The 57,671-nt window shown below is 46.8% G+C and carries 51 protein-coding genes (1 of these 51 running past the window's edge); 17 read left to right on the top strand and 34 right to left on the bottom strand.

Translation table 11 applies throughout. The annotated features are described in order from the left end of the window. The 11 genes in view from murC to mraZ are tightly spaced (at most 31 nt apart) and all read right to left on the bottom strand, a layout consistent with a single transcriptional unit that may run on beyond the window. On the bottom strand, positions 1-516 hold the beginning of the coding sequence (gene murC, locus L5M28_RS17395) for a UDP-N-acetylmuramate--L-alanine ligase (protein ID WP_173247341.1). Its footprint begins 951 nt before the window's first position; the window shows 516 of its 1,467 coding nt (coding positions 1-516); the start codon lies at positions 514-516; its stop codon lies beyond the left edge, outside the window. Between the two features lie 2 nt (positions 517-518). Beyond that, positions 519-1,607, bottom strand: coding sequence for an undecaprenyldiphospho-muramoylpentapeptide beta-N-acetylglucosaminyltransferase (gene murG, locus L5M28_RS17390; protein WP_105251196.1), 1,089 nt, complete (start codon positions 1,605-1,607; stop codon positions 519-521). Beyond that, complete coding sequence (gene ftsW, locus L5M28_RS17385; protein ID WP_113941076.1) at positions 1,607-2,818, bottom strand: cell division protein FtsW; 1,212 nt, start codon at positions 2,816-2,818, stop codon at positions 1,607-1,609. The genes murG and ftsW overlap by 1 nt, the downstream gene beginning before the upstream one ends. Next, a complete protein-coding gene (murD, locus tag L5M28_RS17380) occupies positions 2,808-4,127 on the bottom strand; it encodes a UDP-N-acetylmuramoyl-L-alanine--D-glutamate ligase (RefSeq protein WP_131525724.1) in 1,320 nt (439 codons plus the stop codon). The genes ftsW and murD overlap by 11 nt, the downstream gene beginning before the upstream one ends. Before the next feature lie 6 nt (positions 4,128-4,133). Further along, positions 4,134-5,216: a phospho-N-acetylmuramoyl-pentapeptide-transferase gene (gene mraY, locus L5M28_RS17375; protein ID WP_006079891.1), complete on the bottom strand. Its 1,083-nt coding sequence runs from the start codon at positions 5,214-5,216 to the stop codon at positions 4,134-4,136. After that, complete coding sequence (locus L5M28_RS17370; protein ID WP_263204074.1) at positions 5,217-6,599, bottom strand: UDP-N-acetylmuramoyl-tripeptide--D-alanyl-D-alanine ligase; 1,383 nt, start codon at positions 6,597-6,599, stop codon at positions 5,217-5,219. Beyond that, on the bottom strand, positions 6,596-8,098 hold the full coding sequence (gene murE, locus L5M28_RS17365) for a UDP-N-acetylmuramoyl-L-alanyl-D-glutamate--2,6-diaminopimelate ligase (protein WP_263204073.1): 1,503 nt from the start codon (positions 8,096-8,098) through the stop codon (positions 6,596-6,598). Before murE ends, L5M28_RS17370 begins: the two co-directional genes overlap by 4 nt. Then, positions 8,095-9,849 carry a penicillin-binding transpeptidase domain-containing protein gene (locus L5M28_RS17360; RefSeq protein ID WP_105251191.1) on the bottom strand — a complete coding sequence of 585 codons (1,755 nt, stop codon included), beginning with the start codon at positions 9,847-9,849 and terminating at the stop codon, positions 8,095-8,097. The genes murE and L5M28_RS17360 overlap by 4 nt, the downstream gene beginning before the upstream one ends. Before the next feature lie 13 nt (positions 9,850-9,862). Next, positions 9,863-10,177 carry a cell division protein FtsL gene (ftsL, locus tag L5M28_RS17355; protein ID WP_105251190.1) on the bottom strand — a complete coding sequence of 105 codons (315 nt, stop codon included), beginning with the start codon at positions 10,175-10,177 and terminating at the stop codon, positions 9,863-9,865. Positions 10,178-10,187: 10 nt separating this feature from the next. After that, positions 10,188-11,129, bottom strand: a complete 942-nt coding sequence (gene rsmH / locus L5M28_RS17350) for a 16S rRNA (cytosine(1402)-N(4))-methyltransferase RsmH (RefSeq protein WP_263197890.1) — start codon at positions 11,127-11,129, stop codon at positions 10,188-10,190. Between the two features lie 31 nt (positions 11,130-11,160). Further along, positions 11,161-11,619, bottom strand: a complete 459-nt coding sequence (gene mraZ, locus L5M28_RS17345; RefSeq protein WP_105251188.1) for a division/cell wall cluster transcriptional repressor MraZ — start codon at positions 11,617-11,619, stop codon at positions 11,161-11,163. 663 nt (positions 11,620-12,282) lie between these two features. Here mraZ and L5M28_RS17340 point away from each other — a divergent pair. Next, the gene (locus L5M28_RS17340; protein ID WP_263197888.1) at positions 12,283-12,618 is read left to right on the top strand and encodes a hypothetical protein; all 336 of its coding nucleotides are present in this window, start codon (positions 12,283-12,285) and stop codon (positions 12,616-12,618) included. Positions 12,619-12,789: 171 nt separating this feature from the next. Here the strand turns inward: L5M28_RS17340 and glpK are convergent, their stop codons facing one another. From glpK to leuA, 6 genes are all read right to left on the bottom strand, one after another. Then, the gene (gene glpK / locus L5M28_RS17335) at positions 12,790-14,274 is read right to left on the bottom strand and encodes a glycerol kinase GlpK (protein WP_263197885.1); all 1,485 of its coding nucleotides are present in this window, start codon (positions 14,272-14,274) and stop codon (positions 12,790-12,792) included. A 193-nt stretch (positions 14,275-14,467) separates the two neighbouring features. Next, positions 14,468-15,817, bottom strand: a complete 1,350-nt coding sequence (locus tag L5M28_RS17330; RefSeq protein ID WP_219234674.1) for an outer membrane protein transport protein — start codon at positions 15,815-15,817, stop codon at positions 14,468-14,470. 526 nt (positions 15,818-16,343) lie between these two features. After that, positions 16,344-16,949 carry a 3-isopropylmalate dehydratase small subunit gene (gene leuD, locus L5M28_RS17325; RefSeq protein WP_263204072.1) on the bottom strand — a complete coding sequence of 202 codons (606 nt, stop codon included), beginning with the start codon at positions 16,947-16,949 and terminating at the stop codon, positions 16,344-16,346. 27 nt (positions 16,950-16,976) lie between these two features. Next, the gene (leuC, locus tag L5M28_RS17320) at positions 16,977-18,377 is read right to left on the bottom strand and encodes a 3-isopropylmalate dehydratase large subunit (protein WP_263204075.1); all 1,401 of its coding nucleotides are present in this window, start codon (positions 18,375-18,377) and stop codon (positions 16,977-16,979) included. A 23-nt stretch (positions 18,378-18,400) separates the two neighbouring features. Beyond that, a complete protein-coding gene (gene leuB, locus L5M28_RS17315) occupies positions 18,401-19,495 on the bottom strand; it encodes a 3-isopropylmalate dehydrogenase (protein ID WP_263204071.1) in 1,095 nt (364 codons plus the stop codon). A 70-nt stretch (positions 19,496-19,565) separates the two neighbouring features. Further along, positions 19,566-21,134 (bottom strand): 2-isopropylmalate synthase, encoded by a 1,569-nt coding sequence (leuA, locus tag L5M28_RS17310; protein ID WP_263182022.1) that lies wholly within the window; start codon positions 21,132-21,134, stop codon positions 19,566-19,568. A 509-nt stretch (positions 21,135-21,643) separates the two neighbouring features. On the opposite strand from leuA, the gene L5M28_RS17305 reads away from it, so the two are divergent. Beyond that, positions 21,644-23,425, top strand: a complete 1,782-nt coding sequence (locus tag L5M28_RS17305) for a diguanylate cyclase domain-containing protein (RefSeq protein WP_263197882.1) — start codon at positions 21,644-21,646, stop codon at positions 23,423-23,425. Here L5M28_RS17305 and recQ read toward each other — a convergent pair. Next, on the bottom strand, positions 23,407-25,230 hold the full coding sequence (recQ, locus tag L5M28_RS17300; RefSeq protein WP_263204070.1) for a DNA helicase RecQ: 1,824 nt from the start codon (positions 25,228-25,230) through the stop codon (positions 23,407-23,409). The two genes, L5M28_RS17305 and recQ, sit on opposite strands and share 19 nt — an antisense overlap. 287 nt (positions 25,231-25,517) lie before the next feature. Between recQ and L5M28_RS17295 the strand changes: the two genes are divergently transcribed. Together L5M28_RS17295 and rarD are read left to right on the top strand one after the other, a co-directional pair. After that, complete coding sequence (locus L5M28_RS17295; RefSeq protein ID WP_263197877.1) at positions 25,518-25,982, top strand: thioesterase family protein; 465 nt, start codon at positions 25,518-25,520, stop codon at positions 25,980-25,982. A 205-nt stretch (positions 25,983-26,187) separates the two neighbouring features. Beyond that, complete coding sequence (gene rarD, locus L5M28_RS17290) at positions 26,188-27,072, top strand: EamA family transporter RarD (RefSeq protein WP_198572571.1); 885 nt, start codon at positions 26,188-26,190, stop codon at positions 27,070-27,072. 49 nt (positions 27,073-27,121) lie between these two features. On the opposite strand, the gene L5M28_RS17285 is transcribed toward rarD, so the two are convergent. The 5 genes from L5M28_RS17285 to radC all read right to left on the bottom strand — a co-directional run bounded on the left by L5M28_RS17285 (position 27,122) and on the right by radC (position 30,618). After that, positions 27,122-27,640, bottom strand: a complete 519-nt coding sequence (locus L5M28_RS17285; RefSeq protein ID WP_198572570.1) for a PH domain-containing protein — start codon at positions 27,638-27,640, stop codon at positions 27,122-27,124. Positions 27,641-27,759: 119 nt separating this feature from the next. Beyond that, positions 27,760-29,079 carry an amino-acid N-acetyltransferase gene (gene argA / locus L5M28_RS17280; RefSeq protein WP_105251176.1) on the bottom strand — a complete coding sequence of 440 codons (1,320 nt, stop codon included), beginning with the start codon at positions 29,077-29,079 and terminating at the stop codon, positions 27,760-27,762. Between the two features lie 323 nt (positions 29,080-29,402). After that, entirely contained in the window at positions 29,403-29,576 is a 174-nt protein-coding gene (gene rpmG / locus L5M28_RS17275; protein WP_006079871.1) for a 50S ribosomal protein L33, read from the bottom strand. A gap of 6 nt (positions 29,577-29,582) precedes the next feature. Continuing rightward, complete coding sequence (gene rpmB, locus L5M28_RS17270; protein ID WP_006079870.1) at positions 29,583-29,819, bottom strand: 50S ribosomal protein L28; 237 nt, start codon at positions 29,817-29,819, stop codon at positions 29,583-29,585. A gap of 121 nt (positions 29,820-29,940) precedes the next feature. Next, on the bottom strand, positions 29,941-30,618 hold the full coding sequence (radC, locus tag L5M28_RS17265) for a RadC family protein (protein WP_113941095.1): 678 nt from the start codon (positions 30,616-30,618) through the stop codon (positions 29,941-29,943). A gap of 122 nt (positions 30,619-30,740) precedes the next feature. Between radC and coaBC the strand changes: the two genes are divergently transcribed. The 5 genes from coaBC to folE all read left to right on the top strand — a co-directional run bounded on the left by coaBC (position 30,741) and on the right by folE (position 36,092). Continuing rightward, complete coding sequence (coaBC, locus tag L5M28_RS17260; RefSeq protein ID WP_168826592.1) at positions 30,741-31,964, top strand: bifunctional phosphopantothenoylcysteine decarboxylase/phosphopantothenate--cysteine ligase CoaBC; 1,224 nt, start codon at positions 30,741-30,743, stop codon at positions 31,962-31,964. Next, positions 31,961-32,419, top strand: coding sequence for a dUTP diphosphatase (gene dut / locus L5M28_RS17255; RefSeq protein WP_168826554.1), 459 nt, complete (start codon positions 31,961-31,963; stop codon positions 32,417-32,419). Before coaBC ends, dut begins: the two co-directional genes overlap by 4 nt. A gap of 34 nt (positions 32,420-32,453) precedes the next feature. Further along, positions 32,454-33,047: a nucleoid occlusion factor SlmA gene (gene slmA, locus L5M28_RS17250; protein ID WP_113941097.1), complete on the top strand. Its 594-nt coding sequence runs from the start codon at positions 32,454-32,456 to the stop codon at positions 33,045-33,047. 135 nt (positions 33,048-33,182) lie between these two features. Then, positions 33,183-35,171 carry an alpha/beta hydrolase family protein gene (locus L5M28_RS17245; protein WP_263204069.1) on the top strand — a complete coding sequence of 663 codons (1,989 nt, stop codon included), beginning with the start codon at positions 33,183-33,185 and terminating at the stop codon, positions 35,169-35,171. Positions 35,172-35,441: 270 nt separating this feature from the next. Then, on the top strand, positions 35,442-36,092 hold the full coding sequence (folE, locus tag L5M28_RS17240) for a GTP cyclohydrolase I FolE (protein ID WP_006079864.1): 651 nt from the start codon (positions 35,442-35,444) through the stop codon (positions 36,090-36,092). A gap of 225 nt (positions 36,093-36,317) precedes the next feature. On the opposite strand, the gene pyrE is transcribed toward folE, so the two are convergent. Both pyrE and rph read right to left on the bottom strand, forming a co-directional pair. After that, entirely contained in the window at positions 36,318-36,959 is a 642-nt protein-coding gene (gene pyrE / locus L5M28_RS17235) for an orotate phosphoribosyltransferase (RefSeq protein ID WP_006079863.1), read from the bottom strand. Positions 36,960-37,122: 163 nt separating this feature from the next. Continuing rightward, positions 37,123-37,836 (bottom strand): ribonuclease PH, encoded by a 714-nt coding sequence (gene rph / locus L5M28_RS17230; RefSeq protein ID WP_006079862.1) that lies wholly within the window; start codon positions 37,834-37,836, stop codon positions 37,123-37,125. A gap of 211 nt (positions 37,837-38,047) precedes the next feature. Between rph and L5M28_RS17225 the strand changes: the two genes are divergently transcribed. Together L5M28_RS17225 and L5M28_RS17220 are read left to right on the top strand one after the other, a co-directional pair. After that, positions 38,048-38,911, top strand: a complete 864-nt coding sequence (locus tag L5M28_RS17225; protein WP_006086670.1) for a YicC/YloC family endoribonuclease — start codon at positions 38,048-38,050, stop codon at positions 38,909-38,911. A 146-nt stretch (positions 38,912-39,057) separates the two neighbouring features. Next, entirely contained in the window at positions 39,058-39,198 is a 141-nt protein-coding gene (locus L5M28_RS17220) for a hypothetical protein (RefSeq protein WP_258547664.1), read from the top strand. A gap of 456 nt (positions 39,199-39,654) precedes the next feature. On the opposite strand, the gene L5M28_RS17215 is transcribed toward L5M28_RS17220, so the two are convergent. The 3 genes from L5M28_RS17215 to yjjG form a co-directional block, all read right to left on the bottom strand. Continuing rightward, positions 39,655-40,962 carry a type II toxin-antitoxin system HipA family toxin gene (locus L5M28_RS17215; RefSeq protein ID WP_263197147.1) on the bottom strand — a complete coding sequence of 436 codons (1,308 nt, stop codon included), beginning with the start codon at positions 40,960-40,962 and terminating at the stop codon, positions 39,655-39,657. Beyond that, positions 40,962-41,243: a helix-turn-helix domain-containing protein gene (locus tag L5M28_RS17210; RefSeq protein ID WP_006079858.1), complete on the bottom strand. Its 282-nt coding sequence runs from the start codon at positions 41,241-41,243 to the stop codon at positions 40,962-40,964. The genes L5M28_RS17215 and L5M28_RS17210 overlap by 1 nt, the downstream gene beginning before the upstream one ends. Before the next feature lie 504 nt (positions 41,244-41,747). Beyond that, the gene (gene yjjG / locus L5M28_RS17205) at positions 41,748-42,428 is read right to left on the bottom strand and encodes a pyrimidine 5'-nucleotidase (protein WP_131523988.1); all 681 of its coding nucleotides are present in this window, start codon (positions 42,426-42,428) and stop codon (positions 41,748-41,750) included. Between the two features lie 295 nt (positions 42,429-42,723). On the opposite strand from yjjG, the gene L5M28_RS17200 reads away from it, so the two are divergent. After that, the gene (locus L5M28_RS17200; RefSeq protein ID WP_263197149.1) at positions 42,724-43,620 is read left to right on the top strand and encodes a LysR family transcriptional regulator; all 897 of its coding nucleotides are present in this window, start codon (positions 42,724-42,726) and stop codon (positions 43,618-43,620) included. A 3-nt stretch (positions 43,621-43,623) separates the two neighbouring features. On the opposite strand, the gene L5M28_RS17195 is transcribed toward L5M28_RS17200, so the two are convergent. Both L5M28_RS17195 and L5M28_RS17190 read right to left on the bottom strand, forming a co-directional pair. After that, on the bottom strand, positions 43,624-46,791 hold the full coding sequence (locus L5M28_RS17195; protein WP_263197151.1) for a DUF3427 domain-containing protein: 3,168 nt from the start codon (positions 46,789-46,791) through the stop codon (positions 43,624-43,626). A 223-nt stretch (positions 46,792-47,014) separates the two neighbouring features. After that, a complete protein-coding gene (locus L5M28_RS17190; protein WP_263204068.1) occupies positions 47,015-48,130 on the bottom strand; it encodes a Fic family protein in 1,116 nt (371 codons plus the stop codon). Between the two features lie 719 nt (positions 48,131-48,849). Here L5M28_RS17190 and L5M28_RS17185 point away from each other — a divergent pair. Next, complete coding sequence (locus tag L5M28_RS17185) at positions 48,850-49,683, top strand: sulfotransferase (protein ID WP_263197155.1); 834 nt, start codon at positions 48,850-48,852, stop codon at positions 49,681-49,683. A gap of 48 nt (positions 49,684-49,731) precedes the next feature. On the opposite strand, the gene L5M28_RS17180 is transcribed toward L5M28_RS17185, so the two are convergent. The 3 genes from L5M28_RS17180 to L5M28_RS17170 all read right to left on the bottom strand — a co-directional run bounded on the left by L5M28_RS17180 (position 49,732) and on the right by L5M28_RS17170 (position 53,525). Continuing rightward, positions 49,732-50,796, bottom strand: a complete 1,065-nt coding sequence (locus L5M28_RS17180; protein WP_168826533.1) for a phosphotransferase enzyme family protein — start codon at positions 50,794-50,796, stop codon at positions 49,732-49,734. Further along, complete coding sequence (locus tag L5M28_RS17175) at positions 50,789-51,661, bottom strand: NTP transferase domain-containing protein (RefSeq protein WP_263204067.1); 873 nt, start codon at positions 51,659-51,661, stop codon at positions 50,789-50,791. Before L5M28_RS17175 ends, L5M28_RS17180 begins: the two co-directional genes overlap by 8 nt. Before the next feature lie 166 nt (positions 51,662-51,827). Beyond that, positions 51,828-53,525, bottom strand: coding sequence for a hypothetical protein (locus L5M28_RS17170; protein WP_263204066.1), 1,698 nt, complete (start codon positions 53,523-53,525; stop codon positions 51,828-51,830). Positions 53,526-53,777: 252 nt separating this feature from the next. On the opposite strand from L5M28_RS17170, the gene gmk reads away from it, so the two are divergent. From gmk to L5M28_RS17150, 4 genes are read left to right on the top strand one after another with little or no spacing between them, the layout of a single operon-like run. After that, positions 53,778-54,401: a guanylate kinase gene (gene gmk, locus L5M28_RS17165; protein WP_105251162.1), complete on the top strand. Its 624-nt coding sequence runs from the start codon at positions 53,778-53,780 to the stop codon at positions 54,399-54,401. 58 nt (positions 54,402-54,459) lie between these two features. Further along, positions 54,460-54,738, top strand: a complete 279-nt coding sequence (rpoZ, locus tag L5M28_RS17160; protein WP_007651394.1) for a DNA-directed RNA polymerase subunit omega — start codon at positions 54,460-54,462, stop codon at positions 54,736-54,738. A gap of 42 nt (positions 54,739-54,780) precedes the next feature. Next, positions 54,781-56,886, top strand: coding sequence for a bifunctional GTP diphosphokinase/guanosine-3',5'-bis pyrophosphate 3'-pyrophosphohydrolase (gene spoT / locus L5M28_RS17155; protein WP_105251161.1), 2,106 nt, complete (start codon positions 54,781-54,783; stop codon positions 56,884-56,886). Positions 56,887-56,911: 25 nt separating this feature from the next. Next, on the top strand, positions 56,912-57,295 hold the full coding sequence (locus L5M28_RS17150; RefSeq protein ID WP_006079838.1) for a RidA family protein: 384 nt from the start codon (positions 56,912-56,914) through the stop codon (positions 57,293-57,295). A gap of 141 nt (positions 57,296-57,436) precedes the next feature. Here the strand turns inward: L5M28_RS17150 and L5M28_RS17145 are convergent. Beyond that, positions 57,437-57,671: transposase (locus tag L5M28_RS17145; protein ID WP_263204065.1), on the bottom strand; the 235-nt coding region annotated here is incomplete at its 5' end.

The raw sequence follows: 57,671 nt of genomic DNA, 5'->3' as shown, positions 1-57,671 counted from the left end.
CAAATAACGGCTGGTGCCTAATCTGGCATTGGTACCGGCACTGTTGAGCAAACCACCAATCACAAAGGTTGGATCCCGCCCAGCTTGACCATAAACGCTGGCGATAAGGCTCGTTGTCGTGGTTTTACCATGGGTGCCCGCAATCGCCACACCATGTCGATAACGCATCAACTCGGCTAACATCTCAGCACGACGTACAATAGGAATACGTAATTCTTTAGCGGCAAGGATTTCTGGATTTTCCAGATTAATCGCGGTAGATACGACGACCACATCCACTTGCTGCACGTTTTCAGCGGCATGACCAATTTGGATCTTGGCACCGAGTAAACACAATCTGTCGGTCACGGCATTTTGCGCAATATCCGAACCACTCACCTGATAGCCTTCGTTCACTAACACTTCGGCGATCCCGCCCATGCCCGCGCCGCCAATGCCGACGAAGTGAATACGCTTAATACGGCGCATTTCTGGGATCATGCTTCTCAGTTGTGCGTATCTTTCTGTCTTAGTCATGCTTATCCTTTCTCAGCAAGGCTGATGCACACTGCGGCAACTTGTTCAGTCGCATCCAGTACCGCAACGTCTCTCGCTCTTTGGCCCATACGGGCTAATTCTGTTCTGTCATTGGCGAGCAACTGTAATTTGTTCGCCAGTTTATTCACGTCCAAGATGGCCTGTGGCAATAGGAAAGCTGCGCCAGCCTCAACCAATACTTGAGCGTTACGGGTTTGATGATCATCCACTGCATGGGGATAAGGTACCAGAATACTCGGTAGCCCCACCGCCGCTAACTCAGACACAGTCAAGGCGCCAGCTCGGCACAATACCACATCAGCCCAGCGATAGGCGGCTTCCATATCGTCGATAAACTCAGCGATATTCACGCCACCATCTTGTCCTTGTTGCTGATATGCCGCCTTCACGCCCGTAAGATTATCTTTACCCACTTGATGCCAAACCGTCACAGACTGCTGCTGACTCAGTATCGCAACCGCTTCAGGCATCAGATCGTTAAAGATTTTGGCGCCAAGGCTACCGCCGACAACTAATACTTTTAAGGCTTCATCAGCCTCAGGCTTTGGTTCTGCACCTAAGGCAATCAGTTCTTGGCGAATCGGATTACCAACGACCTTGGCCTTCACTGTGGTAAAGGTATTTTTAAAGGCGCATAACACTTGCGTCGCAATCCGCGACAACAACTTGTTTGTCATCCCTGGGATGGCATTTTGTTCATGCAGCACCAGTGGAATACCGGCTAATCTTGCCGCAACACCTCCTGGGCCACTGGCGAATCCGCCCATGCCAAGGACCACATCGGGTTTAAATTCCGCAATCACGGCCTTAGCCTGCAATATTGAACGAACCACTTTAAAGGGCGCCGCAAGTTTTCGGATCAAACCATTACCGCGCACACCTTTGATATCGATGAAATCAATATCAAATCCATACTGGGGCACTAAACGCGCCTCCATACGATCGGCCGTGCCTAACCAACGCACTTGCCAACCCTGTTGAGCTAAATACTTAGCCACCGCCAGTGCCGGGAACACATGTCCTCCCGTACCACCCGCCATGACTAAAATACGTTTTCCTGTTGGAGTCATCACTTCAATCTCCCTTGCACGGCCTGAACTAATGTCATGCGCCGCTCGTAATCAATGCGCAGCAACATCATCGCTGCCGCAGTCATGACCCATAAACTACTACCACCGTAACTGATAAAAGGTAATGTCAGCCCTTTGGTTGGTAACATGCCGATACTCGCGCCGACATTCACCACAGTCTGGAAACAAATCCAAATACCGATGGCATAACCTAAATAACCTTCAAATGGCTTATCCATGGCTAAACACAAATTACCTAAACGAATCGATCTCAGCGCCACAAATAGCAGTACAGATAACACGGCAATAATGCCGATAAAGCCCAATTCTTCCCCGATCACGGCAAAGATAAAGTCAGTGTGCGCTTCGGGCAGATATTCTAATTTTTGAATACTATTACCTAGCCCTTGGCCAAACCAATCACCTCGACCATAGGCCATCAAAGATTGAGTCAACTGGTAACCGCTACCGAAGGGATCTTGCCAAGGATCCATAAAGGAGGTCACTCGGCGGATACGATACGGTTCCAATAGCACTAGGGCCACAAACGCCAATACGCCCGCAAAAATCAAGGCAAAGAAATCGAGTAAACGCGCACCGGCTAAAAACAATAGACCAACCGTTCCCACAAATAGCACTACCACAGTACCTAAGTCGGGCTGCATCAAAATCAGCACAGCGTAAATCGCAAATACTGCAATCGGCTTATAGAAGCCTTTAGCATTCTCGCGCACTTCCTGATGACGCCTCACTAAGTAACCCGCCATATAGATGGCGAAGGCAAATTTAGCGACCTCCGCCACTTGGATGCGAATAGGGCCTATGGATAACCAACGCGTCGCACCGTTTACCGTAGTGCCAACCACCAATACAGCTAACAACATCAAACCCACAATCAACAACAACATGGGGCTCCAGCGCTGCCAAGTCTGCATCTCTACTCTTAGCACAAATGCCGCAATGAATAAGCAACCCACTAAATAACCGACATGGCGAGTCATAAAATAAAATGGGTTCCCCGTGAGCGTTTGCGCTTCAGGCATAGAGGCTGACATCACCATTACAAAGCCGAAGCTAATCAAAGACAACACAGCCGCGAGCAAAGCACGGTCGTACAATTGCACGCCCGGGACTTCGGTATCACGTTGCCAATTGGGTATTGCTAAACGCAAACGCCCAAATAGGCTAAGTTGTCTTGCATCACTCGCCATTAAGTTGTCCCACGAGGTTTCTAAAATCATCACCTCGAGCCATGAAGTTACTGTACATATCTAAACTGGCGCAGGCTGGCGATAATAAAACGATATCACCAGAGGTTGCCAATTCAGCGGCTTTCGCTACCGCAGCAGCCATAGTGTCGACTCTTATCGAGCCGTCTTTCAATGCAGCAATCTTTTTACCATCGCGGCCTAAGGTGATGAGGTGTGTGACTTTAGCTAAAGCCACAGCTAAAGGCTTAAAATCAGCCCCTTTACCGTCACCGCCAGCAATCAAAATAATATCGCCTAAGTGGTCACTCAAGCCATCGAGTGCGGCGACTGTGGCACCGACATTTGTCGCTTTAGAGTCATTGACATAGGTCACGCCATTCTTAACACCAACCACTTCACAGCGATGGGATAAGCCAGTAAAAGTACGCGCCACTTTTGCCATAACGTGCTTGTCGACACCCACGACATCCACAAGCGCCATCGCCGCAAGTAGGTTGGCATGGTTATGACTGCCAATCAGCGACACTTCAGTGATCGGCATTATTTCGCTGCTACCGTGATAAATCTTGCTGTCGCTGATGCCCCATTCGTCCGCTTCTGGCGCCGCTAAACCAAAACTGTTTTGGTTCATTGGTTCTGGCGGTACGGTCAGTTTATCGTCACGATTAAAAAGTACGGCACGGGTTTGTTTGTATAAACGTAATTTAGCCTCGCGGTAGGCATCGATGTCACTGTATCTGTCCATGTGGTCTTCGCTGATATTCAAACAGGTCGCCACCACACACTTAAGACTATGGGTGGTTTCCAATTGAAAGCTCGACAACTCAAGCACAAATAAGTCCGCATTTTCATGCAGTAAATCCAACGCAGGCACACCGATATTACCTCCGACGGCAACAGCAATACCCGCTTCCCTTGCCATCTCGCCCACCAGTGTAGTGACGGTCGATTTTCCGTTAGAGCCAGTAATGCCAATCACACAAGGTTTACGGTCAGCAATCTCACGGGCAAATAGCTCCACATCGCCAATCACCTCAATGCCCATATCCACAGCGGCACGCACCTCTGGGGTATAAGTAGCAATGCCGGGACTAATAATGATCTGCGTCGCTTGCACAAGATAACGGCAATCGAATCCGCCAGAAATCAGCTTCACATCAGGAAAAGACGTTGCTAACGTTTCGGCGCCCGGAGGCTGCCGACGACTGTCCATCACCAATGGCGTAATGCCCTTTCCACACAAATAGCGCACCACGGACAAGCCCGTGGCCCCCAAACCTAACACTATGTGTGAATACTGATTTTGCATAACCAATTACCTTAACTTCAACGTGGCTAAGCCAAGTAAGACGAGGAATATCGAGATAATCCAAAAACGCACTATCACTCGAGGTTCAGGCCAACCTTTTAACTCATAGTGATGGTGGATCGGCGCCATGCGGAAAATACGCTGGCCGCGTAACTTGTACGAACCCACCTGCAGAATCACTGACAGGGTTTCCATCACGAACACGCCGCCCATGATCACTAACAAAATCTCTTGGCGAACGAGCACTGCAATTGTGCCCAGTGCAGCACCTAATGACAGTGAACCCACATCGCCCATGAAGACTTGCGCAGGGTAAGTGTTGAACCACAAAAAGCCCAGACCCGCACCGACAATGGCGGTACAGACGATCACTAACTCACCCGAACCGGGTAAATGCGGGATATGTAAGTAATTCGCAAACTGAGCGTGACCCGACAAATAAGCAATCAAGGCAAACGCCGCCGCGACCATTACCGTCGGCATAATCGCCAAACCATCTAGACCATCGGTTAAGTTCACCGCATTACTCGAACCCACTATCGTGAAGTATGCCAATACGATAAATACGGCGCCGAGTTGCGGCATCACGTCTTTAAAGAAAGGCACCACTAACTGGGTTTCACCTGGATTGGCCGCCGTGGCATACAGGAAAAAAGCAATAAGCAGCGCAGCCAAAGATTGCAGAATGTACTTCCAGCGCGCGATCAAGCCTTTAGTGTCTTTACGTACCACTTTGCGATAATCGTCGATAAAACCGATCAAACCGAAACTGCCGAGCACAAACAGCATGACCCACACATAGCGGCTACCCAGATCACCCCACAACAATACGCTGATGAAAATAGCAGCCAATATCAGCAAACCACCCATAGTCGGTGTGCCACGCTTACTAAAATGTGATTCTGGACCATCGTTACGCACAACCTGACCAATTTGCAGTAATTGCAAACGTTCAATCAGTTTAGGGCCAAACCATAAGCTAAAAACCAATGCGGTCAATAAGCCTAAAATGGCTCGAAATGTCACATAGGAAAACACGTTAAACCCGGTATGAAAACGGGTTAAATACTCGGCCAGATATACCAGCATTTACACTAACTCCCCACGCCCGAAGGCTACTGTTAGGCCATCCACGACCCGCTCCATGGCGGCGCTACGTGAACCTTTAACGAGAACCGTTACCTGTCCCGGCAACTGGTTTATATGCTTTATAAGTTTTTCTACTAACGTCGCCACACTGTCATAGTGCTCCGCACCGAAAGCTTGGCTCGTGTGCTGACTTAAAGTTCCGGTACAAAACAAGGCATCAATCCCCTGTTGCTTGGCCAGTTGCCCTAGTTCAGCGTGTAAAAGGGGCGCATTGTCGCCTAATTCTCCTAAATCTCCCAGTACCAGACAGCGATTTTCAGAAATTTCCTTTAACCAAGCGATAGCAGCGCCAACGGAGACAGGATTTGCGTTATAGCTATCGTCGATTAGACGCACGCGCCCCAATTGACTCGGCTGCATACGTCCTTTCACTGGCGTTAATTGGCTCAAGCCTTCAGATATTTCAGTCAAACTCAATCCCAAAGCAATACAAACACTTGCAGCGGCGAGTGCATTACTCACCTGATGACGACCCGCCAACGGCAATACCACTTGGCAAGATTCACCTAAATAATTGAGCATAAAACGATAGCAACCATCCGCATTAGTCTTATGGCCTGTCGCTATCACGTCGATATGACGTTTAGCGGCACCATCTTGCTGGGAGAAGCTCAGTTGCTTATAAGGTCTTGCCTTAACGCTCATAAAATCAGCGAAGGCATCATCGGCATTGATGATGGCAGTGCCATCGGCCTGCAGATGATTAAAAATTTCTGACTTCGCCTGTGCGACACCCGCTTGCGATCCAAATCCTTCTAAATGGGCGCTGCCGACGTTATTCACCAGCGCGACGTTTGGACGCACGAGTCCCGAGGTGTAATCGATTTCACCTTTATGGTTAGCGCCGAGCTCGAATATCCCAAACTCATCCTCTGGCGTTAAACGCAGCAAAGTGAGCGGCACACCAATCTCATTATTAAAATTGCCAGCGGTATAGAGGATTTGATGCTTTGCCGACAGAATGGTCGCGATCATTTCCTTCACGCTGGTTTTGCCGTTTGAGCCAGTCAAAGCAACACAAATCGGATTGATTTGGTCACGGACATAAGCCCCTATCGCGCCCATAGCTTTTTGGCAATCGGGCACAATCAGCTGCGGAATATCAAAGGCTAACTCGCGCTCGACCATTAACGCCGCTGCGCCGTTCTCAATAGCGGTAGCAGCAAAATCATGGCCATCAAAACGCTCACCCTTTAAGGCTACAAACAGGGTTGCAGCGCCGATTTTGCGGCTATCACTGCTTAAATCTTCGATGGTGACGTCGTCACCGACTCGATGCACGCCTAAGTGTTGACTTAGAGTCTCGAGAGAAAGAGGGATCATCTTGATTGCTCCGATAACTGGTGTGCCAGGGCGCGTTCATCATAATCATGACGCACACCTGCCGCCTCTTGGTAAGTTTCGTGGCCCTTGCCCGCAAGCAAGATCACATCGCCAGGTTTAGCCAATGCCACAACCTCTTTAATTGCTGCGATACGGTCAACCTCAGTCAATGCCTGCTCTGGTGTTGCAAGCCCTTGGATAATATCGGTAATAATTTGCGCAGGGTCTTCACTGCGCGCATTGTCGCTGGTCACCATAATACGGTCGGCATACTGTTCTGCAGCTTGACCCATCAAAGGACGCTTGCCCTTATCACGGTCGCCGCCACAACCAAACACGCACCATAAATCACCGGCACAATGGCGACGTAGCGCGTTTAACGCTTGTTCGATCGCATCGGGTGTATGGGCATAATCGACCACTAAGGTGATGTTATCCACTGTAGTGAAACGCTCCATACGACCTGCAACGGGCGTTAAATATTGCACCTGCTCGGCTAACGCTTTCATATCAAAACCTTGCAGATACAAGGCCGATAACGCCGCGAGTAAATTAGAGAGATTAAAGGCACCAAGAAGTGGCGAGTGGATTTGAGTCTCGCCCTCGGGCCACACTAAGGTTGCACTGACACCTTGATCGTCAAACTTGGCATTTTTGGTATAAAAAGCCGCACCTTGATGACCTTCAATACTAAAACCCCAAATCTGCGCAGGCACAGGCTTAAGCTCAGTCAACCAAGAGGCGCCAACTGCATCGTCGAGATTCAATAAACCGTGACCTAAAGTGCTGAAACGAAATAGGCTTTGTTTAGCGGCGGCATAGCTTTCCATATCGCCGTGGTAATCGAGGTGATCGCGCGTCAGATTAGTGAACACGGCAACATCAAATGGTACTGCGTCGACCCGGCCTTGCACTAAGCCGTGACTCGACACTTCCATAGCGCAGAAGTTCGCGCCTTGGGCTTCAAACTCATACAACTGACGCATTAAGGTAATTGCATCGGCTGTGGTGTTACCACTATCAACAAGCTCGCCCCAGAGACCATTGCCAAGGGTGCCCATGACGGCGGCTTTGCGCCCCAATGAAGTCACCAGTTGTGCAATGAGTTGACTCGTAGAGGTTTTACCGTTAGTTCCGGTAATACCGATAACCCCAAGGGATGGCATAACGGCAGACTTGTGCGCTAAGGGATAACGCTGGGCGGCAATTGCCGATACCTGACGACTTAACTGAAAGAAATAAATCTGCACACCGTGCTCGGCATTATCGCCCAGCAGCACTTTGCCATGTTGGTCAGCATCATCCGTGTGAACTAATACACCTACGGCACCTAAATCTAAGGCTTTTTCAATAAACTGTCTGCCATCGACCTTATGTCCTGGCAGCGCCAAAAACACATCGCCGCGACGTATTGCGCGGCTATCTAAGGTCAGATCATTGAAGGACTGCGCGCCGGCATAATGCAGCCAAGGCGCGAGCAGATCCCGTAATAACATCATTCTGCTCTCCCGGCGGCGATACCCGCCAATTGCACTTGTTCTTTATCGGTAATGGGTTCAACGTTTAACATTTGCAGTGCGCCAGACATGACTTTGGCAAATGCAGGCCCCGCCACTGAACCACCATAATAGAGATCGCCCTTAGGCTCGTTCACTACCACCACTATCGCTAATCTAGGATTATTCGCAGGAGCAACACCCGCAAATAAAGCAACATAATCATCACCATAACCACCAGCAACTGCCTTACGACTTGTGCCAGACTTACCTGCAACTGGATAACCGTCGATGTGCGCTAAGGTGCCTGTGCCGCCTTTTTCCGTTACACCGACCAGCATTTGCATCACATCGTGGGCCACATTTTCAGAAATGACTCGCTCACCGACAGGTGGCTTTTTCAGTTTCATTATCGAGACTGGGAACAAAGTACCGCCATTGCCTAAGGTGGCGTACATGCGCGCAAGTTGAAGTGTTGTTGCCGTTAAGCCGTAACCAAACGACAAGGTGGCACGTTCAAAGTCTGACCAACGGTGGCGATCTTGAATCAAGCCAGCGCTTTCACCCGTGAGGTTAATTCCCGAAAAACTGCCAAGTCCCATGGATTGATAAGTACCGAGCAGTTGCTGCACCGGAATAGACAAAGCCAATTTACTGATGCCGACGTTACTGGATTTAGCCAAAATACGCGCCAAACTCATATCGCCGTAGTTCGCGGGGTCACGTACTTGGCGACCACCTAAACGCATCCAACCCGGTGAAGTGGCAATAATATCGGTCGATTTAACTGTGCCAGCTTCAAGCGCTGCGGCTACCACAAATGGCTTAATGGTCGAACCCGGCTCAAAGGTATCTGTCATAGCACGGTTACGCATTCTGAAGGTTTGCAGATTGTCGCGCGCATTGGGGTTATACGAAGGCGTATTCACCATAGCCAAGACTTCACCCGTGTGAATGTCGAGGACGACAATCGAACCCGAAGTCGCTTGGTTCATCTCAGTGGTGCGTTTTAGTTCGCGATAGGCTAATTGTTGGATCCTATGATCGATACTCAGCACGAGATCATTTGGACTCTCACCTTCCTGCACTATATCGAGACGCTCGACGACATGACCATCGCGTGACTTACGCACTTTTTGTTTGGAAGGCGTACCTGTTAACCAACTATTATAAGCATTTTCAACACCTTCAATCCCAACATCATCTATGTTAGTGATGCCGATTAACTGAGCTGTGATTTCACCACCAGGATAATAACGACGAGATTCAGACTTTAGAAATACACCGGGTAATTTAAGCTGAGTAATATAGTCCGCAACCGCAGGGGTAATTTGGCGTTTCAAGTAGGTGAAGCGTTTGGTGGGGTTACTGCGCACTCGCTCTAACAAATCTTCGAGGGGCTCATGCAACACATCTGCTAAGGCTTGCCAGCGGCGCATATCGGCAAAACCATTACTATCATTGACTTGTTTTGGATCGGCCCAGACGGCTCGTACAGGTACGCTCACGGCCAACATGTCGCCATTTCGGTCAGTGATCAAGCCACGCTGCACTTCACGACTTGTGGTCCGCAATGTTCGCATGTCACTTTCGTGACGTAATTTGTCAGGCTCGATAATTTGAATGTAAGCTGCGCGTCCCACTAGGCTGCAAAACAACGCACACACAAACCCGACCACTACGTATAAACGCCAGTGGATCAATTGAGGTTTTTGCGGTTTGCTTACCCGTTTGATTTTCGCTTGCCTAGTCATATCTTCCCTATACTCACGGCACCTTTACCACAACTTCTTCGCTGGGTAACGGACGACTCATGTTGAGTTCCTTAGAGGCAATACGCGTAATACGACTGTGCTCAGTCTGCGATTGCTCTTCTAATAATAAATTGCGCCACTCAATATCTAATCTATCTCGCTCCTGCAGTAACTGGTCCCACTGGGTTGTCAGTTGACGGCTAACATGGCTGCCATAAACCACGGCAACCGCATTACTCAGCACAAGCAAGGCTAATAACAAGATCCATTTGTGCAGCCATAAATCATGTAAAACGATCCGTGGCAGATTAATCGAGGGCTTACTCACAGTGCGCCCCTTAGTAATCTAAACGCTCGGCAATGCGTAACACTGAGCTGCGAGCTCTGGCATTGCGTTCGATTTCTTCGTCGGATGGCATAATCGCCTTGCCCACGGCACGTAACTTACGCGACTTGTTAATTTGATCTTCAGTAACCGGAAAACCGTGCGGCACACTTTCGCCTTGGCTATGACGACGAATAAAACGCTTCACGATACGATCTTCTAAAGAATGAAAACTGATGACCGACAAGCGTCCTTGGGGTGCGAGCACATTGACGGCTCCTTCAAGTGCCTGATCAATTTGATCTAATTCACTATTGATATAAATGCGGATTGCTTGAAACACCCGAGTCGCAGGGTGCTTATTGCGTTCTTTATTTTTAGTGATACGCGCAATTAAATCGGCTAAATCTTTGGTACGTAAAAACGGCGTTTTCTCACGATCGGCAGCAATACAACGGGCAATATGGCGAGCATTTTTCTCTTCACCGTAGGTTTTAAATACCCAAGCCATATCTTCAATTTCGGCACGAGCCAACCATTGCGCAGCCGTTTGGCCTTGGCTGTTATCCATACGCATATCGAGTGGACCATCGCGCAAAAAACTAAAACCGCGCTCAGCATCGTCGAGCTGGGGTGAAGACACACCTAAATCGAGTAATACGCCATCAATTTTGCCCACAAGCCCAAGCTCTTCGACATAATCGGCTAATTGACCAAAGCCACCATGCACGATTTGAAAGCGTGGATCGTCAGCAAATTGTTTGGCCGCTTCAATCGCTTGAGGATCACGATCGATGGCGATCAATCGACCATGTTCACCGAGTTGTAGTAATACTTGTCTTGAATGACCACCGCGGCCGAACGTGCCATCGATATAGATGCCATCGTCTTTGATGTTTAAACCGCCAACCGTTTCTGCTAGCAGTACGGATAAATGGGCAAATTCTTGACTCATTACTCTCTTCTTATTTAGTTATCACGACTCGTTAAAGTGAAAAATCCGCGAGACGCTCATTATTAACGAGATCCTCACTTCGAATCGTTTCCTGACATTCATCAATTTGCTGCAGCCAAGATTGCTCATCCCACAGCTCAAATTTATTCAATTGCCCCACCAGCATGATGCGCTTATCTAAATTGGCATATTGCCTTAACGGTGGCGGCAGTAATATGCGCCCATTACTGTCGAGCTCCACTTCGTGGGCGTAGCCGAGTAACAGGCGTTTTAAGGATCTCTGGGTTTTATCGGTATCTGAAAGCTTCAACAACTTAGCTTCGATCAATTCCCATTCGTGAATGGGATACAAGAGTAAACAGGCGGATTGGATATCGACGGTAATCACGATGCGGCCTTGGTGCTCAAGCTGCAAAGGTTCGCGGTATCGCACTGGAATAGCGATCCGTCCCTTTGTATCTAAGTTGATAGCACTGGCTCCACGAAACACGCTAATTCATCCTATCCTTTGATTTTTGATCCACAAATATCCACTATTTCCCACAACTGCTAAGTTTAGGGACAGTCGACAAGCATTGTCAAGGGATGGGATCCTTTTATAAATCCAGTCGGCAAGCGGGTTAGCCGCATGTTGAGCACTTAACCTCGCGACAAACTTTTGACAAGAAAAACCATTAGAGATTGACTAAACAGAGGAAACAACAGGAATAAATAGCGCCGATATATTCAGCAACCTTTTGCTTTCAGGTGCTTGCGATGAAAAAAATGGGGAATTATTTCTGTATTTGTGGGATTTTACGGGTCGAGAAATAACGTCAAACTCAAAAACGCAACAAAACAAACTTACGTCCATCCTTATTCGACAGTCAAAAAAGAGTTGAAATCAGCATAAAAATCTAAATTTTTATTCCAAATAAAGACGTTCATCTTTTTACTAATGGCTGAATATTAATGTCGCGATTGCGAGAAAGATCAAAAATCCCACGTAAAATCCACCAAAATAACCACTTTATCCCTACACATTCACCTTATACCCGCACTAACTACCTAATGACTCGCCCTATTCGCCTTAACAAGTTAAACGGCGTATAGTCTAAATATTGACCGACTTCAGCCGATATCATATTAAGAGGTGTAATAACAAGGAGGCGTTATGAGTGGATTGGATAGCATTTATGCCATGCTGGCACAGCCAGTAAAAGCCGTGTTTCACCCTAAACGGGTTGTTGACCAAGTCAGCAGTGCAAGCGCAAATGCCCCCGATAGCCATGAAACACCGCAGTCGCAGTTACCTCCAGCGTTAGAAAGCCACAATACTAAAGTCAGGGAAAGACGCAAAGAATCAGATAACAATAAAAATAAGAAACGCCGTGCATCGGATGAAACCGAAACGCTAAAACTAAAAGAAGGTGTCGTACTTGAAGTGACCGATGATTCCGCAGAAATCAAGAAGCTACCGAGCCAACATATCATTGATGTAGAAGTATAAATCCGTACTGATATAAAACGGAAAAGGCGCAATCCCATTGGATTAGCGCCTTTTTATTAGCCTCTTTTTAGCAGCACTATCGAGCATGCCTGAAATCAGGCCAGATTTCGAATCATGCGATACCTCAAATTAAGTTTTATCTCAAACCAATGCCGCCTCAAGGCGTATTGTTTAAGTTCGAGTTCTGGCCACCGCGTCCTGCCAACCTGCGTATAGCTGTACTCGAGTCTGGGCATCGATATTAGGGATAAAATGCTTATCGATACAGGCTTTGTGCTCAAGCTCTATCACACTCTCCCAAAAGCCCACTGCCAACCCAGCTAAAAATGCCGCACCCAAAGCGGTTGTCTCACAAACGCTTGGCCTTAACACTTCGACATCGGTAATGTCGGCTTGAAATTGCATCAAAAAATCATTAGCGACCGCGCCGCCATCCACCTTTAAACGCTTAAGGCTGACGCCACTGTCTTTGATCATGGCATCGAGTAAATCTTTACTCTGGTAAGCGATGGATTCTAACGCCGCCCGAATAATATGATTACGATTCGCCCCGCGTGTCAGACCAAATAGCGCACCACGGGCATTGGGATCCCAATAGGGCGCACCGAGTCCCACAAAAGCGGGCACCAGATACACGCCATTAGTATCGGCGACCTTAGAGGCAAAGTACTCAGTATCACTGGCATCACGAATAAGCCCCAGTTCATCTCGCAGCCATTGAATGGTCGCGCCGCCCATAAAGACTGAACCTTCGAGGGCATAGTTCACTTCACCCTTAGGCCCCACGGCAACTGTAGTCAATAAGCCATGGTTTGAGCGCACCGCTTTGGTCCCTGTATTCATCAACAAAAAACAACCAGTGCCGTAGGTATTCTTCGCCATGCCGGGCTCGACACATAACTGACCAAAAAGCGCAGCCTGTTGATCGCCCGCCATTCCTGCGACTTGGATTTCACTGCCTTCCCCCGCTATCCGTGTCGTACCATACACGCTGCAGGAAGGTTTAACGTCAGGCAACATAGACAAGGGAATATCTAAGGCTTCGAGTAACTTATTATCCCAAGTCAGGCTATGGATATTGAATAGCAAAGTACGGGCAGCATTGGTGGGATCGGTGACATGCACCTTGCCCTCGGTTAACTTCCACACGAGCCAAGTATCGATAGTGCCGAACAACAACTCACCACGCTCGGCTTGCTCACGGGCATTGGGCACATGATCTAGAATCCATTTGATCTTAGTGCCTGAAAAATAAGGGTCGAGTAATAAACCGGTATTCTCACGCACATATTCTTCTAACCCTTGAGCTTTGAGTTGCTCACAAATCTCAGCGCTGCGACGGCACTGCCACACAATCGCGTTATAAATAGGTTTACCTGTGGCCTTCTCCCATATAACAGTGGTTTCCCGCTGATTGGTAATGCCAATGGCGGCCACTTCATCGCTGTGAATACCCGCACGCGCCAATACTTCAATTAACACTGAACTTTGGCTTGCCCAAATCTCCATGGGATCATGCTCGACCCAACCCGGATTAGGGTACAACTGGGTAAATTCCCGCTGGGACACGCTGACAATGTTTGCGTCGTGATCGAACACTATCGCCCTTGAGCTGGTCGTGCCTTGATCTAAGGCCACCACGTATTTTTTCTGCACGCTACTATCCTATCTGAACTCTCCGCCGCCTTTTTATGCTGGCGAGAATTAACATGATCCACCGACTTATGCAGTGAATATATTCGGAATTTACCGCCGTGACCAGCAAGTAAGCCGTAAAACAAGATAACGCCACCATGCTATAGCCATAAAAAAGCCCTGAAGATTCAGGGCTTTTTTTAACATACTGAACTTACATCTTGTAGCTCATTTGGATACCCGCAAGCCATACATCGCCGCTTGCTTCGCCGTTAAAGTTAACAGTCGCTAGGTTCAATAGGTTTTGCTGTTCGTTGATTGGCGCATCGCCAGTCGCTTTAATATAAGTCACAGCAAAATCAACGTTCAGGTTCTTAGTTGCCTGATAACCTGCGCCGACAGAGAACCACAGACGGTCAGAGTCTGGAATTGTGGTTGTGCGCCACTCGTCATTTGCCGCCGTTTTATCTAAAGCAACACCGGCACGCACTAACCAGTCGTTATTCACTTGATAAGTCGTCCCTAGCGCGAAGCGCCAGTTATCTTCGAAGTGCTCTTCTTTAACTAAATCAGACTCTAAACCGCCCTTAGGTTTAACTTCACCAGGGAAATAAGCCACTAGTTGATCGAATACGCTCCAATCTGTCCAGTTCACACTCGCATGCATGGCCCAGTTATCGGTCAATTGGTGATGGGAAGCTATCTCTGCAAAAGCGGGCAATTCAAGCGGTAAATAACCTTCAATGGACACATCTTGGCCGCCAGTGTACAGAACACCAGACGCATGGCCATCTAAGTCCAGTTGCACGCCGCTGTGATAAGCAAAACCCAAACGGTGAGCCGGATTAATCTGCCAACTGGCACCTAACTGCCAGCCATAACCCACATCATCACCCTTCATGCTTTTCAGCTCAGTGCCACCTGGAGGTAACACTGCCTGCACAGGAGCCGGCAGAGCAGGTTTGATACCATCAACCCAACCTGGTAATGAGGCACCAATTTCGCCTTCACCATAAACGATACGTACACCAGCACCTACGCTGACAGCATCATTGATGCGATAAGCGATGTTTGGATTAAATTCAACGGTCGTAACCGAAGTCTTGTTACCAAAAATAGCCGCTGCGTGGGTCGCGGGTAATTCAGTGGCTAGACCATAATTAGAGTTTACCGCTAGCCCCCAAGTCCATTGATCATTTAGCTGATTTGAATAATAAAAATTTGGCACAAGTGCGTCATCGGCCACATCCAGTGCATCGCCACCTTTCATAACAACAGGATTTGGACCAATTAACGGTGAGCTAAGGCTCACATCACCAGTCACATCGACGTTTGGCATAACGTAAATACCACCCGCGGACAACTGACGTCCTTCTAAATAAGTGAGCATTGCAGGATTTCGACCTTGAGCCGAAGCGTTATCCGCCATAGCGGCTTCACCCGCAAAGGCGCGACCTAAACCTGTAGCAGAGTATTCCGCAAGTTGAAAACCCGCGGCATGGAGTTGAGTCGTTGAACTTAACAAGGCTGCAGTGACAGCCAAAGTCAGAAGACGTTTTTGCATTGTTATTCTCTAATCATATTATTGTTATCTGTACTACTTAGATGAGTACTGCGGCGTTCAGGCAAAATAGAGCAAACACTCCATATTGAATGCGCAGCAGTTTACTTATGCAGAAGATGTTTGCAACCAAAGGAGATAAAACAGACAGAAACTCTAAAGAAATGAGACTTTAAAACAGATTTAGTGACATATATCACCATTAAAACAAAAAACCACCTTTAAACACTCAAAAATCATTCACGACAGTCGTGAAATTTAAATGAAGAACTCAAAAAATACCAATATTAAACAACAAGATAAAAAATTAAAACTTTGGAACACCTGTAAATCATTTAAACTCGACAAATTCAGCATAAATCACTATCGATACATAAATTCTATGACGCACAAACAGCAGTAAAAATTTATCACTTAAAATACAACTAGTTAAACCATGAGTTGATAATGATTTAAAACAAAAGCGCCTAGGTGTTAACCTAGACGCTTAAATATGGACTCAACACCAGTACAAATGTGCGCTGAAAAACTAACGACACCAGCCTTGGATTTGAGTTTCGTACTGACTGATTTGCGCAGCATGGGACAAGGTCAGCCCAATTGCATCTAAACCGTTTAGCAGCTTATGCCTTGCCGATTCTGCCAGCGTAAAACTAAACTCGGCGCCCGACGGTGAAATCACTTTGCAAGCGGTGAGATCAACAGCTATTTGTGCGCCTTCTTCTGCCGCCACTTCATCCATCAACTGACGCACCTGCGCGTGGGTTAACGCCACAGGCAATAGGCCGTTATTGATTGAGTTACCGTAAAAAATGTCGGCAAAACTCGGCGCAATAATCGCACGCAGACCAAAGTCCGCTAGCGCCCAAGGCGCATGTTCGCGGCTTGAACCACAACCAAAGTTTTCCTGTGCCAATAAAATCGACGCGCCTTTATAGCGGCTTTGATTCAATGAAAACTCAGGATTGGGCACATCGCCCGCATCATCTAAATAACGCCAGTCGTGGAATAAGTGCACGCCAAAACCATCGCGCGTCACCTTAGACAAAAACTGTTTCGGAATGATCTGATCCGTATCGATATTGGTGCTGTCGATCATGACCGCAAGCCCGGTATGGGTCGTAAAAGGTTGCATTAACTTCTCCTCTTGGGTTTACGGTAATTAGTAAGGTTTACGAATATCGACAAAATGCCCAGCCACCGCAGCAGCGGCGGCCATTGCCGGACTCACCAAATGGGTACGACTGCCACGGCCTTGGCGACCTTCGAAGTTACGATTACTGGTCGACGCACAGCGATCGCCCGCTTCTAATCTGTCATCGTTCATCGCTAAACACATAGAACAACCCGGTAAACGCCACTCAAACCCGGCTTCGATAAAGATTTTATCTAAACCTTCGGCTTCGGCTTGGGCTTTCACTTGACCAGAACCAGGTACTACAATCGCGGTGACGCCACTCGCGACTTTACGGCCTTTAGCATGCACGGCGGCGCTGCGTAAATCTTCAATCCGAGAATTAGTACAAGAACCGATAAATACCTTGTTGATACTGATGTCAGTCATAGGCGTACCCGCACTCAGGCCAATGTATTCTAAAGCCTTCTCCATACTGGCACGGGTACTTAGATTGGCTTCATCAATAGGATTTGGCACTTTTCCATCGATCGCTACGACTTGGCCAGGGTTAGTGCCCCAAGTCAATTGTGGCGCAATATCGGCGGCATCTAACTCAACGATAGCATCAAACACGGCGCCGTCATCGGTTTTAATGGCTTTCCAGTAAGCGACAGCCTCTGCCCAATCTTCGCCCTTGGGTGCAAACTCGCGGCCTGCTAAATAATCGAAAGTGGTTTGATCCGGCGCGACCATGCCCGCCTTAGCGCCCATCTCAATCGCCATGTTGCACACTGTCATGCGGCCTTCCATCGACAGGGCTTCAATCGCCTCACCGCAGAACTCCACCACGTAACCCGTGCCACCATCCATGCCGATTTTGCCAATAATAGCGAGGACGATATCTTTGGCGGTCACGCCATCGGTGACATGACCACGCACTTCAATCTTCATGGTCTTAGCTTTTAGCTGACGCAGGGTTTGCGTCGCTAAAACGTGCTCAACTTCAGATGTGCCAATGCCAAACGCCAGCGCCCCAAAGGCGCCATGGGTCGCGGTATGGGAATCACCACAGACAATCACAGTGCCGGGTAAGGTAATACCTAACTCTGGGCCCATTACATGCACAATCCCTTGATTAGGATGATGAATGTCGTATAAACGCACGCCAAAGTCTTTACAGTTTTGCGCTAGGGTTTCAACCTGAGTGCGTGCCATCGGGCTTAGGGCATCCAAGCTGGCGCTGCGGGTCGAAGTATTATGATCCATAGTGGCAAAGGTTTTTTCCGGTGCACGCAGTTTGCGGCCCGCCACTTTTAAGCCACTAAATGCTTGGGGAGAAGTCACTTCATGGACTAAATGTCTGTCGACATAAATGATCGGCGCTTCACCTTCAGGAGTCGCTACAACGTGGGCATCCCATACTTTTTGATACAGCGTTTTTGCCACCGAGTTTTTTGGCACAGTCATCATTACACACCTTCCTTTATAGTATTGGCGATAAAGTCACCCATCTCGGCGGTTGATTTAGCTTGGCTACGCTTGTCACTGCTCAATAGCTCACCGGTTAAGTAGCCAGAATTTAATGCTTTGCTTACGGCACGCTCAATCGCACAGGCGGCTTCTTCTTGCTTTAGGCTGTGGCGCAACATTAATGCCGCCGACAGAATTTGGGCGATAGGGTTTGCAATGCCTTTGCCCGCGATATCCGGCGCACTGCCACCCGCTGGTTCAAATAAACCAAAGCCAGTGCTGTTCATGCTCGCCGATGACAACAAGCCCATAGAACCCGTTAACATCGCGATTTCGTCGGATAAAATGTCGCCGAACAGGTTAGAACATAGCATCACATCGAACTCATCGGGACGACGTAGCAACTGCATGGTCGCATTATCGATATAAATGTGTTCAAGCTCGACATCGGGGAAGTCCACCGCCACTTCTTCGACCACTTGGCGCCATAACACTGAACAGGCGAGCACGTTGGCTTTATCCACTGAGGTCACTTTTTTACGGCGACCACGGGCGGCTTCAAAGGCGATACGGGCGATACGGCTAATTTCACGGCGGCTATAACGCATAGTATCGAAGGCTTCTTCATTCTCGCCTTCACCTTGGCGACCCTTTGGCTTACCAAAATAAATGCCGCCGGTTAACTCGCGTACACATAAAACATCAAAGCCACGGGCGGAAATATCGCTGCGCAGCGGTGACATATGCTCTAGGCCGTCGTGCAATTTAGCTGGGCGCAGATTACAAAACAGTTCGAAGTGACCACGCAGAGGCAATAGCGCGCCGCGCTCAGGTTGCTCATTTGGCGATAACTTTTCCCACTTAGGACCACCTACCGAGCCAAATAGGATCGCATCAGCCGCTTCACAACCTTTTAGCGTGGCATCGGGTAGCGGGCAACCGTGGTTATCGATGGCAATACCGCCAACATCGAATTCAGTGTATTCGATATTCAAATCGAAACGCGCTTCAACCTCACGCAGCACTTTACGCGCCTCTACCATCACTTCAGGACCGATCCCATCCCCTGCTAATACTGCTATTTGATAACTCATACGCCAGCCAACTCCTTTAAATGTGAATGCTTTATGCTCGACCTTGCTATTCTTTGGATGCTTTTAGCGACTAGACGCCGCCTAGCTCTCGATTTTTTTGCATGCTTTGTTTGTAATCGGCGACCTTGTCTGCGCGGCACGTTAAGTTCATCACATGCACTAAAGCGCGTGCAGAGGCTTCAACCACATCGGTCGCTAAACCTACACCATGGAAGTTTTGCTCGTGGTAAACCGCGGTAATGTCCACTTGGCCTAAGGCATTTTGACCTACGCCCTTAGCGCCTAGCTTATAGCTGATGATATCGATTCGACGATCGGTTGCGCGGGCAATCGCGTTATAGGCAGCATCAACAGGACCATTACCCGTTGCGGCTTCGGTTTTAATTTCGCCGCCCACTTCGATACGCACAGTCGCCGTAGCAACGCCTTCAGTTGAGTCAGACTGCACCACTAATTGCTGCAATTGATAGTGATTGTCTTCTTCGGCCTGCGCTTCCATAAAGGCTAAGGCTTCTAAATCATAATCAAATACTTGGCCTTTTTTATCTGCCAATTTTAGAAACTCTTCATACAGAGTATCCATATTGTAATCGTGCTCGCTATAGCCCATTTCCTCCATGCGGTGCTTGATCACATGGCGACCCGAGCGCGAGGTCATATTCAAGTTGTTGCGATTCAAACCTATGCTTTCTGGCGTCATGATTTCATAGGTATTTTGTGCTTTTAACATGCCATCCTGATGGATGCCCGACGAATGGGTAAAGGCATTGGCACCGACAATAGCCTTGTTCGCCTGCACTGGCATATTGCATAACTGGCTGACTAAATTAGAAGTACGGTGAATTTCTTTGGCATTAATGCCCGTTTCTAATCCCAACATCCCCTTACGCGTCGCTAAAATCATCGCGATCTCTTCCAGTGAACAGTTACCCGCACGCTCACCTATGCCATTGATCGTACATTCAATTTGACGCGCACCGTGCTGCACTGCGGTAATCGAGTTAGCCACAGATAAACCTAAGTCATCGTGGCAATGCACTGAGATCACCGCTTGGTCAATATTCGGCACGCGGTTAAACAGGGTTTGGATAATAGTGCCAAACTCGCTTGGCACTGTGTAACCGACCGTATCGGGAATATTAATGGTGCGTGCGCCCGCACGAATGGCGGCTTCTACCATACGACATAGATTATCGATGGGCGTACGCCCTGCATCCTCACAGGAAAATTCCACATCGTCGGTAAAACGGCGGGCATACTTCACCGCGCCTACGGCCATCTCTAACACTTGATCGAAAGAACGCTTCAACTTGCTCTCAACGTGAATCGTTGAGGTCGAGATAAAGGTATGGATACGGAATTGATCTGCAACTGACAAGGCCTGCGCCGCGGCATCTATGTCCTTTTCCAATGCGCGGGATAAGGCACAAACGCGGCTATTTTTGATGGTACGCGCTATGGTCTGCACTGACTCAAAATCACCGGGCGAAGAAACCGGAAAACCCACTTCCATCACATCCACACCGAGACGTTCCAGCGCCATAGCGATCTGTAGTTTTTCTTTGACCGACAAACTTGCGGCTAACGCCTGCTCACCATCACGCAAGGTAGTATCAAATATTATGACTCTGTTAGACATCTCGCTTCTCCATGGAACGTCACCGTTCGTTAGTTAATTTTTGCCGTATTCAGATACAAAAAACCCCGCAACATCGGTGCGGGGTTTGTGAATGCTTTGCCTCTTTATCGAGCGTGCAACACTAAGACCTCCGCGTATAAACCGCGAGAGAGAGAAGGAGGAGGTCGAGTTTGCGGCTAATAATATTCATTTAATCTGTATATTTATTCTGTTTAAATTATTGAGGACGGTTAATATTTAACTTGCCTAGCCGATAGTGTCAACCCTAATTTTTTCATGTTCCACTCATTCAACCTGTCTTAAGGCTAATAACGGTGAGTTTCATCCCCAAATTAGTGATCGATTCCACAGAATTAACCGGCTGTTTGGATTCAGAAATCACTGGGATGTGTTAACTTATTCCCCTTAGAAAAAAATAGTTTTTTATGCAAAAAACGATTAAGAAAAGTTATAATCCCGCCTTAGTGATTAGGGATATTAGAACTTACGCATTTTATATGGAGCACAAAATGGATTTTCGCGTCTTGGTACTGAGCCTGTTGTTATGGCTGTTTCCCTTTGGGGCCAGTGCTATAGACCAATTAGATGAACTCACTGAATTCGTCTACCAATATCCCAGTAAAGCACTCACTCAAATAACAGCGTTAGAAAAACAATTTGCGACCAGTGCAAGCTCAGATATCAATCGACTCAGATTAAGTGTATTGAAATGCCAAAACCTACTACAAATAGGGGAAAATGAAGCCGCTATCAACGTTGCTCAATTAGGCGAAGCAAACGCTAAACAACTTAAGCTAGATCAAGTACGACCTTACTTTTTGATTTGCCAAGCCGACGCCAACCTTAGCTATAACAATATTCAAAATGCCCTACCTTTGCTTGATTCAGCCATTAACCTAGCGCGACGTTACCAGCAACCACAAGCCTTAGTCGATGCCTTACGCTTACGTGGCCAACTCGATACTGACACTGATAACTTCTCCTCTGCTATCGAAGATTTACGCCTCGCGATTGATATTTATCCGGATATTCATACTCAAAACCAAAATTGGATTTGGCCACCACAGGCCTATGTGTATGCCGCGATGGGAAATTTACTTTATGCCACCCATGATTTCCCCCAAGCCATGTATTACACCAACTTAGGTATACAAAGTGCCGATGCAAAAGGGAAGGTTTTACACTTTATTTTACGCAATGCAGCTCGGATAGCGCTTGATAATCAAGAGTTTGATTACAGTGATAAACTCGAACAACAAGCTAAAGCGCTTTTACCTGAGCTCGGTTCGCCACTTGAACTCGCCTACAGTTATGCCATTTTGGCCTCAATCGCGCTCGATAAAGGCCGCATCGATAATGCCGAAGAATATCTTTCTATCGCGATTAATACGTTTAAAAAACAAAATCAACAATTAGCGACAATGCGTTCAACTCGCCTACTCGCCCAAATTCGTTTTGCTCAGCATCAAGAAGATGCCGCTTTAATCCTCATGAATCACGCAATTGAGCAAGCTGAAAATCTAAAACAGTATTCTGATCTCAAAGGATTTTACGGGATCATGAGCGATCACTACTTAGAAAAAGGGGATTTTAAACAGGCCTATTCTTTCTTACTCAAACGTTATCGAGCGGCCGAGCTCACCAATCAAGCGATGAATAATGCTCGGATATTGCAGTTTAAGGCACGTCTAAATCAACAAGATCTGCAGCAGGAGCCAAATAGCACTGCACCAGAAAAAGATTCAATCTTACAAGAGCTAAATGTCGATTGGGCCTATAGCACACTGTTCTTAATCGCGATGGCATTATTGGGCGGAGCGATTTGGTATTTGATTGATAAACAGAATAATCGTGCCCCACATATTGAAGGTAATGAACCTGCGGAAACGCTGCTCCAACAAGTCACATCAGCATTAAACAGTGCCAAACAAGGTAATTACCCACTGTCTTTATTATTGTTTAATGCGAGTCAGATCCGTCAAGTTGACCTACCTATCTTACAGGATGAGCTACAACACAGACTACGGGAGCAAGATAAGTTAATCCGATATTCGATGGATGAAATTGTCATTATCCTGCCGCATACCTCGGCAACTGGTGCTAAAAGAGTCGTTAGTCAGTTAGTTGCTTGCATTCAGCCTTGGCAGGGTTCAAGTAAGGTCAATATTGGTATAGCGGCGATGCAACAGTTTGATACCTTAGAGTCTTTAATTAAGAGAGCCAGTATCAATCAATTGGGCAAGGTTAAAATCAATGAAAATAATCCAAACTATTATTCTCCCGCTAAATAAGCCGCGATTTCATCGAGAAAAGCGTCACCGAAACGGCTCAGTTTACGCTCGCCCACTCCGTTGACTGCGAGCATTTCCCCCGCGCTCGTTGGCATCATGGCTGCCATTTCTGCGAGGGTAGCGTCGTTAAAGACTAAATACGGCGGCACATCCTGCTGCTCGGCAATGGTTCTACGCAATAACTTCAACCGTGCGAACAACTTACGGTCATAATTCAACGGTGCTTTAGACTGACTCGCCTTACGTTTTGTGGTCGTTAACTGAATACGCGGTTCGGCGAGCATTAACGCTACGTCACCTTTGAGCACAGGCCGTGCTGATGGGTTTAGGGTAATAGATGAACCGCGAGTCACATCTTGACTCGCCAGTCCCAAATGAATGAGTTGGCGGATCACACTCAACCAATATTCATGGCTCTTGTCTTTACCAATCCCCCAAGTCGTGAGTTTGTCATGCCCTCGTTCGACTATCGGTGCGCCTTTCGAACCGCGCAACACTTCAATTAAATGATTGATACCAAAACGCTGGCCTAAACGGAAAATACATGACAACACCTTCTGTGCATCTTCGGTGCCGTTATAACGCTTAGGCGGGTCGAGGCAAATGTCGCAGTTACCACAGGGCTCTAATGCACTCTCATCAAAGTAATGCAGCAACACTTGGCGGCGACAGGTCTGCGCCTCAGCAAAGGCAGCCATAGTATTAAGTTTGTGGAATTCGACCTGTTGCTGCGGCCCTGGCTCGGACTGTTCAATCAAATGTCGCACCCGACCAATATCGGCGGGATCGAACAACATAAAAGCTTCTGCATCGAGCCCATCACGTCCTGCTCGGCCCGTTTCCTGATAATAGGCTTCGATACTTTTTGGGATATCGTAATGCACCACAAAACGCACATTCGACTTATTAATACCCATACCGAAAGCCACAGTGGCAACCACAATATCGATTTGGTCTTTAAGGAAACTATCCTGTACTGCACCACGGTCTTCCTGCGTCATTCCCGCATGATAGGCCTTGGCATTAAAACCTTGCAGGCATAAACGGTCAGCCACTTCATCGACACGGCGACGGCTGCTACAATAAATAATGCCGTTAGTGCCATTCTGCTGCGTTAAAAAATGTCGTAACTGATTAGCTGCATTAAGCTTTTCAGCGACTGTATAGCGAATATTGGGCCGATCGAAACTTGAAAGTAAACGGAACGGGTCAATACCGAGCCGCTCACAAATACTCTGCCGAGTCGCCTGATCTGCTGTTGCGGTCAGCGCCATCATGGGCACATAGGGAAAGAGTTGCTTTAACTGGCCGAGCGCCGCATATTCAGGGCGAAAATCATGGCCCCACTGACTGATACAATGCGCCTCATCGATGGCAAACATCGCCAGCTGGAGAGACTGCATACGCTCAATAAAATCAGCGGTTAATAAACGCTCAGGTGACACATAAAGTAACTTTAACTCACCGTGGCGTAGCTGCCTTAATACTTCGGCACTCTGCTCGCGCGGCAAAGAAGAATTCAGATAAGCCGCAGCAACACCGGTTTGCAATAAGCTATCGACTTGATCTTTCATCAAAGAAATCAATGGGGAGACGACAATAGTGATGCCATTCATCATCAAGGCGGGTAACTGATAGCACAGACTCTTACCGCCGCCAGTCGGCATGATCACTAAGCAATCTTGCCCGCCGCAGACACGTTCTATCACCTCCCGCTGACCGTCCCTAAAGTCACGGTAACCAAACACCTGCGCGAGGCGTTGCGAGAGCGGATCATCATGCGTGTCGAGTACGAGCTTTTCCATGGATCTTCTATGTCAAAAGTGAGGGGGCCTATTCTAAAGGACTGAACCGCTCCTGTCTTGCGCCATCTTGTCGTAAACCCATTCTGGATAAATGTCATCGACTAAGATCGCCCTCCCTCAACTAACCATAATGCCCATAGCCAATTTATCTTCAATCTGGCTTAAGTTGCATTCTGCGCACGCTTCACTGTAGATTAATTGCTCTAAGCCGCACTTTGTTAATCTAAGTGTTGATAACAAATCCAATTACGCCTAATACCGTCACTCAGTGACAAGGATGAGAAACCATGACAAACCCAATCCAAGCCGAAGCTTTGAGAAGAGTCGCAGCAGTATTTGATCAACATGTCCCTTTCCATAATCTACTCGGACTCGATATCAAACGTTACGATGTCGACGGTGTCGAAGTGGTCATCAATATGAAACCAGAACTTATTGGCAATATCCATCAACAGATCCTCCACGGCGGTGTCACAGCTACAGTACTGGATGTGGTCGGCGGACTTACCGCATTTGCAGGACTGGTCGCAAGCCGTGAAGATTGGACGATTGAAGAATTACAACAACGCCTCCAAACTTTAGGGACGATTGATATGCGCGTCGATTATCTTAGACCTGGCCGTGGCCTCACCTTTACGGGGACGGGCAGCGTCATTCGTGCGGGTAATCGAGTTTCAGTATGCCGCATGGAACTACATAATGAGCAAGGCACGCATATCGCCTTTGGAACAGGGACTTATATGGTGGGTTAGGCGATTAAATTTAGATGTGTATTACTGCCTTAGGGCTCAAAACTGACTAAGGTAAACGTCTTGATTAACAGGATGTTTACTGACTTTAATCGCCCATTCAATTTTTTGTGGAGATATTCTGTAACGAAAAGAACGCGGCGAATCCCTTGAGTCAGCGGTCAGACACACCTACAATCGCCACCTTGTTGTTCTTCGAAGATGTCTCATGCCAAATCTTGAATACCGCAAAGGGATCCTACTTGCCGTCAGTGCTTACTGTATGTGGGGTTTTGCGCCTTTATATTTCAAATTACTCAACCATGTTTCCGCCACCGAAATTTTGCTCCATCGAGTGATTTGGTCATTCGTGTTTATGCTGATCATTATGCAGTTTATCGGCGGTTTTTCTCGCTTACGCTTACTGTTTAAACAGCCTAAACAGTTGATGGTTCTCACCATTACTTCCATATTGATCGCGGGAAACTGGCTACTATTTATCTGGGCGGTAAATAACGATCACATGCTCGATGCCAGCCTAGGTTACTTCATCAATCCTTTACTCAACGTCTTACTCGGTATGTTATTTCTAGGCGAAAGATTGCGTAAACTGCAATGGTTTGCGGTTTCACTCGCCAGCGCTGGCGTATTGATCCAGTTAATCTCTTTTGGCTCAATTCCCATCGTCTCACTGGCACTCGCGGGTACCTTTGGTTTCTATGCGCTGCTGCGAAAAAAGGTCAATGTGGATGCTAAGGCCGGCTTATTGGTCGAAACCGCAGTGTTATTACCGGTAGCGCTGATTTATCTCGTCGCAACCTTAGACACAGCCACGGCGAGCATGCTAACTAACGATTGGCAATTGAATCTGATGTTAATGGCGGCAGGGATAGTGACTACCATTCCTTTGCTGTGTTTTGCAGGGGCAGCGGTACGTATTCCATTGTCTATGCTCGGCTTTTTCCAATATATTGGTCCGAGTATTATGTTCATCCTCGCGGTGAGTCTGTTCAATGAGCCCTTCGATGCCGAAAAAGGCGTGACCTTCGGCTTTATCTGGAGCGCGCTGCTCGTCTTTACCTTAGATATGGCCTATAAACGCAAAACGGCGTGAGCATTATCACGCCGATAAACACAGTGGCAGAAGTGATGACATATGATGATTACTTCTGTAACTGTGCTAAAAACTCACTCCCTTGCGGTACTGTTAGTAATAAACTGTAGCCTTTAGTCGTTGGCACTAACACTAACTGCGATTTATCTGTTATCGCCAAAAATGCCCTGCCTTTCCCCTGCAACTTAAACCAGCCTAATTGAAACCCTGGCATGCCTATGCCGTTCGTTTTAAAGCTCGGCGCTAAATCTGCCTCTTGCTGCAAATCGACTATGCGCGCCTCGGCAGGCAATAAATCCACGCGAGATAACTGCACTTTATAGAAGGGAACATCCACTGTGAGCTCTGTATCGGTTAACACTAATTCGGCGCTATTCGATTGATAGAAGACCCAAGAAAATCCGCCCATCACCACCAGCAATATACCTAAACTCGCCGACTTCGCTATCTTAGGCATATTTTTTAGCCATAACATCAGCAAGATACCCGCTAAACCGAGCAATAAGACGATAAAACTGAAGATAGAGGTTTGGGTTAAAGGGGCGAGTTCAAAAAATTGAGGACTCATTGGCAGTATCTCCCATGCAGTGAAGTCTTAATCTGCCAATAAAGACATATTATGTCAATAAAAATGCCAGCGCTAATATGAGTACTAGGCTGGCATTGATTGGATTGATTTAGAACGGCTTAAAGATCGAGCGCGAGAATTTTTGAGCGGCGTTGATAGTTATACAACTGCTTTTTCTTCTGTGGCAGTGCTTCAACATCTTCAATCACAAAACCATGCTCTAAGAACCAGTGAATGCTCCGAGTTGTCAGCGCAAACAAGCGTGAATAACCGCGGTTTCTAGCCTGATTGATAATGTTCTTCAGCAGTAAGCTCCCTCTATCGGCATCGCGATAATCAGGATGCACCACCAAACAAGCAAACTCACCCGCATTGTCCTCTTCAAAAGGATAGAGCGCAGCGCAACCAATCACTAAACCGTCGCGCTCAATCAACATGAACTGTTCGATTTCAATCTCAAGCTGCTCACGACTACGACGCACCAGAATGCCTTGTTCCTCCAATGGACGGATAAGGTTCAACACACCGCCAATATCGGCGATCGACGCACAGCGTAAACGCTCAGCACTCTCAGTGACGATTTGTGTACCAATCCCTTCGCGGGAAAACAGCTCTTGTAGTAAAGCACCATCTTCAAGGTAGCTAACTAAATGACAACGTGGCACACCATTGCGGCAAGCATCGATACTGGCTTTGAGAAACGCCATAGTGCCAACACAAGCAGACCCTTGCTCGGCCAGCTTGTTCATGATGTTTTGCGCATCATTTGGCATCAACTCGGCAATTACATCGCCATTACGATCGAGAATACCGTTCTGTGAGCTAAAGCCGATCATCTTGTCTGCTTTAAGCTTAATTGCCACTTGAGTCGCGATTTCCTCAGCGGTGAGATTAAAGCTTTCACCAGTAACCGAAGCCGCAATCGGCCCCATCAACACGATGCAGTGATTATCTAGCTGACGTTTTAAGCCTTGCACATCAATACGACGCACTTTGCCACTCAGACAAAAGTCCACACCATTATCCACACCCAGTGGTTGAGCAATCACAAAGTTGCCGCTCACTAAGTTAATTTGCGCACCTTGCATCGGCGTATTACTTAAACTCATGGATAAACGCGCTGTGATATCAAATTGCAGTGCCCCCGCAACTTGCTTAATCACTTTGAGCGAATCTTCATCCGTGATACGCACACCGTCGTGGTAGGCAGGCGCAATACCGTTGGCGGCTAATGCAGCATCAATCTGCGGCCTAGCGCCATATACCAACACCACTTTGATCCCTAAACTGTGCAGCAGGGCGACATCATTTAAGATGGCGCGGAATTGATTTTGAGCCAAAGCTTCACCACCCAGCATGACCACAAAAGTTTTACCTCTGTGAGCATTAACATAGGGGGCAGAATGACGAAATCCATCAACCAGTTCAGTGGTACGCACGCGTTATTTACACCTCATTTTTGAGCTGGCAGCGTCACTATGACACACCAGGAATGAATCGCTAACTTTCGCGTATGGTATTGCATTTTAATTCACATATAAAGAATTTATTCTCACTAAAGTGCAGATTTGATGATTTAAAGTGCTTAGAACCGCACTATTTTATATTTTCAGTAAGTGTTCACACTTTTTTAACTTCACAGGGGATGATTCAGCGGCATCAGTTTGCGAGGCAATTATCTCAACTTGATGACTAGCCACTAAAAAAAGTGCAAAAAAAAGCCCCTTAAATAAGGGGCTTTTCTCGAAACACTAACCAAGGATTACTTGATTTTGGCTTCTTTGTAGATAACGTGCTGACGAATAACTGGATCAAATTTTTTGATTTCCATTTTTTCAGGCATGTTACGCTTGTTTTTTTCAGTTGTGTAGAAGTGACCAGTCTTAGCTGTAGAAACTAATTTGATCTTCTCACGATTACCTTTAGCTTTAGCCATGATCTATTATACCTTCTCGCCACGGGCACGAAGTTCAGCAACAACAACTTCGATACCTTTTTTGTCGATCAGACGGATACCTTTAGTAGATACACGTAACTGTACGAAACGCTTTTCTTCTTCTAACCAAAAACGGTGGTTTTGTAGGTTAGGTAAAAAACGACGACGGGTCGCGTTTTTTGCATGCGAACGGTTGTTACCAACCATCGGCTTCTTGCCAGTAACTTGGCATACTCTTGACATGTCAATCTTCTCCAAAAACAATTTTAACGCTCGAGCATTAATGTGCCTCGTATGGCCGTCGCCCGAGGCACAAAGAGGGCGCATTTTATACACGATCACAGAGTGAAGATCAAGTGTTAGATTAATTAATCCAGCCTCGTTCTGCAAAAGAAACTATCTCTCGATCACCTACAACCATATGGTCCAATAAGGATACGTCTATGGTTGCTAACGCATTTTTTAATCGCTCAGTTATTCGTCGGTCAGCCTGACTGGGCTCGGCAATACCAGACGGATGATTATGACAAACTATAACTGCTGCGGCCTTTTTCTCCAGCACTAAGCTCACCACTTCACGTGGATATACTGAGGCTGAGTCTATTGTGCCGCGGAATAATTCGACAAATTGAATCACTCTATGCTGGCTATCCAGCAGTAAAACTGCGAACACTTCATAGGAGCGATCGGCCAATTGTCGCATTAAATAGTCCCGAGTTAAATCGGGATTTGTCAAAACCTGACCTCTTTGCAGATTTTCCTGCGCTACACGCCGCGCTAATTCGGCCGCAGCTTGAAGCTGGGCGTATTTTACAGGTCCTACGCCCGGAAGTCGACACACCTGATTTCTTGGGGCACAGAGCAGGTTTCTGAGGCCGCCAAACTCGCAAATAAGCGACCTAGCAAGGTCAACCGCGTTTAATCCAGCTAAACCGTTACGCAGCAATACTGCCAGTAATTCAGCATCCGAGAGATGCGCAGCTCCTTTTTGTAACAGTTTATCTCTGGGACCTTCGCCCTCAGGCCAATCTTTAATCCCCATGTGACCTCCCTGTCATCTCACATATTTTCACTTTACTGAGTATGGACGAGATTTTTTGAACTGGGATAGTCACTAAAATTCACCGCTTTGTGATATTGTTGCCGGCATTATTTCTATCTCGGATGATGTCTGTGAGTCTGACAAATAAAAACGTCCTGCTGGGCATTGGCGGCGGTATTGCGGCCTATAAAAGTGCTGATTTAGTACGTCGCTTGAAGGAGCGTGGTTTTGATGTGCGCGTGGTGATGAGCCAAAGTGCGATGGAATTTATCACGCCTCTGACGCTGCAAGCGTTGTCTGGACATCCAGTGGCATCTAGCTTGCTCGACCCCGCAGCAGAAGCAGCCATGGGTCATATAGAACTTGCTCGTTGGGCAGATCTCGTCATCATCGCCCCTGCAACCGCAAACCTATTGGCGCGGATTAATGCAGGCATGGCCGATGAGCTAATCACCACCACATGTCTTGCCACTGAGGCGCCAATTGCCCTGTGTCCAGCAATGAATCAGCAGATGTACCGTAATCTGGCTACACAAGCGAATTTAACTAGCCTCGCATCACGTGGTTTTACACTTTGGGGCCCCGCCAGTGGCAGTCAGGCCTGTGGTGAAGTCGGCCCTGGTCGTATGTTAGAGCCATTAGACATAGCGGAACTGGCTACACAATTTTTTGCCACCCCTGACGCCGTTGAATTTAAGCCACTCGCAGGACAGTCGGTGCTGATCACCGCCGGACCAACCCGTGAAGCAATTGATCCCGTCAGATACATTTCAAATCACAGTTCTGGAAAAATGGGCTTTGCACTCGCCAAAGCCGCGGCAGATATGGGTGCAGCAGTCACCTTAGTCTCTGGCCCAGTGAATCTAAGCACCCCAGAAGGCGTGACCCGCATCGATGTTGAATCGGCGAAAAATATGCTCGATGCTGTGATGGATAACGTTGATAAAAAAGATATTTTTATTGGTTGCGCCGCCGTTGCTGACTATCGAATTAGCGACATCGCCACCTGTAAGATCAAAAAATCGGCAGAAGAAATGCAACTTGCGCTGGTGAGGAATCCTGATATCTTAGCCACGGTTGCGAGCTTACCTAACCGTCCTTTTGTGGTGGGATTCGCCGCAGAAACCCATGATGTAGAAACCTACGCCCGCGATAAGCTCAAACGTAAAAACTTGAACATGATCGCCGCAAACGACGTTTCCGTTGCAGGTATTGGCTTTAATGCCGATGCCAATGCCCTGCGAGTGTTCTGGCCGCAAGGTAGCCAAGATTTGCCCGCCACTGACAAACTCACGCTGGCACGGCAATTACTTTCGTTGATAGTGAAAGAAAAAACAAATACATGAAAACACCGATTGAATTAAAAATTCTCGACTCCCGTATCGGCTCAGAATTTCCTTTACCTGCCTACGCCACGCCGGGCAGTGCAGGCATGGATCTTCGTGCCATGATCGACACGACTTTGACCATAGCACCGGGTGAAACCGTGCTTATTCCAACGGGGATTGCCATTCATGTGGCCGACCCAGGACTTGCAGCGGTGATTTTACCGCGCTCAGGTCTTGGCCATAAACACGGTATTGTACTGGGGAATCTAGTCGGACTCATAGATTCAGATTACCAAGGCCCCTTAATGGTATCTTGTTGGAATCGTGGTGACAGTCCATTCACCTTAGAAATGGGCGATCGTCTCGCGCAACTGGTGTTTGTTCCTGTGGTACAAGCACAATTCAAACTCGTTGATGAGTTCGACAGCTCAGACCGTGGTGAAGGCGGATTTGGCCATTCAGGCACTAAATAATCCCCTAAGTCGTTATTGAGCCAAGGATACTGCAATGGCTGTAAGCCCAAAAATTAATCGTCGTGAACACATTCTGCAATGTCTAGCGCAGATGCTAGAAACCAACCCCGGACAAAGGATCACCACAGCGAAACTGGCCTCAGAAGTCGGTGTATCGGAAGCCGCACTGTATCGCCACTTCCCGAGTAAAGCGCGGATGTTCGAAGGCTTAATCGAATTTATCGAAGAGTCGTTATTGTCGCGCATCAATTTAATCATGGATGACGAAAAAGACACCATGAAGCGCTGCCAGTTGGTACTGCAACTGCTGCTGATCTTTGCCGAGCGTAACCCAGGAATTTCCCGCGTTCTCAACGGTGATGCTCTACTCGGTGAAAATGAACGCCTGCGAAGCCGTATTGGTAACTTATTTGCCAAAATTGAAACCCAGTTAAAGCAAATTTTACGGGAAAAAACCCTGCGAGAAGGTAAAGGCTTCAACTTAGACGAAGCCATATTAGCCAATTTACTGTTAGCCTTTGCCGAAGGCCGCATCGCCCAATTTGTACGAAGTGAATTCAAACTCAAACCGACGACACACTTCGATGAACAGTGGCGTTTTATCCAGCACCAACTTTTACAAAGCTAATGATTTTTCAACATAAAGGACGGTAACTATCGTCCTTTATGTTCGGTATTCCTTCCTTGTTTCGCCCCATCTTTTGTTTTATCCTCGAAAAACATTTTAAGAACAAAAAACACAATGATTTTACAAGGATGTCAGATGAAACTCTTCCGATTAGCCGCATTGGCGACACTTTGCTTACCAATACTTCCAATATCCACCTTTGCAGCCAATAGCTCCAACGCGAATGCGTTATCGCAAGCACAATTATTCAGCAAAGGTGATGAGTACTCGGATGTAAAAATATCGCCTACTGGTAAATATTTAAGCGCTATCACAAGTGTCGAAGGTAAAAACGTTCTCTTAATCTTAGATACCCAAACCAAAAAACTCCTCAATGCGATACGTTTTCCCGATAATGCTCAAGTCGGCGACTATGAATGGGCCAACAGTGAGCGACTGGTACTGGCAAAAGAATACCTAAAAGGCTGGCAAGACACACCTATCTACTACGGTGAATTGATGGCGGTAAATGCCGATGGTTCACGAAAAGCGTATTTATTCGGCTTCGAGAGTGGCGAGCAACAAACAGGTTCAAATATCAAGAAAAACACCCCTATGCGTGCGAGCGCGTTTATCCTCGATCCTCTGCCAGATGATGAACGCTACATGTTAGTCAATGCTATTCCATGGAATGATAGGATCAATCTTGACTTTGAACTATCACAAGATGTCTATCGCGTAGACTTGTTCAATGGCACACGTAAACGCATCACAGGCTCACCTATCGGCAGAGCCCGTTTTATGACAGACCATCAAGGTGAAGTCCGCTTCGTTGCAGGTGAGGACAATAAAAACATTACTAAAGTGTTCTACCGCAAAGACGGTAACTGGGTAAATACCGATAAACTAAATCTAGGTCTTGCTGATTTTAAACCACTCTCCTTTGCCGATGATAAAAATACGATTTATGCAGCAGGACGCTCCCAAGGTGAAACCTTAGGGGTTTATAAAATTAATCTCGAAACAGGCGATAAAACTGAAATCATTCAGGATGAAAACGTTGACCCTAGCAACTTTTGGATTAACGGCACCAATAAACAACTTTACGCCGTCGAGTTTGAAAATGGTTACCCAAGTTATGCCTTTGTCGATAATGAGGATTCGCACGCTAAATTGCTAAAAGATCTGCTTGGTGCTCTCCCCGGCCATCAAGTACGAATTGTTAGCGAAACCCGAGATGCAGCAAAACTCGTCGTACTTGCGTTTAATGATCGAAACCCTGGCGATTACTACATATTTGATACGAAAACACTAAAACTTGAATATCTAGCCGCCGCTAAAAAATGGCTCGACCCAGAGCAAATGGCTGATGTTAAACCCATCAGTTTCACCAGCCGTGATGGTAAACAACTCCATGGATATCTAACGCTTCCCTTTGGTAAAGAAACTAAAAACCTACCCTTAGTCGTCAATCCACACGGTGGTCCACACGGTATACGTGACTGGTGGGGCTTTGACCCACAAAACCAATATCTAGCAAGCCAAGGCATAGCTGTTCTACAGGTCAACTTCCGTGGTTCAGGCGGATATGGCGATCAATTTGAACGCGCTGGCTATCAAAAATGGGGCTCAGATATTCAGCATGACATTATCGATGCAACCCAGTACGTTATTGACCAAGGTTTTGCCGATAAGGAACGCATTTGTATCGTTGGCGGCAGTTTTGGTGGGTACAGCGCCTTGCAGAGCGCAGTGCTTGCGCCAGATATGTTTAAATGCGCCATAGGTGTAGCTGGCGTATATGATCTTGAATTGATGTTTAATGAAGGCGATGTCGCCAACAGCCGTTCTGGTACTAGCTATCTCAAGGATGTGCTTGGCCAAGATAAAGCGGTACTTAAAGCAATGTCTCCTTCTGAAAACGTCGATAAACTCAAAGCAAACATACTATTGGTGCATGGTGGTGAAGATGAGCGAGCGCCAATTGAACAACTCGAATCCCTCGAAAAAGGCCTAAAAGCTCACAATTATCCTTACCAAAAACTGGTGATGGACAATGAAGGCCACGGTTTTTATAACGATGAGCATAGAGCGAAATACTATGAACAAATGCTCAGTTTCCTAAAAACCAATCTGAAACTTTAGAATTGACTCAAACTTGCCGACACTACTAGGCTAAACTCGATTCGCAGTGGCTGATTTAAAGCCGATCTCCGATAAGGACTATCGGCTTTTTCATATGGCCTATGCGCGTTTTTCGGTATGAATTGTCTGCAATTCGCGCTATCCTCCTCCCCCTATTCTTGCCCTAGCGAGAATAACAATAATTTGTATCTGATGCTGAACAGCCCTAGTACTACACGATGATCAGCATAGGTTTTCTGTTATAGCCGCTACGACGTAGTGGAGGATAAGATGGCATTAAGTGAAGCAGCAGTAAAAGTACAAGCCGCGTTATTAGAACGTGGACTTGAAACCCCAATGCTCCCAAGCGTTTACAGCAGTGAAGAACGTAAAGACAAGATTGAACATCATATGAAAGAAATCCTGACATTAATGTCATTGGATCTGTCAGACGATAGCCTTGCCGATACGCCGCGCCGCATTGCTAAAATGTACGTCGATGAAATCTTCTCCGGCTTAGATTATGCGAACTTCCCTAAGATAACTGTGATCGACAATAAGATGGGCTTCGATGAAATGGTGCGAGTACAAGACATTAGCCTTACCAGCACCTGCGAACATCATTTAGTGACGATCGATGGCACTGCCACCATAGCTTATCTACCACGCAAAAAAATCATTGGTTTATCAAAGATTAACCGTATTGTACGTTTCTTTGCTCAACGCCCTCAGGTACAAGAGCGTCTAACTCAGCAAGTGTTAGTCGCGCTGCAAACTTTGCTCGAAACCAAAGACGTTGCCGTTAAAATGGATGCCGTGCATTACTGCGTCAAATCCCGTGGCGTGATGGACTCCACCAGTTCGACCACTACCACAGCGCTGGGCGGTATTTTCAAATCTAACCCCGCAACTCGCGCCGAGTTTTTGCACCAGTCTAAATAAATGTATTGAAACTTAACGCTATTTAAAACGTGTCGAAATCAATAGCAACCAATACAGCTCAATAAAAAACGCTGCGATTCCTTCTATAGAATCGCAGCGTTTTTTGTTTTCATACCAACTCAATCAAACCCTTCTCAACCTAGCGAAGATCAATGCCAGTTGATTAACTGATTTCACCAAGCCTGCGATAGCCGCTTGATCAATACCAGCCGTCAAACACTAGACTTAAATGCCGTATTGCTCGCGATACTGACTCACGGCGGCAAGTTGCACTTCCATCCCTGGTTTTTCAGACAAATAACTGATTAGGTCGGCGAGTTTAATAATTGCCACTATGCCGCAACCAAAATCACGCTCCACCTCTTGAATTGCCGACAATTCGCCCTTGCCCTTTTCTTGTCTGTCTAAGGCAATCAAAACGCCCGCTAATTGTGCTTTATGGGCTTCGATGATTTCCATCGATTCACGGATCGCAGTACCGGCAGTGATCACATCGTCCACCAGCATCACGCGGCCTTTAAGCTCGCTACCAACTAAGCTGCCACCTTCGCCGTGATCTTTTTTCTCTTTGCGGTTAAAGCAGTAAGGAATGTCAATATCGTGATGCTCACACAGGGCAACGGCCGTAGTGGTCGCAATCGGAATACCTTTGTAAGCAGGGCCAAACAGCAAGTCGTAATCAATACCTGAATCCACTAACGCAGCGGCATAAAAACGGCCCAGACGCGCTAAATCACGGCCAGTATTGAACAAACCCGCATTGAAGAAATAAGGACTGATACGGCCCGATTTAAGGGTAAATTCGCCAAATCGCAACACCTGACGTTCTAGGGCAAATTCAATAAACTCACGTTGATAAGCTTTCACAATATCTCCTTACGACTTTGTATTTTAATGGTTTTTTATTATGGGGAATTTTTATTCGGTACAGGGCTTGCTTTACACTAGCATCTTGCTGCAGATAAAAAGCTGCAGTTAATAAAAAGCCCCGCACTCTATAACATGACGGGGCTTTTTCATCACCACAATATTAGTTCAGTGCGGCTTTCTGCACATCGACGATTTCACGAATACTGTTCTTCGCCAATGCCAACAGTTCGAGTAATTCTTCGTGGCTGAATGGCTCGCCTTCGGCGGTGCCTTGAATTTCGATGATCTTGCCCGTTTCCGTCATCACCACGTTCATGTCAGTTTCGGCGGCGCTGTCTTCGATATATTCTAGATCGCTTATTGCTTCACCCTTGTAAATACCGACGCTGACAGCAGCGATAAGGAATTTAAGCGGGTTAGATTTAATGATGCCTTTACCACGCGCCCAGTTCAGCGCATCCACTAAGGCCACACAAGCGCCAGTGATAGAAGCAGTGCGCGTGCCACCGTCAGCTTGGATCACATCACAATCGATCACGATAGTGTTTTCGCCTAGGGCTTTCATATCCACACAGGCGCGTAGAGCACGGCCGATAAGACGTTGAATTTCTTGCGTACGACCAGATTGTTTACCGCGAGCAGCTTCACGATCCATACGGCTATGGGTCGAACGTGGCAACATGCCGTATTCAGCCGTTACCCAGCCTTGACCCTGACCTTTAAGGAAACGTGGCACACCTTCAGTAAAACTGGCGGTACAAAGCACTTTCGTTTCGCCAAATTCCACTAACACAGAACCTTCGGCATGGGCCGTAAACTGGCGAGTGATAGTGATGGGACGAGTTTGTGCTGGCGTTCTGTTACTTGGACGCATGCGAGATTCCTGTATTCTGAGTCATTGACCGATTTTGGCTGCATATTATAAGGGCTTGAGCCTTAGGATGCCATGCTTAGGGTGATTCTCTGGCAAACTCATCACACTCAAACACCTAATCCCGGTCGCTATTGGCGGTATGCCTTTAATCCTAAAGCCATTGACTCTATAATCGCCCCTCATTATGACGATTACACCATTAGGACAACCCATGATCCAAAGCATGACAGCCTACGCTCGCATCGAGCACAAAGCACAATGGGGCACTGCCTCCTGGGAAATTCGCTCAGTCAATCAACGTTATCTCGAAACTTACCTACGTTTACCCGAGCAATTCCGCAGCTTCGAACCCGTACTGCGCGACCGCCTTCGTAAACGTTTAAGCCGCGGCAAAGTGGAAGTCAATTTGCGTTACGAATTGGCAGATAACAGCAATAACGAGCTACAGTTGAATCAAGCGCTAGCAAAACAGCTATTAGGCGCCGCCACTTGGCTCAAGCAAGAAGCGGGACAAGGCGATGTCAATCTGACCGACATCCTGCGCTGGCCGGGCGTGCTAGCGAGCGGTGAACAAGATATGGATGCCATCGGCGCCGATCTGATGACAGCCTTCGACTCAGCCATAGATCAATTCATCGAAGCCCGTGGCCGTGAAGGCGAAGCCATCAAAGACATGCTGTTAAGCCGCTTAGACGGAGTCAGCGAGCAAATCGCGGTCGTACGCGAGCACATGCCAACGGTGATGCTGTATCAACGCGAAAAGCTCACCAACCGCCTTGCAGAAATCAAAGGTGAACTCGACCCAGCCCGCATCGAGCAAGAAATGGTGCTTCTGGCTCAGAAACAAGATGTCGCCGAAGAAATGGACAGACTCGAAGCCCATGTGGCCGAAGCTCGCCGCATCCTCAAAAAAGGCGGCAGCGAAGGTCGCCGTTTAGATTTTATGATGCAAGAATTCAACCGCGAATCGAACACACTCGCCTCTAAATCCATCAGCACTGAAATCACCTCAGCCGCAGTTGAACTTAAAGTGCTCATCGAGCAAATGCGCGAGCAGATCCAAAACGTTGAGTAATGATAGTTAACGCGTTTTAGATACCAAAAAGCCCTTAATTTAAGGGCTTTTTGTATTTTATGGCACTGAGAAAAAACCTGTTAAAAGTGCTTTTGAAATGCTCAAAATCGGACGCTATGCAGTGCATTAATACACAAGGATTTGTAATGGAACTAAATACCATACCTACGATTGAATCGCTTTTAGAGCAAAATGCCATCCACTTTATCGGCAATCCTGAATGGACTTACCGTTTTATTGGTTTAGTCATCCCTAACAATGTCGAGTCACTTTTTTGCTATGGTTGACCGCATGTCCCGAGATTCAAACCTTTTGGCTTATTGGACTCTGTAGATCTATGTGCGAATACGCCACTCATCGAGTTGGTGACTGAAAAAACGATTTTTAACACCTGAAGAGCTCAAACAGTATCAATCAGTGAAGAAAATCCATACATTGCAAAAAATGAAGAATATTGGCCACATGTTTAATAGCGATACATGCCATACCTGTGCATCCAACTTATATGGTGTCGTGTATTAATTTAACACCTAGTCCAAGCCACTGTGTTTGCCTCAACAAGATGAAAATGGGTACAGAAAATTAGCATAATTAAGTTGTGGCTGATGTCGATTCAATCGACATGTATTGCAAACATGTTTACAAAGCAGCAATTAATCGACACATACAACTGATTTAAAACTAGAGTAAAAATTGAAACAGCTTGACTCAATACGATTAATGTCACCTAACCATTACCGTTTCTAAGCTATGCGCTTAATTCTGTCAGTTAAACCGTTCAATATTGAATCCTGTATGTGTGGTGGAAAATCATCTGGCAGCTGCGCTTTAACCTTAACAACCACAGCCTCTACCTTGTCAGCAATGTCGCGCATCATCTCCATCATAATCCCAGTATCAAAGCCCACAGCTTTAGCAGTTTGGATAAAGTGCCGTGGAAAAATTTGATTGATTTGATACTTCTTACCCTTAGCCGCCTTGAGGCCCATAGCGAGCTTGGCATCACGAATATTTAAGCCTTTACCACCAATAACAGGGTACATGGATAAAATATCGTAAAAAGGCGTTAGTCGATATCCGCCATCGACCTCAATGAAGAGTGAGAAGTTTTTAGCATGACCATCGGTTGCGGCTAAAAGCCAAAACAAAACCTGAGACTTGATGAAGTTATATCTGTCGCGCTCCGAGTTCATCGAACCCAATAGATAAGGCATAATTTGTTCAATACCCGGGCCACCATGGCTCTCATATTTCTTCGCTGGTGGAATATTTAATGTCTGACAAAAGTCCTCTTGGGGCAGCCGCATAATCCATGTGCCATCTGAAGAGAGCCTGCGATCGAATCGCTCCACAGCAAGCGCTTTAATATCACCCACTTTGATTATTGAGCACCGGGGTGCATCTAAGCCAAACTCTCTGACTATCATCATGCACAGGTATTCATTCTCGACGCTGTCAGACATATCTATACTGTGAGAGTGGCTGTTTATTTCACCTATAGGTAGCTTAATGATATGGGTAGTGGGTGTCGATTTGATAGGTAATCGCCACTCTCCATTGAGTTTAAGTAATGCCGTCTTTTCTTGGGCACCGGCAATAGAAATCCTAAAGTCATCGTCATCGGCTAGCATGCCTAAGGGGATATTGGACTGATAACCCTTGAGTACATTTTCCAACTGCTTATCGGATAGCGGTTTAGACTCAATCTTTTTGGTATCAAAGGGGGGCTGACCATGGGGGACAAGCTGTAATGCACCCACACTGTCTTGACCAATTTTAGCGAGTAAGTCAAACGCTTGTGTCGAATCAGCATTATGACGAGCAACGACCCTGTTTCTCACTTCGAGATTATCAGGTAGCAAATTATCGAAGAAGTTATAAACTTCATCACCTTTATAGGCTTGCTTGCGTAGCGGCATAGACAAAGAAATTGGGCGACTACCGGGTATCGCTAGCCACTGCTGGGCATACGCAAACTGATGAGAGCCTGTGGATGATTTGGTCAATTCACCCACAAGGTAGCCATTCATATAAACATCAAGCACTGCCATTACCACTCCTCCTTCCATTCTTGCTCAGGCACGGTGGCGTTATCATGGCGGCGCTCATCCACCAGCTGTGGATTCCGAACCTTTATATCTAGCTCTAGGTTTAATGCAGAAAGGATCTTAAACAGCGTTTCTAATTTGGTCGAATCCGGGTTCAACTCAAAGCTTGAAACGGTATCCTGGCGAATACCTACCTTGCTAGCCACCTTGCTTTGCGAGAGCTGTGCGTTCAGTCGCGCATCTTTTAGATACGTACTCAACTGTTTTGCGTTGGTCACCTTCATGATAGCTTTACCTTTAAACTGTTCTTAACTCTTACTGTACACGCTAAAGCAGGTAAATCAAGGTTTACACGCTTAAGCCGTTAAAAAACACATTCACACGCTATAGGCGTTAAATATAGTTCAACCCGCTATGGCGGGTAGCCTGACCATAAAAGACAAAAGAAATGGGGGAGTCATTGCCAAGGAGTGCTGAATTTAATTGAAATGCAGAACCGACACAACTAACCACTTCACACTTAACAAAGTGGGACTAAAGTGGTGACTAATATCACTTAAAAATAAAGAAATTAAATTCAACACATTGATTTATATAGCAACAATAAGAAACCAACATTCAGTTCCAAAACGTTGAGTAATGATAGTTAACGCGTTTTAGATACCAAAAAGCCCTTAATGTAAGGGCTGTTTGTATTTTATGGCACTGAGGAAATATCAGTTAAAGCACTCACTCTTAGCCAAAAATATCGAGTGCGAAGTGCTGAGCTAGGCTCAGTGAACAATTATTTACGGTAACAGGATTTTTTGCAGCTCTTGGTGCGAGCTCACTTGATAGTGTGGGGCGATACCGGCGGGTACATCGTGGCCGTGGACGTTATACCAACAAGTATGAATACCTGCGTTGATACCGCCTTGGATATCTGAATGCGGGTTATCACCGACCATGAGCACAGCATCGCGCTCAGGATGACCCATGAGTTCGAAGGCATGTTCGAAGATGCCCACATCAGGTTTGGCTATGCCGACTTTTTCTGAAATCACTAAAATATCAAAATGATGCTGTAAGCCTGTACGCTCTAATCGCACGGTTTGTAGCTCAGTGAAACCGTTAGTGATGATGCCTAATTTTGCCTTACCTTGGAGCGCGGCTAATAACTCGCGGGCACCGGGTAGCGGCGAACAAATTTCGGCCATTGCCGATAAAAAGGCACTATTAAGCGTCATCGCCGTGACAGATAATTTGGCTGCCCAAGGCTCGAAACGTATGGTCTGCAACTCAGCAGCAGTTATCTTGCCATCTTGATAATCGACCCAAAGTGGTTTGTTAACTAACTGATACTCATCAAAATCGGCTTGGGTAAAATCGACCCCAAACTCACTAAACATCAATTTAAGCCCTTTTAAGGCATCGAAATAAAATAGGGTTTCATCGGCATCGAACAAAATCCATTGGTAAGGCAAGGACATAGGAACTCTCTTTCTGACAAAATAGCTAAGACCCATCCTATGCCGTTCAGTGGCATAGAGAATGGTACATCGGCGATTGCGGCAACACTGTGGCTAACTACCTAGCAGTAATCAAGATAAGCGATAAACATGAGCGATGAGAGTGAAAATAACTAGGCTTCACAGTCGACACCCGCAATCAGCAAGTGCATTAGTCTACCTTGCATCAAGGGCGATGATAACCACGATAATAAAAACTGACTGTTGAGGTATCATCAACAATAATGGCAGGGGAACGCGATAATCTAAGGACACCATGGAGCACTTTTCAGCACTACCTATCTTTGTCACTGTAGTGGAATGCGGTAGCTTTTCGCTGGCCAGTCAAAAGCTTGGACTAAGTAAATCGGCTGTGAGTAAACGCATTACCCTATTAGAACAAAGTCTGGGTATTCAACTTTTGCACCGTACCACTCGCAGCTTAAGTCTTACCGAAGCGGGCGCCCGCTATTTTGACTATGTTCGTCCTGCCGTTAAACTCGCAGAGGAAGGGTTAGACGCCATTTCTGAGCTACAACAAGCGCCTCAGGGCAATTTACGCATCGCCGTCCCTATGGTATTTGGTCGCTTGCATATCGCCCCTTTGATCCCCGAGTTTCTGCGCCTTTACCCGAAAATACAGCTGCAAATGCAGATGGATGATAAGACAACCGATTTAATTGCTGGCGGATTTGATCTGGCGATTCGTATCGGTGATCTACCAGATTCAAGCCTTATTGCCCGTAAAATCACCCCTTGTTTAAGTGTCATATGCGCCTCACCCGAGTATCTTGCTCGCCACGCTGCGCCACAAACGCCGCAGCAACTCAGCCAACATAACTGTTTGTTCTACTCATATTTTCGTGATGGTGTTGAATGGACCTTCTTAAGCCCGCAGGGCACTACGCGCATCCAGCCAAACGGTAACTACCAAGTCAACAATAGTGATGCTATCCACCAAGCCACACTCGATGGTCTAGGCATAGCCAACCTGCCCCGCTTCATGGTCGACGCCGACTTACAAGCAGGCCGCCTACAAGCTTTGCTCACAGACCATCCCCTCCCCGAACATGGCATCTACGCGGTTTATCCGCAGCGGAAATATTTGCCGACTAAGGTGAGTGTATTGATCGAGTTTTTGATGGAGAAGTTGGCAGAAAGACTGGGGAAGTAGTACTTAGCCCACAGCCAGTTTAGCCGCGTCATGCCACATTACATCAGGGATTGGTTGTTCTAATCGCCATGTGACATTCATGGGTTGTGAACCGTTATGGCTGACATAATGCACTTTTCCAAAATTCACGAATCCCATAGTGCGGCCATTTTCATTTTTTGATTGCTCTCGAACAAACAACAGCACAGTTTTCCCCAGCTTTTGTTGCTCAATATAACTAAGACCCCTACCTCGTTCTGGCCGTGCGCTATTTTGCGATTGCCAGTGGAATAGATGCTCGCTAATGGCATAGTCGTGATACATGGTTGTCGGTGAAAACTGCTTCTCTGATTTATTTAACGTCACAAATAAACACTCGAGGTTTTGCTCATTAATCGCAAGCACACCTTCCCTTGAGGGCGATTTAGCCACAAATGTACTTGCACCAATTGCCGCTAAAATTTGCTCACGAGTATAACGAGAATGCACTTTCAATGCGCTGGGCTGCGCTAATTCCAAATCCATTTCTTGATGGTGTATCCGGTTAATCAGTATCGCCAATACTGCCAATAACTCTTCCTGCAACGGCTTATTACGTAGCATCAGCAAGCTAGCCGCTAAACTGTTAACGTTTAGAGCTGTACCTGACTTATCCCAAAAGTTGTAATGACACATCAAAGCAAACTGATTTTGAATAGGATCCAACCCATTAAAGACAAAATCATTTTGGCATAACTGTTTGATAAAGATTAAATAGGATAATGAAGTACAGCCGAGCAAGTGAAAGTTAATCGCGCGATAATAGGCTTTGGCTAAATCGGACTGCGCAGTAGGTTCAGCAATTTGATTACCCTGAACAGCCTCGACTAATAAGGTCCATCCACATTGGCCATTAATCCTGATGCGATAAATGTCTTCCAAGGTTACTTGCGGATTAAGACGTAAGAAGTTGCCTAGCGTGAGCGGCAAGTCAGTTTGATATTTAAAGTTTGCCATTAGACTGGTTAATCGATTGGCATTGAGCGTTGCGCGGCTAATATTGCGCAAAATCATCGACTGCGCTTTTTCCTCAAGCTCAATTCGACACCCTAGCGGTAGATGCGGAAAGTCATTCAGAATTTCATCTTTTATCGACTGATTGGTTTTACCGACTAACGCTCTAAATTTCTGTGAAAAATCATATTCATCGCGTGAATTTCCGACAAAATCTAATATTGTGCAGCACTGCTTATCATCGGTGAGACGCAAGCCACGGCCAAGTTGCTGCAGGAATATGGTCAAGCTTTCCGTTGGCCGTAAAAACAACAAGGTGTCCACTTCTGGAATGTCGACACCTTCGTTAAAAATATCCACCACACACAAAATGGATAATTTGCCACTGACCAAGCTCTGCCGCTTTTGTTGTCGTTCAGAGCTATTATCACTGGTCAGCACATCAGCGCTGATCCCCGCCAAATTGAACTTCTTCGCCATATACTCGGCGTGTTCCTTGGTTATACAAAAGGCTAACGCCTTAATATTGTCAATATCAGTTACGGTTTCAGCTAGGCTGCGAATAATGCGCGTCACGCGTTGTTCATTGTGAGTGTATAAATTGCTCAGCTCAGCGACGTCATAACGACCACGGCTCCAATTTAACTTGCGAAGATCTGTCGCATCATCGATCGCAAAATATTGAAATGGACATAAATGCCGTTGATTAATGGCTTCTGGTAAACGTATTTCAGCGGCAATGACACCGCAGAAGTCAGCCAAAATATCGACACCATCATGCCGTTCAGGGGTTGCCGTGAGCCCAAGTAAAATCGTCGGCTCAAAATGAGCTAATAGCCCACGGTAACTATTCGCAGCAACGTGATGGACTTCATCAATAACAATATAATCATAAAAATCAGCAGCTAATGGCAGGGTATCAAGTTGCAGATTCAAGCTTTGGATAGATGCGAATAAATGTTTGTAACTATTAGGTTTATGCTCTGCCACCCATAGCTCGCCAAATTGATTATTCTTTAACACACCGCGATAAGCACTGAGAGCTTGCTGTAAAATTTCTTGCCTGTGGGCAACAAATAGAAAATTGGCTTCTGGATGCAGCTTATAAAACCGCGCGAAATCGAATGCGGAAATAATAGTCTTACCCGTGCCTGTTGCCGCGACGATGAGATTTTTAAAACGGCCATGAACGCTTCGCTCTACTGCAAGCTGTTCGAGGATTTCTCGCTGATGCGCAAACGGCTTAATGTCAAAATGAAATGAGCTCGATTCAGTGCCACTGCTTTTCGCTTCTTTCAACGCATTGTTTAACTTTTCTTTACTACTCGCATCACCGCTAAAAAGCTCAAATTCGTTCGATTGCCAGTAAGTTTCAAATGTACTGAGTGATTTCTCAATGATGTGGGGAATTTCTTGGGTTGTGATCTTAAGGTTCCACTCAAGCCCGCTGGTCAATGCTGAATGCGATAAATTTGAAGAACCGATATAACCGGTATGAAAACCCGTATTTCGTAGAAATAAATAGGACTTTGCATGCAGCCTTTCACCCTTAGTGTTGTAACTTAATTTAACTTGGGTATTGGGTAAACTGGCTAGAAACTCGACGGCTTTAGCATCAGTCGCGCCCATATACGATGTAGTGATGATGCGTAACTCTTTACCACTGCGTGTAAACTCCTCAAGTTCATGCTTGAAGATGCGAATCCCCGCCCACTTGATAAATGACACCAGCCAATAGATTTTATCCGATGAGCGGATCTCACGCTTAAGCTCACTCTCAAGCGATAATCCCGCATTACTACCACAAAAAAGCTCACTCTGAGTGAGCCCCGTTAATGGAAATATGGCGGCCGTATATTTAGGTAAATCAGTTGCAATAGGATTTTGCTTGTTAAAGAGAGCAGTAAGTATCCTACCTTGGCTATCGATGAGATTTTCATCAATAAAATCATCATCGTTAATGTGCTCTTTGAGCCACATCACTAACCGATTAGCCAAACTGATTTGATTGATAACTTGGTTTTCATCTGCGGGAACTGAATTAATCACATATTCAATTACTTTAGTAAGAAAACGTGAAAGCCAAACACTTGCCTCAGCAACTTCTAGCTTCCTTTCTCCAATAAAAAATATGTCCTTATCTAAGCGCTGCTCAACGAGTTGAGTAATAAGCTTTTCGTAAATCCCGACCTGTTCCATAGCCAGATATGCCCCAAGACTAACAATCAAAGTTGTAGCGAATATATCACATAACAATTTGATTCAAATTGCGATTTGTGTGATGGCTTTATCCTTTGCGATAGTACGTTAATACAGCCTAGGCTTTAAACTAATCGATTACTTACGATAAAGGCCGTCATTACACACGGGAAAGATGTTCGGCAAGTGATCATTGAGCACCACCACAAAGGTAAACTTGCCTCTATTTTCCGCTCGGCAATAAGTATCTGGTACTTCGGCCGCCGGCGTCGGCTTTAACTAAAAACCGCTGTTCAACCATTTGCGCAAGATGACGAGTAGCAGTGGCGCGGCTCACCTTAGCGACCTTTTGATACTGGCTACTATTTATCCCTAACTCAAAATCGCCATCTAACATCCGATTGAGTACTTTGGCTTGCTCTTGACTCAATAAAGATTGGTCGACACTTTGCCAATACTGCGTTTTCGACAGCGTTCTGCCCACATCTGCCATCGCATTGAGTAAGCAATCATTGAGGGTTTCAAAAAACCAGACTAACCAAGGAGTAATATCGACATCGCCCCTTTGGGTAGACTCTAAAATGTCATAGTAAGCTTGGCGACGGGCAAGAATACTGACCGACATAGCGTAAAAACGAATCGAGCGTTTCTCCGCTTGCGCCAAAGCTAAATCAGTCAATAAGCGCGTGATGCGCCCATTACCATCATCAAGCGGATGCAGAGTCACAAACCAAAGGTGAGTTATCGCCGCACGGATAAGCGGATCTAAAACCTGCGCTTGCCGTGAAGCATTAAACCATTCGATAAACTGCGAGAGTTCAGCATCCAATGCCGCTCTAGAGGGTGCCTCAAAATGTACCGTTGGTTTATCAATGCGGCCTGAGACAACTTGCATAGGCGTATCGCCACGTAGTGTTCCACCAATAACGGGGTTAAACAATGTATAACTCTGGGGAAATAACTGTTTATGCCAACCTAATATCCGCTCAAGGGTTAACTCTGTATCTAAATTTTTTAAGGCATCGAGCATAATGTCAGCCAAACCATCGGTTTGCGCTGTTGTCGGATACGGTTTGTCTTCAGTCACGCCAAGTTTTTTAGCTAAGGATGAGCGCACCGAAGCAGCATTGAGCATTTCACCTTCGATCGCACTGGAATGGATAATGTTAGCGAGTAAGGTGTCGAGTGCAGCGTCTGAAGTTAATAAGCTATCGTCGTGACTTAGCATTTGCTTGCCAAGCAGTTGGCCCTGATTGAAATAGACCTGACGCAGCAAGGCATCAATGCTGCTGGTGTTCCAATGAAACTTAGGCCAATCGGCTTGCTGCCAAATCCACATATCTACCCCATGAGTCGAATAACAAGCCTATTCTACTCACATAATGAGGCGATTAACAAATATATTCGCCTCACATTATGAGTCGAATAGCGCTAATAATCGCCTCATCAATACCAACATGGCTATCCAATGCAGGGAAATGAGCCTTGTTGGTAATCCGGGATCTCGTTTCTAAGCCTTATGGGCTTCCACACTTACTATTATTGTGCAGCGATGCTTCAGCTATCACGCAATACGGTGCGCCTTTACTGGGTGCATTGCCGTTGTGTGTGACTTTTATGTATATACCCAAGCTACCTGAATATACGAGTTTCAGAGCGTCTAGGGTGATTCAATTCAAGGCGCATCAATGACAGAATGTCGGCCACCTTTTGAATTGATGCAACACGGAAGTGGAGTACCCTAGGCGCTCCGTCCCGGCGGGTTTTAACGCACTTTATGCGGTGTTGGTTATTTTTAACTTAGCCCGCTAGGTCTGCAAATAACCGCAATCGCCATGGATGGCGTGAATGCCATTTATGCAGGAGCAATAAATGGCATTACCTAAAGTGCGTTAAACTCCCGCTGAATCCTGCATCTTCAGGTTGTTTGGGTATACTACCGACAAAGCCTTCGCGCTGAGATATAATACCGCCGCTGATTTGACACGCCAATGTGAAACGCCGAGGTGATAACTTACGGCTTTACCGCACCGCTGACACACATTCTGAGCCTAACCTATGCCTGATAACGCCAACAATTCACCAACCTCTACTCACGTACAATGTACTGCTAATGCACAGCGTATCGGCAATGTTCAACCTACTGGTAATTCACAGATTGCTACGCCAGATGCAATGCATCCAGTCCAGTCGAATGCGCTCAGTGACGAACAGATAAAGGTGAAAAAGCAGAAGGTCTTTATCATAGGTTTGCCACGCACGGGCACCACGAGTGTGAGTGTTGCGCTATTGGAGCAAGGGCTAAAAGTGGCGCACATGGCCTTTACTAAACAGGCATTTATGCTGGCCGATGCAGTGTCTGACACGCCTTGTTTCAGCGATTATCAGCAGTTGGATTTATTATTTCCCGAGGCTGTGTTTGTCTATCTCGACCGCGATATCAATACTTGGTTGCCTTCGATGCAGATGTTACTTGGTAAAATGTCGCCCCATTTGGATGAAAAAACAGGCCGCTTCCATCCAATATTAAAGCGCAGTTTTAGGCATACTTTCGCCATAGATAAAGTGGCGGAACCTGCCAGCAGTGAGCACTTAATTGCTTGTTATCAAAAGCATCAGCAAGAAGTGTTCGCTTACTTTAGTGGGCGGGAAGACTTTATTTCAATTGATGTTAGCCATGCAGGAAGCTTGAGTCAGTTACTGCAATTTTTGGGAATGGAAGCAAACGCGGAGAATAGCGATGTCGCATTAGGTTTAAGCGAGCCACTGAGTTTCCCTAAACTTAACGTGGGCCGCAACGTGGCAAGTTGGGGCGAATATAAACACCCCAACAAGGTCAACACCAATAGCGCAGGCCCACAAAGCCGTAAGTTTTTCGACTACACGCTTTAACATTGGATCAGTACACAGATACCAATGTACAGATATCCAAGCGCTGAATTAGAAATTAGCTTTAAGCACAGCCTCTTGGTCGAGCAAGCTTTGGTACAAGGTAAACTGGTTGGCGGCGCGGTCTAAATTATGGCCTTCGCGGTGGATGTGAAAATACACATCACCGTTAAGATAATCCGTTAAAAAACGCACACCTATCATCAAACAAATCACCCGAGCACCGAGCCACAGACTGCGCTTTTCGTCTTCCGTTAAAACGTCACCCAACTCGCTCAAGTAGCCACGGCAAATTGCGGCGAAGATGTCTTGGCGAACTTGGACTTTATCCAAGGCCGTAGAGTCCTCCTCCTCTGGCGAGCAGAAAGTGCGTACCATGTCGCCGAAGTCATACATAAGATGACCTTTCATACAGGTATCTAAATCGATAATCGCCATGCTGGACATGTCACGTTTATCAAAAAGCATGTTATTGATTTTAGTGTCGTTATGACAAATTCGTAGCGGCAGCTTTGGTGATATTTCTGCAAGTTCATCCAGCAAAGCCTGCTGAGATAACGCGTAATCGACCCAATGACGGCAGAGCGCTAAACGATGTTGACTATCGAGTTCAGCGGCCTGCTTTAGTAAGGCCATGCGTCCCGGTAAATGGTGAAATTGAGGGATCACATCTTCAAGCTCTGTCGCATCAAAATCACTCAAGGCAGAGGCAAAATGCCCAAAGGCCTTGGCCGCCATTTCCGCTTCTTGTTCCGACTTAACCACTTCAATGCTAAGACTATGGGGCAAGTAACTGATCGCACGCCAAAATCCTTGCTCGCCTAAATCGATAGCCAGCTCACCCTCTTGGGTTAAACATGGGCTAACGACTTTAAGGCCGTATTGTTGCTGCAATGACTTAGCGCATAAATGATGGCTAATTTTATCGGCATTGCAGACCAAAGCGTTGGGTGTTTTAAATACCTCAGTGTTAATTCGCTGCAATACCAATTCGCCCGCAGGCCAGCGCACTAAAAGGGTGTCATTAATGTGGCCATTACCGAGGGCAGAAATTTTCGCCTCGGCAGATTCAATACCAAAATGAGGCAACACTGACTGCCTGATGAGTTTAATCACTCAATAACTCCGTTAATTTTTGTTTTACCCAGACAGTGTCCTGCGGATAAGTCACGCCAAGCCATGGCTCACAGGCAACATCGACATACACAGGCAAACCTTGCTCAATTCCCGCTTGTACTATGGCGGGTAAATAGCATTCAGACTTAGGTTGTTGACCCTGTTGCCCGATAAATTCGGTTAATTCACGTTTAATAACATCAAATATGTTTGGGGAGAAGCCCCAGCATGTCATAGAGACCAAGGAGTGCGCCGGCAAATTAGCATGACCCTGCGGGCCATCACCCATTAAGTGGCCAGCTTGCTCGGCGATATTGAGCCATTCGGCGACCGATTTAAGCTGACCATTTTCAACCTGACACAAACCACGATTAACGCCACCGTGTTCCGACAACGTGAGTTCTATGGGATAAGCCACCATCATCCACTCGGTTGGCCTCGTGCTTAAGCCTTTGGCTAAGGAAGCAAAAGCGCTATCACCATAAAAATCATCGGCATTGATAACGGCCATTGACCCTTTAACGAGATGGCGCGCACTCCAGAGTGCATGGGCCGTGCCCCAAGGTTTAAGCCTGTGGCTAACATCCGCCAACTGCGCCGCTTCGGGTAAATCCGTTAAGACTTGATAGCAAAAATGATATTCAAAATCGGCTGGCAAAAATCGTGTCAGGATCTCAGTTAATTCACTTTCTAATTCTGGGCGGATCACCAGCACAGCACGCTGAAAACCACTGCGAATGGCCGACATGATTGATAGCACCAACATGGGTTCACCCGCGGGGCCGAGTGCCGCCAATTGCTTATCGCCGCCGAAACGACTACCTAGCCCCGCAGCCATAATGACTAAGGTCAATTCTGTATTCATGCTGGATTGATATATTCAGTTCAAATTTAAAGGTGTTTCCCCAAACCGCAGCGACCTAAACAACCTAAAGTACGGTTTGAGAAAAAGAGGAGCAAAAGTGTAATCTACCCCTCTAATTGTGACTAGCATTTAAGCAGAATTTTTATCGACTTAGCTGCAGACTTTTTTAACGAGCAATATAATCGCCAAAGGTGCGATTTTGTTCCAATATCGCTTGGCTGCCCTTAAGACTGAACTTATAACCACACAGGCTAATATTACCTCGGCGGGCGAGGTCAATAATGATGGCCTGAGTATCGAGTGGTGAGAATCGCGCCTCTGAAGCGGAATCCGCTTTCAGATCCACAGTCACAGGACGATAGTCAGTGCCATTGTTAAAGGATAAGACGCTGCAAGTTTTATCTCCCTTTGCCGTCGCTAAGGACCACAGATTTTGTGCTTTACCTTTCTCACCGAGCCAACGCATGATCAAGATGTCATCCTCCAGCGCCACAGAAAAACCGTCCGGTAACGCGAGCGTCACCCGCTCACCCGCATAGGGCGCAATCGCGTTAACCGTGACAACTTCTGCACCATCACCTGTCTCAGAGTCGCCATTTGGCCAAAGGCCCCACACCAAGGCAATCAAGAGCACTACGCCACAGCTAATTCCTGCTGGGCGCCAATAACGGCGTTCCACTTTCGGCAGTTTAATCTTAGGCAACACCAAGAAACGCTTTAGTGGCGCCAAAAACTCAAATAAACCGCGAAATAGCTCGGTCATCGAACCAGAATCTTTTGCTTCGGCGCGGCGCTGACGCACTTCTTCGGCATGATCTCTATCGTTAAAGCTGTCAGGCTCGTCATCTTCTTCGGCGGTAAAACGCCAACCGGGTTCAGCACTACGCTCGGCAGGATCTAATTGCGCCGCAGTAAAGTCGACATGTTTCAAATCAACATTGTCCACATCGACATCGACCAACTCAATGTGGGTCTGTTCAACGCGGCTAGTATTAGCAGGACGAAAATCCGCATGGCTGTCTGGTATCACAAAATCGGCAGGATTCTGCGTCATTCGAGTTAACGCATCAAAGCGCAGCTCATCTTGACGCAACGCCTCTCGCTCTGCCTCCGCCGCGCTAACACTCGGCTCAACCCTCGGCGATGTTAAAACAGATTCAACATGGGTCGATAAATCGACCTCTGGCTCAGACACAGTCTCAGCGCTAATGGTTTGGGCATGAAGCTGCTCAACATGTGGCTCATGCCTTTCAGCTTGAGGTTGTGCTTGAATGTGAGAGGTAGATTTTGCCGATTGTCTTACGGCAACGTCTTGAGCAACAATAGGTTTAGGGTCAATGATGTTAGGATCTATGGCAGTTTTAGATGCCATGGCTTTAGGGTCTATAGTATTAGGATCTATGGTTTTAGGTGCGATGGTTTTAGGAACGATAGTCGGTTCCACACGGCGCCTAGGCATTGCCTGTGATGTTGGTGCATCCAGCTCAGGACCGAAATAACCGTAGCGATAATCCACTATCGTTGGTGCAGGAAAGCGCCAGCCCCAAAATGTCAGTCCCGCGGCTAACACTAAACTCAATCCAATTAAGGCAATATGCACATCGGCCGCTAACAGGCCGATGAAAATTATTAACGGCAATAGAAATACGCCAATCAAGCCTTTTGACTTATCGGCATCGGCCAAACGACGCAAACTGGTGAGCCCTAATAAAGGTAGACCCAACAATGCCAGCAAATACATCAGAAAATTAGCCCCAAAAGCAGCGGCGGCAAATGCAATACAGACGTAAACGCCAACACTGATTGCGACAAAACGGGGACGAGAATCACGCCCGTGAAGGCAGAAAAGAGATTTTAACAGCACGACCCTTCCTTTATTGTTGTAAAAACGAGATACAAAAAGACACTCATTGCCTTATTCGCACGAGCGTAACCAATTTACCCGCAATTGTCAGTGCCTACGACCCAAGTCGGATAAAAATGCACATAATATCGAAGTAAATCTAAAATAGGCTTAAATTGCCAGCCAACAAGCCCTAGTATTTCTATGGTCAAAATCGGTATAATACTCGGCTTTCTGGGCCCTTCTTGCGTTAACCCATTGGATATTTAGCTCATGACCGCACGCGGAAATTTATTTATTGTGTCGGCGCCAAGTGGCGCAGGTAAATCCTCGTTGATTTCAGCCTTGCTTAAAGACAAGCCAGCCGACATGCAGGTTTCGGTATCTCATACCACCCGCGCACCACGCCCAGGTGAAGTTGATGGTCAACACTATCACTTCGTTAATGTTGAGCAATTCAAAGCCTTAATTGCTGAAAATGCCTTTTTTGAATGGGCAGAAGTGTTTGGCAATTACTATGGTACCTCGCGCCATGTGATCGAACATACGCTCACCCAAGGTATCGATGTTTTCCTCGATATCGACTGGCAAGGTGCCGAACAAGTTAAAGCCGTGATGCCAGAGGCCGTTGGTGTGTTTATTCTACCACCCTCTAAAGCCGAGCTAGAGCGCCGCCTCACAGGTCGCGGACAAGACAGTAGCGATGTTATCGCCAGCCGTATGGCACAAGCCGTATCGGAAATGTCCCACTATAAAGAATATGATTTTATTATCGTCAACGACGATTTTGACACTGCCTTAGCCGATTTGCGTGCCATCATTCGCAGTCAGCGCTTAACAGGTGCTAGTCAGATCCACGCGCAAAATGATATGCTTCACGATCTGTTGGCAGGATAGCTGTCATAGTGTACAATTTTGCGTCATTTTTTCCCTAGATAAACTGGAGTTTCAACACATGGCTCGCGTAACTGTAGAAGACGCCGTAGAACAAATCGGCAACCGTTTTGATATGATCTTGGTTGCGGCGCGTCGTGCTCGCCAAATCGCCGTGCAGGGTAAAGACCCTATGGTTGAAGAGATGAACGACAAACCCACGGTTATCGCCCTGCGTGAAATCGAACTAGGTTTAGTTAACGCTCACACCTTAGATGCCGATGAGCGTCAAACGGTGCGTGAACGTGAAGCCGCTGAAATTGCAGCGGTTGCAGCCATTGCTGAAGGTCGTTCATTATAGTTTTTGAGTAAAAACCTATTTAGGTAAAAGGAGAGCTGCCACTTGTATCTGTTTGAAGGTCTAAAGGAGTCTGCTTCCGGTTACTTAGAACCTGAACAGGTAGAATTGCTCAAGCAGGCGTACCAGATTGCGCGCGATGCCCACGAAGGGCAAATGCGCACGAGTGGCGAACCTTATATTACTCATCCGGTTGCGGTTGCCCGCATCCTTGCTGACATGCGTCTTGATCATGAGACGCTGATGGCAGCACTGCTCCACGACACTATCGAAGATACCCATGTCACCAAAGACGATTTAGCCGAATTATTCGGTGTCGCGGTGGCCGAACTCGTCGAAGGCGTGTCAAAACTCGATAAGCTTAAATTTCGCGACAAGAAAGAAGCTCAGGCTGAAAACTTCCGTAAAATGATGATGGCGATGACGCAGGATATCCGCGTTATCCTCATCAAGCTTGCCGATAGAACCCACAACATGCGTACCTTAGGCGCACTGCGTCCCGACAAACGTCGCCGTATCGCCCGCGAAACCTTAGAAATCTACGCACCTATCGCTAACCGTCTTGGTATCCATAACATCAAGACAGAGTTAGAAGACTTAGGTTTCCAAGCTTATTATCCAATGCGATATCGGGTGCTTAAAGAAGTCGTTAAAGCCGCCCGTGGCAATCGCAAAGAATTGATCCAAGGCATCGAAGCCGCTGTGTATACGCGCTTAAACGATGCGGGTATTCCGGGAAAAGTTAAAGGTCGCGAGAAAAACCTCTACTCCATCTATAACAAGATGCAGAGTAAAGAGCTGCAATTCCAAGAAGTCATGGATATTTACGCCTTTAGGGTGATAGTCGATTCCATCGACACTTGTTATCGCGTACTCGGCGCCATGCACGGACTGTACAAACCTCGTCCCGGTCGTTTCAAAGATTATATCGCCATCCCTAAAGCCAACGGTTATCAGTCACTCCATACCTCTTTATTTGGTCCACACGGCGTGCCCGTTGAGATCCAAATTCGTACCGAAGATATGGATCAGATGGCCGACAAAGGGGTTGCCGCACACTGGGCCTACAAAGGCGGTGCGCAAACAGGCCAAGGCACGACGACTCAAGTGCGTGCCCGTAAGTGGATGCAAAGCTTGTTGGAGCTACAACAAAGCGCTAGCACCTCATTCGAATTCGTTGAAAACGTGAAGACTGAACTCTTCCCTGAAGAGATTTATGTGTTCACCCCCGAAGGTCGCATTCTGGAATTACCCGTCAATGCCACCGCGGTAGACTTTGCCTACGAAGTGCATACGGACGTGGGTAATACTTGCGTCGGCGCCCGTGTTAATCGCCAAGCGTATCCGCTTAGCCAGCCGTTAATTTCAGGCCAAACCGTTGAAATCATTACCGCTAAAGGCGCCCGTCCTAATGCCGCTTGGCTGAACTTTGTGGTAACCGGTAAAGCTCGCGCTAAAATCCGCCAAGTGCTGAAAAGCCTTAAAGGTGATGATGCGATTGCACTCGGTCGCCGCCTGCTCAACCATGCGCTAGGCAAAACTAAACTCGACAGCATTGCGCCTGAGCAGATTGAAAAAGTGATCCGCGATACTAAACATACGACGCTCGATTCGCTGCTCGCCGATATCGGTCTTGGCAATGCCATGAGTATTGTTATCGCCCAGCGTTTGATTGGCGATAATCTTGAGAATCAAGAGAGTCGCGACGGCCACATGATGCCAATTCGTGGCGCCGAAGGCATGCTCGTTACCTTCGCGAACTGTTGCCGCCCTATCCCAGGTGATGCCGTGATTGCCCACGTGAGCCAAGGTAAGGGCTTAGTGGTACACATGGAAAACTGCGCCAATATTCGTGGTTATCAAGGCGAGCCAGACAAGTATATTCCCGTACAATGGGATAATGTTGAAGGCGTTGATTACCAAGCTAATCTGCGGGTCGAAATTGTTAACCACCAAGGTGCACTGGCGAAGATCACCTCGATCATTGCCGCCGAAGGTTCAAACATTCACAACCTCAGCACTGAAGAACGTGATGGTCGCGTGTATTTGATCAACCTGCGGATTTCGGTGAAAGACAGGATCCATTTAGCCAACGTGATGCGCCGAATTAGGGTACTGCCCGAAGTACTGCGCACATCCCGTAATCGTTAATTAACTCAACACTAGAGAGAGCGTCATGGCAGAAAAAATCATCATAGCGACCGAAAACGCCCCAGCGGCCATAGGCACTTATTCACAAGCGGTTAAAGTCGGCAGCACAGTGTATTTATCTGGCCAGATCCCGCTTGTGCCAAGCACAATGCAAATTGTCAGCGATGATTTTGAAGCGCAAGTCGTGCAAGTATTTGAAAACCTGACGGCAGTTTGTACTGCTGCGGGTGGTTCAATCAACGATATCGTTAAGCTCAACATCTTCCTGATTGATTTAAGCCACTTCGCTAAAGTGAATGAAATCATGAGCCGTTACTTCAGCCAGCCATACCCAGCCCGTGCTGCTATCGGCGTGAAGCAATTGCCGAAGGATTCTCAAGTTGAAATGGACGGCGTGATGGAGCTGTAAGCGCTAGCATTTCACCTTCTATAAACGAAAAGGCGCTACGGCGCCTTTTTGTTGCCAACACAATCCAATCCCCCGCTCGCCACTCTCTTCATCTTGCTTTCATACCAATCACATTAAATATCTAATCAACCTGAGATCGGTTTAACAAGCCATAACTGTAATAGCATTAAACTCTGCGTTAGTGAGGTTCAGTTGTGGCTTATTGTCTTTCAATTGATAGGCGATGAGTCCGGCAATCATATTTAGCATAAAACCATGCACGCTGCGGTGTCTAGAGTGTTCTATTTGAGAGATATTTTTTAACTGGTCGTTGATGGTTTCTATGATGAAACGTCTCGACAGCATCGCTCTATCCCACAACAACATTGCCTTCGCT

It is taken from the genome of Shewanella sp. SW32, from assembly GCF_025653365.1.
Taxonomy (GTDB): domain Bacteria; phylum Pseudomonadota; class Gammaproteobacteria; order Enterobacterales; family Shewanellaceae; genus Shewanella; species Shewanella oncorhynchi.
The sequence above is the reverse complement of the archived record's forward strand: the minus strand, read 5'-3'. Positions and strand labels throughout refer to the sequence as shown.

Bases quoted from the DNA above. Each gene is read 5' to 3' on its own strand.
- murG (WP_105251196.1), bottom strand. From the start codon at position 1,607: ATGACTCCAACAGGAAAACGTATTTTAGTCATGGCGGGTGGTACGGGA.
- ftsW (WP_113941076.1), bottom strand. From the start codon at position 2,818: ATGGCGAGTGATGCAAGACAACTTAGCCTATTTGGGCGTTTGCGTTTA.
- murD (WP_131525724.1), bottom strand. From the start codon at position 4,127: ATGCAAAATCAGTATTCACACATAGTGTTAGGTTTGGGGGCCACGGGC.
- mraY (WP_006079891.1), bottom strand. From the start codon at position 5,216: ATGCTGGTATATCTGGCCGAGTATTTAACCCGTTTTCATACCGGGTTT.
- L5M28_RS17370 (WP_263204074.1), bottom strand. From the start codon at position 6,599: ATGATCCCTCTTTCTCTCGAGACTCTAAGTCAACACTTAGGCGTGCAT.
- murE (WP_263204073.1), bottom strand. From the start codon at position 8,098: ATGATGTTATTACGGGATCTGCTCGCGCCTTGGCTGCATTATGCCGGC.
- L5M28_RS17360 (WP_105251191.1), bottom strand. From the start codon at position 9,849: ATGACTAGGCAAGCGAAAATCAAACGGGTAAGCAAACCGCAAAAACCT.
- rsmH (WP_263197890.1), bottom strand. From the start codon at position 11,129: ATGAGTCAAGAATTTGCCCATTTATCCGTACTGCTAGCAGAAACGGTT.
- L5M28_RS17340 (WP_263197888.1), top strand. From the start codon at position 12,283: ATGAGTGGATTGGATAGCATTTATGCCATGCTGGCACAGCCAGTAAAA.
- L5M28_RS17330 (WP_219234674.1), bottom strand. From the start codon at position 15,817: ATGCAAAAACGTCTTCTGACTTTGGCTGTCACTGCAGCCTTGTTAAGT.
- leuD (WP_263204072.1), bottom strand. From the start codon at position 16,949: ATGCAACCTTTTACGACCCATACCGGGCTTGCGGTCATGATCGACAGC.
- leuB (WP_263204071.1), bottom strand. From the start codon at position 19,495: ATGAGTTATCAAATAGCAGTATTAGCAGGGGATGGGATCGGTCCTGAA.
- leuA (WP_263182022.1), bottom strand. From the start codon at position 21,134: ATGTCTAACAGAGTCATAATATTTGATACTACCTTGCGTGATGGTGAG.
- L5M28_RS17305 (WP_263197882.1), top strand. From the start codon at position 21,644: ATGGATTTTCGCGTCTTGGTACTGAGCCTGTTGTTATGGCTGTTTCCC.
- recQ (WP_263204070.1), bottom strand. From the start codon at position 25,230: ATGGAAAAGCTCGTACTCGACACGCATGATGATCCGCTCTCGCAACGC.
- L5M28_RS17295 (WP_263197877.1), top strand. From the start codon at position 25,518: ATGACAAACCCAATCCAAGCCGAAGCTTTGAGAAGAGTCGCAGCAGTA.
- rarD (WP_198572571.1), top strand. From the start codon at position 26,188: ATGCCAAATCTTGAATACCGCAAAGGGATCCTACTTGCCGTCAGTGCT.
- L5M28_RS17285 (WP_198572570.1), bottom strand. From the start codon at position 27,640: ATGAGTCCTCAATTTTTTGAACTCGCCCCTTTAACCCAAACCTCTATC.
- rpmG (WP_006079871.1), bottom strand. From the start codon at position 29,576: ATGGCTAAAGCTAAAGGTAATCGTGAGAAGATCAAATTAGTTTCTACA.
- rpmB (WP_006079870.1), bottom strand. From the start codon at position 29,819: ATGTCAAGAGTATGCCAAGTTACTGGCAAGAAGCCGATGGTTGGTAAC.
- radC (WP_113941095.1), bottom strand. From the start codon at position 30,618: ATGGGGATTAAAGATTGGCCTGAGGGCGAAGGTCCCAGAGATAAACTG.
- coaBC (WP_168826592.1), top strand. From the start codon at position 30,741: ATGATGTCTGTGAGTCTGACAAATAAAAACGTCCTGCTGGGCATTGGC.
- dut (WP_168826554.1), top strand. From the start codon at position 31,961: ATGAAAACACCGATTGAATTAAAAATTCTCGACTCCCGTATCGGCTCA.
- slmA (WP_113941097.1), top strand. From the start codon at position 32,454: ATGGCTGTAAGCCCAAAAATTAATCGTCGTGAACACATTCTGCAATGT.
- L5M28_RS17245 (WP_263204069.1), top strand. From the start codon at position 33,183: ATGAAACTCTTCCGATTAGCCGCATTGGCGACACTTTGCTTACCAATA.
- folE (WP_006079864.1), top strand. From the start codon at position 35,442: ATGGCATTAAGTGAAGCAGCAGTAAAAGTACAAGCCGCGTTATTAGAA.
- rph (WP_006079862.1), bottom strand. From the start codon at position 37,836: ATGCGTCCAAGTAACAGAACGCCAGCACAAACTCGTCCCATCACTATC.
- L5M28_RS17225 (WP_006086670.1), top strand. From the start codon at position 38,048: ATGATCCAAAGCATGACAGCCTACGCTCGCATCGAGCACAAAGCACAA.
- L5M28_RS17220 (WP_258547664.1), top strand. From the start codon at position 39,058: ATGGAACTAAATACCATACCTACGATTGAATCGCTTTTAGAGCAAAAT.
- L5M28_RS17215 (WP_263197147.1), bottom strand. From the start codon at position 40,962: ATGGCAGTGCTTGATGTTTATATGAATGGCTACCTTGTGGGTGAATTG.
- L5M28_RS17210 (WP_006079858.1), bottom strand. From the start codon at position 41,243: ATGAAGGTGACCAACGCAAAACAGTTGAGTACGTATCTAAAAGATGCG.
- yjjG (WP_131523988.1), bottom strand. From the start codon at position 42,428: ATGTCCTTGCCTTACCAATGGATTTTGTTCGATGCCGATGAAACCCTA.
- L5M28_RS17200 (WP_263197149.1), top strand. From the start codon at position 42,724: ATGGAGCACTTTTCAGCACTACCTATCTTTGTCACTGTAGTGGAATGC.
- L5M28_RS17195 (WP_263197151.1), bottom strand. From the start codon at position 46,791: ATGGAACAGGTCGGGATTTACGAAAAGCTTATTACTCAACTCGTTGAG.
- L5M28_RS17190 (WP_263204068.1), bottom strand. From the start codon at position 48,130: ATGTGGATTTGGCAGCAAGCCGATTGGCCTAAGTTTCATTGGAACACC.
- L5M28_RS17185 (WP_263197155.1), top strand. From the start codon at position 48,850: ATGCCTGATAACGCCAACAATTCACCAACCTCTACTCACGTACAATGT.
- L5M28_RS17175 (WP_263204067.1), bottom strand. From the start codon at position 51,661: ATGAATACAGAATTGACCTTAGTCATTATGGCTGCGGGGCTAGGTAGT.
- gmk (WP_105251162.1), top strand. From the start codon at position 53,778: ATGACCGCACGCGGAAATTTATTTATTGTGTCGGCGCCAAGTGGCGCA.
- rpoZ (WP_007651394.1), top strand. From the start codon at position 54,460: ATGGCTCGCGTAACTGTAGAAGACGCCGTAGAACAAATCGGCAACCGT.
- L5M28_RS17150 (WP_006079838.1), top strand. From the start codon at position 56,912: ATGGCAGAAAAAATCATCATAGCGACCGAAAACGCCCCAGCGGCCATA.